Raw genomic sequence first — 47553 nt, 5'->3', positions numbered from 1 at the left:
CCATCCGTGCAGGCTCTGACCGGGCTGACCGTCACCGGTTCTTCGATTGCGCAGCAGTTGGAGGCGGCCGTCCGCCCGTTCCTGGGCCAAACCCCCGACGCCACCCGTCTCCAGCAACTGGCGCGCGCGCTCGACGCCGCCTATGCACGCAGCGATGTAGCAATCTATATGATTGATATTCAGGAGATCGATCGGCAGGGACGGTTGCAGGTGAAGGCGCGTGAAGGGCAGGTGCAGCGCCTGCGTTTTACAGGGCTTGAGGATGGTATCGGACGCCGCGTGCGCATGATCGCTGCCCCGCTTGGCCAAGGGGATGGCGCGCTCAGCCGCCGGCAACTCGATCGGGTGTTGCGGCTCGTCCAGGCGATTCCGGGGGCACGGGTCGAGGCGACCATGGTTGCAGGCACGGTGCCAGGCGGCGTGGAAATCCATTTTCATGTGGAGGGCGACCTGCGCCGTTTCGGGTTGCTGCTGCATAATGACGGTCAGGCACTGACGGGCCGCGCGCAGGCGCAGGCCACCGCGCAGGGCAACAGCGTCCTGCGGCGCGGCGACCAGATGATGGTGCAGGGCATGCGCGGACTTAATGGCCGGGTCTGGACCACGGCGGCCGCTTACACCCTGCCGCTGGGGAGGCAGGGCGCTGCCGTCGACATGTCCGCCGCTGCATCGGGCAGCGAACTTGCCGCCTATCGCCTGGGCAGTGACGCCTATGGCTTGGGGGCTGGCCTCACCTATCCCCTGCTGGTGGACAAAGAAGATTGGATCACGGCGGCGTTCAGCGTCAGCCGGCAGAGCAGCGGTTCGCATTTTGCAGGCTATCGGCTCTATCGGGAAACCACCACCAGCCTCAGCGCGGCGCTGCGCTGGCAGCATGACACTCCCCGCGCCGTCAGCAGCATTCAAGTCAAAGCCACCCGCTCGGCCCCCTTCGCCGCGGTTCGGATCAGTGCGCAGATGGCCGCTCGCCATTTCACCAAGCTGGAGGCGCAGGTCAGCCATGACCGGATGATTGGCCGTTCGGCTGCGCTACGGCTGCGCGCGCACGGCCAATATTCCCCCGACCCGTTAACCCAGGCTGACGGCATGGCGTTGGGCGGCCCGAGCTTTGGCCGCGCCTACGATCCCGCGACTCTGGTGGGCGACAGCGCGCTGGCAGGATCGGCGGAACTGCTGTGGAGCGCGGCGTCGGGCAAGGGCCGCGACATCCAGCTTTATGGCGCGCTCGACGCCGCTCGCGCTTACTATAAAGAACGCCCCATCTATCGCAGCGGCCGTTTCGACCTGGCCTCGGCGGGCGCGGGCGTGCGAGTGCAGCAGGGGCGGGTCAATCTTGACCTGTCCGCTCATCGCGCGCTGCTCGCCCCATATCCCGGATATGAAGACCGATGGCGCGTACGCATCAATGTCGGCCTGGCCTTGCCTTGATTATCCGGGTCGTAAAAATCTCACTCATAAAGTCACTCGTCCCGCCAGACCGGCTCCGGCAATTCATGCGTGAGCCGGCAGGATCCGGATGTAATGGATTCGATGGATGCCCCTGAACGATACGAGTTTAATCAAATGATTTTCTTGTGAGAATGGATGCTATCAGAGGAGCATGTACGCTAGTCTTTCAAACCATACATCCGCCACTTTTTAATTGGATTTTTGTTCTTGCCGTGGAGGGTCTTCCTTGCCACGCGGCTTTCGCATTTGTTTTCGAGCCGTAGACTTTCTATGCCAAAGCCCGTCGATGGTCCCTTAGACTATTTCGGGTATGGAATAGTACTCAAAGAGGGCATGAATGGGCGCTGGGTTTGAAGCCGGCAGCTGGAAGGATTAAGCAGAGCCATGGTGACCACTATTTCCAACATTGACGGGCGATCCATCACTCCGGTCATATTGGCGGGAGGATCAGGTACGCGGCTATGGCCCATGTCGCGCAAGTCCTACCCCAAGCAGTTCGTACCCTTGCTGGGCGAAAGAACGTTATTCCAGGACGCGGCGCAGCGCATGTCCGGGTCAAGCGCGACCGTGCGGTTCGCCAAGCCCATGGTGCTCACCAATTCGCTGTTCCGCTTCATCATCACCGAGCAGCTGGCGCAGGAAGGAATCGATCCCGAAGCCATATTGATCGAACCGGAAGGGCGCAACACGGCGCCCGCGATCCTGGCGGCGGCGGTCCATCTGGCGAAGACGCAGCCCGATGCCGTCATGCTGGTGGCGCCGTCCGACCATGTCATCACTGATCGGGAAGCCTTTCACGAGGCAGTCGCGAAGGGACTGACAGCCACGGCGAAGGGCGATCTGGTGACATTCGGCATCCAGCCGACCCGTGCTGAGACGGGCTATGGCTATCTGGAGATCGGCGAGCGGCCGGACGGATCGGGGATGCCGATCGCGCTCCGCAGCTTCGTCGAAAAGCCCGACGCGGTTCGCGCCGAGGAGATGCTGGCGACGGGCAACTATCTGTGGAACGCAGGCATCTTCCTCTTCGCGGTGAAGGACATCCTTGCCGCATTCGAACGGCACACGCCGGAGTTGTTCGAGGCGGTGAACCAGGCTGTCGAGCAGGCGGAAGGTGATCTTGGCTTCCTGCGCCTTGCGGCCGAGCCGTGGGCCCGGGCGGACAATGTTGCCATCGACTATGCCATCATGGAGCGGGCGGACAATCTGTCTGTCGTGCCCTATGATGCGGGCTGGTCCGACCTGGGAGACTGGGATTCGGTGTGGGGCCATATGGGCCCCGATGAGCAGGGCGTGAGCCTGGCCGGCGCGGCGACGGCGATCGACTGCCGAAATTCGCTGCTGCGATCGGAGACGGAGGGCCTGGAGATCGTCGGCCTCGGGCTCGACAATATCGTGGCCGTGGCGATGAACGACGCGGTGCTCATTGCCGACAAATCGCGCACCCAGGATGTGAAGAAGGTGGTCGAGGCACTGCAGCGCAAAGGCGCGGCGCAGGCGGAGACCTTTCCGAAGGATCATCGGCCATGGGGATGGTATGAGAGCCTGCTGATCGGCGGCCGGTTCCAGGTGAAGCGGATTACCGTGCTGCCGGGCGCGTCACTCAGCCTGCAGAGCCATTTCCATCGCTCGGAACATTGGATCGTCGTCGAAGGCACCGCCAAGGTGACATTGGATGACGATGTAACGCTGCTGACGGAAAATCAGTCAGTCTACATCCCGGTCGGCGCGCGCCACAGGATTGAAAATCCCGGGCGCATCCCGATGGTGTTTATCGAGGTGCAAACCGGACCCTATGTCGGCGAGGACGACATCGTGCGCTACGAGGACCGATACGCGCGCGGTTGATGGGGCGACGCATCTTCGGATGGCCCGGTCGGGAGCCAGAAGGACAGTGATGAGGCAGACAGTTTCCATTGCCGACTTGATGACGCAATCCGGCGTCGCGTTCGGCACCAGCGGCGCGCGCGGTCTGGTCAGCGCGATGACGGACCGGGTGTGCTTTGCCTATAGCTGCGCTTTCCTGCAGCATCTGGCCGCCATCGGCCAGTTCGCGCCAGGCAAAGCCGTCGCCATCGCAGGCGATCTGCGGCCGTCCAGCCCGCGCATCATGGCGGCCTGCGCGGCGGCAATCGAACATATGGCCGGCGAGGTGCATCATTGCGGGTTCGTGCCGTCTCCCGCTGTTGCGGCCTATGGTTTCGCTCGGGGCATTCCATCGCTGATGGTGACGGGCAGCCATATTCCGGACGACCGCAACGGCATCAAGTTCAACCGCACCGACGGCGAGGTGCTGAAAGCCGACGAGCAGGGCATCCGTGCACAGAGCGTGACGCTGCCCGATCTGTTCGACGAAGACGGCATGCTGAAGAAAGTCGAAGCGCTGCCGCCGCTGGTGGATGTCGCGGCGCCCTATGTCGCGCGCTATGTCGATGCGTTCGGAAGCCACGCGCTGTCCGGCATGAAGCTCGGCGTTTACGAGCATTCTGCCGTGGGCCGCGACATCCTCGTCACGCTGGTCGATGCGCTGGGCGGGGAGGCTGTGTCGCTGGGCCGATCGGACAGGTTCATTCCCGTCGATACCGAAGCGGTCCGCGCGGAAGACCAGAGGCTCGCGCGCGAATGGGCGGCCGAGTTGGGACTGGACGCGATCCTTTCCACTGACGGCGATTCCGATCGTCCGCTGCTGGCCGACGAAAGCGGCGCATGGATGCGTGGTGACGTGCTCGGCATCCTATGTGCACGATCGCTGGGCATCCGCGCGGTGGCGACCCCGGTCAGTTGCAACAGCGCGGTGGAACTTTCCGGCCTGTTCGACGCAGTGCGCCGGACGCGAATCGGATCGCCTTTCGTGATCGAGGCGATGAACGCGCTGATCGCGGAAGGACATTCCAGAGTCTGCGGCTATGAAGCCAATGGCGGTTTCCTGCTGGCGACGCAGGTGGCCGTTGAAGGGCGCGACCTCCATGCGCTGCCGACGCGGGATGCGGTGCTACCGATCCTTGCGACGCTGGTGGATGCGCGACGGCTGGGCGTGACGCTCTCCGCGCTGATGGCGCAACTGCCGGAACGCTATACGTTCAGTGAGCGGCTGCAAAATTATCCGACGGCGCAGAGCCAGGCGCTGATCGCGCATCTGGAGGAAGGCAGCGATGCCGACATCCTGACGCGGTTGACGGCGATGTTCGGCGGCATCGCGGGCCAGGCGGAGGGCATCGACCGCACGGACGGGCTGCGCATCCATTTCGCAGCCGGCGACATCATTCACCTGCGCCCCAGCGGCAATGCGCCGGAGCTTCGGTGCTACACCGAAAGTGACAGCAGCGAGCGGGCGGCTCGGCTGAACGAAGAGGCGCTGCAGAGAGTGCTGGATTACAGGACGTTGTGATTCCGATTTATGGCGCCGAGCGCCGCCCTGTGCCCAGTGGCGGAAGTTTCGCCTGTACGAGTGCCTTGTCCAGATAGCGCAGGAAAGCTGCGTTTCGCCCGGCGTCTCGGGCGCGCAGCCAGGCGAGGGCCACCACCGGCCGCCACTCGTCAAGTTCGCGCGGTGTGACGGGAGAGGAGGCGAGATAGGCCCTGCCCAACCGGGCCGCCGCCCAGTCGCGCCACAGATTCGTCACCCAGTCCGCCGGCCCGACGCCGAAGCGCATCAGCATTTCGGACCGCACCGCGTCGGCGGCGGGGTGGCCGACCGCAGCCTTGGACCAGTCTATCACCGCCATGCCCTTGGGCGTCATCATGACATTGCCAAGATGAAAGTCGCCATGCGTCAGCGCGGCTCCCTGCGGCAACGCGTGAAGATAGGCGGTCGCGGCCTGCTGCACTGCCGCGGGTGCCGGGCCATAAGCGATATCGGTCGCGAGCACATCCTTGAGCGTGCGCAGCGCGCCACCTTCTTTTGCGTGCATGGCGACATGAACAGCGGCCATGCCGTCAAGCGCCCGTCCCGCCTTCATCGGGTTTCGCCGGATCCAGTCCATCAGCGTGCCGCCGTCCAGTCGGGGATAGAGGATGCCGCGCCGGCCGGCGCGGTCGTCGCGGCCGATGGCCGCCGCGGTTGGCACACCGCAATTGCCGGCATGAACGGACGCGGCGATTTCGCGCGCGATCATGTCATCGGACACCGTGTCGCGAAACAGTTTGAGCACATGGCCATCGCCAAGATCGAACAATTCTGCGCTCGCGCCCCGCGCCATGGCGCGGGACGGCAGAAGCAGGGAGGAATTGGCGGCGTCCATGCGCCTTCCTTGCCGGGGAAGCAGGCCGCTTTCAATTCGGGATTGTCGTGCCGCCAGGCAACCTGGAAGCAGACATGTGGCGCGTCTCGCAAAAACAGGCTAGGAAGCGACCGCAGATGATCACATCCCGCTTCGGCACCGTTCGCGGCCTTGTCAGGCTCGCGCTTTCCTATCCGCAGATGATGTTCGGCCTGTCAGGGCAGCGTCCGCCCGATCCGGCGCGGGTGCGCCGGCTGGTGTTCGTGTGCCAGGGCAATATCTGTCGCAGCGCCTTCGCCGATGTGGTGGCGCGGCGCGCGGGAATGAACAGCGCATCCTTCGGCCTGTCGACCAGCAGCGGACGCGCCGCGCACGATCCGGCCATCGCCGCGGCGCAGGCGTTGGGCCATGACCTGTCGGCGCATCGGGCGCTGGACCTTCAGGACTATGTTCCGCTGGAGGGCGACCTGCTGCTGGCGATGGAAGTGCGGCAGCTGCACAGATTGGCGGCAGACCCGCGCCTTGCCGGGCTGCCCCGGATGTTGCTGGGCCGCTGGACCAGGCCCGTGATGCCGCATTTGCATGATCCCTATAGCCTGGACGATCGCTATATGGCGCGCTGCCTCGGCCGGATCGAAGCAGCGGTGGGACGGCTCGTCAGCGCCTTTCCAGGCGCAAGGCTTTCCTGAGCATGTGCCACAAGTCGCGCAGGAAGGGCCGTGGATCGGAGCGGCTGAACACATAATAGCGGCCGCGCGGATCGAAAAAGCCGAGGATATAGGCCATGAGGTCGGCCATAGGGCGGGGATGGAAGAAGGGGTCGCCGATCCGGTCTGGCCCCAGGAGCAGCCGCGCGAGACGCTTTGTTTCCGGCACCATATAGCGGGCGCGCAAACCATCGCGCGGTCGTGGCGCAGCGTCTGTCTGCCCCAGCACGGCGCGGCGATAGGCTTCCCATGCGAAATGCGCGTGGCAATGGCGCGCAAGCGGCAGGCTGCCCCAGAAGCGCCCGTTGACCTCCATCAGCCAGTAGCGCCCGGCTTCCGGCTCGTAGCGATATTCCACCATCGCCTGTCCTTCCCAGTCCAGCGCCCGCAGCAGCTTTTCCGACAGGGCCATCTGCGCGGCATGCGCGTCCGCCGGTTCCGCGCGGCACAGGGTCGACACGCCACCTTCGGGCGGCCATTCATGCAGGCGGCGATGCTGGAAGCGCAACGTCGCCTGTCCATCCGCCATGTAGAGCATCTGACCAAGGCCGACGCCCCCGCAATATTGCTGGATCAGCGGCCAGCGACCGATCGACGCATAGCGATCGAGCAGAGCCGTCAACTCGCGCGGCGTATGGACATAGGCCGTCTTGAACCATTCGAGGCCGGCCCGGTCGAGCGCGGCCATCACTTCGGGCGGGTTGGCCCATTTGGCGACCAGCGGATAATGCATGGTGGCGGCGCGGCCGGCAAAATCCTCGCCCTCGACCGGCTGCCAGGTGTGCGGCACGAGCAGCCCGGCGGCCGCCGCAATCTCCAGCGTACGCCGTTTGTCGAGGACGCGGGCCAGGGGTTGCGGACGGGGGACGAGAATGTGGCAGTCGCCGATGACAGGGGGAAGCTGCGACAGGGCGATGAGATCGGTTTCGGATATCGCGAGCACCGCCTTCGCGCCGGTGCGCGATATGAGTTCAGGCAGCCAATCCGCAGGATCGCCCGAAGGCCGCAGCGACCAGTCGCGGCAATGGCGCGAGGCCGCGCCGATCGCCATGGGGTCCCGCGCCACGCCATGGACGGGGACGCCATGTTCGCCCAGTTCGCGCACGACCGTAAGGCCGATGGCGTTTTCCAGACCGATGACGATCGCAACCGGATGAAGGGTCACGCGGGGACCAGCCGATGTTCGTAGCGCCACGTCGCCCAGGCCTGCTGCGCCTGTCGCAGGCCGGTGCGCAGCCGGCTGGGCGCGGCGCGCGTGAAAGCCCGGCCGGGCGCGTCCGCCAGCGCGGGCGGCAGGTCGGCAAAGCCGGCGGGGCGCAGCGCCGGCAGGCGGGCCGCTTCCCGGCAAAGCCGTTCGAAGCGGGCAATGACGGCGCGGTTCGGCCGGCGACGATCGCGCGAGAGCATTTCGAAACTGTGAGTGACTATGACAAAGGCGTCCTGCGCTTCCTTTACGGCATGGCGGATGCCCGCGCGCATTTCCGCTGTCGACATCGCGCAAATCTGGGCGGGTCGGAAGCCGCCCGGCCGGTCGGCTATGCCGGAGACTGGCAGTTCCGCCATACCGAACCGGCGGGCGGGCGCGATCTGGTCGGCTGCCATGCCGATGGCGCATTCCCGGCCCAGATAGGCGGGATTGACGCTGCTGTCCCACAGGATGCCGATCGTCGCGAGCGCACGCAGCGTATCGTCATTGGCACCGAAATTGCCGGCGCGGAAAGCGAGAATCGGCGGTGCGCCGGCCTCCTCCAGCAGCGTCCTGGCGAGACGCAGCAGCGTGATCTGGTCGTCGAGCGCAAAGTCGCTAATGTTGCGGCCGCGCCGGCCGCCGACAGGCGAATTGTCGACCCATTCGAGCCATTCGGTGTGGATGTGCAGCTGCACCTCATGCCCGCGCGACACGATGGCCCCGACGATGGCGCCGAGGAAGTCCCGCCCGTGGATCAGCGCGGGCATGGGATCGAGAAAGAACACGCCCTTGAGGCCATGCCGGTCCAGCAGGTCCATCTGCCAGCCGATGCCGAACGCTCCGTCCGGGGTTTCGGCCCAGATGGACCGTGCGACATTGTCCTGCACACTCGCGCCGCCGCGGTGCAGGGAGGATGACAGCTCCGTATCCACGGTGATGAGCAGGGAGGTCATGAGCGATCCGGAGCAGGGGCGACGAGACTGGCTTAAAGGAAAGACCTTAACGAGCTATAATATGTCTCATCCATGTCCGATCCGTCACCGGATGAAAAGATGGTCGGTGGATCGGGTGACCGCCTCCGTCAGTCCAGCAGGGCAAACTCCCCATATCGCCCCTGGAAGAAGAGCAGCGGCCGGTCGGCCCGCTCCACCTCAAGCGCCGCCACCCGCCCGATCGCGATATGATGGTCGCCTGCGTCATGCACCGCGTCCAGCGTGCAGTCGATCCACGCAACGACATCGTCCAGGATCGGCGACCCGTTGGCCGAAACCCGGTGGGCGATGTCCCGAAACTTGTCCGGGCCGGGCGCAGCGATCTGGCGACAGAGCGGCAGCTGGTCGCTCGCCAATATATTGACGCAGAATTTGCCCAGGCGCTCGATCCGGGGCCAGCTGCTGGAGGATTTTGCCGGGAAGAAGGCCACAAGCGGCGGATCGAGCGACACCGAGGTGAAGGACCCTACGACCATGCCGATAGGCGCGCCATCAGGCTCTACCGCCGTCACGGCGCATACGCCGGTCGGATAGTGGCCCAGCACGCGCCGGAAGGTCGCACTGTCGAAACTGGTCGCGCTCATTCCTCTGCTCCGAAACTATTGCCGCCTTCCCCTGCCCCGGCGTTCATGCGGCTGGCAAGCGAAAAGCCCTGATGGACAGGCGAGAATGTTTCATCGAAGCAATCAGAGCGCGACCCCGCCGGCGGCCAGCACCGCCAGGGTCAGCAGCTCCGACGCATTGTGCGACATGGTGGCGATCTGCACCGATTTGTCCATGCCGACCAGCAACGGCCCGATCATCGACGTGCCGCCAAATTCGCGCAGCAGCTTGGCCGAGATGTTGGCCGACTGCAGTCCCGGCATCACCAGCACATTGGCGGGACCCGACAGGCGGCTGAACGGATAGCTCTTCATGACCGCAGGGTTGAGCGCCGCGTCCGGCGTCATCTCGCCTTCATATTCGAAATCCACCTCGCGCGCGTCGAGCAGCTTGATGGCATCGCGGACATTGTCGAGATAGCTGCCGGGCGGATTGCCGAAATTGGAGTAGGAGAGGAAAGCGACCCGCGGATCATGGCCCATCCGCCGGGCGACCGCCACCGTGCCTTCCGCAATGTCGGCAAGTTCCGCCGCCGACGGCCGCTCGTTGACGGTGGTATCGGCCAGGAACACGGTCTTGTCCTTCGCGACCATGACATGGATGCCAAAGGGCGTCCGACCCGCCTTCGGGTCCATGACGCGCTTCACCTCCCGCAGGGTCTGATGATAGGGGCGGGTTGTGCCGGTCAGCATCGCGTCGGCCACACCCATCTTGACCAGCAGCGTGCCGAAGATGTTGCGGTCGCGGTTGACCATCCGCTCGCAGTCGCGGCGCAGATAGCCGCGCCGCTGGAGCCGGGCATAGAGAATTTCGACCATGTCGGGCACCAACGGCGAATTGACGCTGTTGTGCAGTTCGAAGCCACCCGGGTCGCTGACCCCCAGCGCCTTCAGCTTGTCGATCACATCGTCGCGTCCGACCAGCACGGGCACGCCATAGCCAAGGTCGCGAAACTGGATCGCCGCGCGCAGCACGACTTCCTCTTCCGCTTCGGCGAAGACGACCCGCTTGGGATCGGCCTTCGCCACTTCATAGGCGGTCGTGAGCACCGAAGTGGTCGGATTGAGCCGTCCCTTGAGCGACTGGCGATAGGCCGCCATGTCGGCGATAGGCCTTTGCGCAACACCGGTTTCCATCGCCGCCTGGGCGACGGCCGCCGGCACCACCTCCATCAGGCGCGGATCGAAGGGCGCGGGAATGATATAGTCGGGACCGAAGCTGTGCGAACGGCCATAGGCCTTCGCCACTTCCTCCGGCACCTGTTCGCGCGCCAGTTCGGCAATCGCCTTGGCAGCGGCGAGCTTCATCGCTTCATTGATGCCAGTGGCGCGCACGTCGAGCGCGCCGCGGAAAATGAAGGGGAAGCCAAGGACATTATTGACCTGGTTGGGAAAATCCGACCGGCCGGTGGCGACGATCGCATCGGGACGGGCAGCCTTCGCTTCGGGAGGCAGGATTTCGGGATCGGGATTGGCCATGGCGAAGATGATCGGCTTGTCCGCCATCGACGTCACCATCTCCGCCGTCATCGCACCCGCGACCGAGAGGCCGAGGAACACGTCCGCGCCCCGAACCGCGTCGGCGAGCGTGCGAGCGTCGGTATCAACGGCGTGGGCGGACTTCCACTGGTTGAGGCCCTCGGTCCGGCCCCGGTAAATGACGCCCTTGCTGTCGCACATGATGACATTGTCATGCGGGACGCCCAGCGCCTTGATAAGTTCAGTGCAGGAAATGGAGGCGGCGCCCGCGCCGTTCACCACCACCTTCATGTCCTTCATGTCGCGCCCGGTGAGCAGCGCCGCGTTGAGGACACCCGCCGCCGCGATGATCGCCGTGCCATGCTGGTCATCATGAAAGACCGGAATGTTCATCCGTTCCTTCAGCGTCTGTTCGATGATGAAGCATTCGGGCGCCTTGATATCCTCAAGGTTGATGCCGCCAAAGCTCGGCTCCATAAGTTCGACGGCATCGATGAAGCGGTCGACATCTTCGGTATTGAGTTCGATGTCGATGGAATCGACGTCAGCGAAGCGCTTGAACAGCACCGCCTTTCCTTCCATCACCGGCTTCGACGCCAGCGCGCCCAGATTGCCGAGGCCAAGGATGGCGGTGCCGTTCGAGATGACGGCGACCAGATTGCCCTTCGCCGTATAGTCATAAGCAGTGGAAGGATCCCGGGCGATGGCGCGAACCGGCACAGCGACGCCGGGCGAATAGGCGAGGCTGAGGTCGCGCTGCGTCGCCATCGGTTTGGATGCGACGATCTCGATCTTCCCCGGCCGTCCGGTCGAATGGAAGAACAGCGCTTCACGCTCGGAAAATTCCACATGCGATCGGTCGGACATCGGACTCTCTCATTTTAGGGCAGCGAGGCCGGCCCTAGCGGTAAGATTATCTTGGGGGCAAGTGCGAGAAGCGCAATTTTCCTGCTCCATTTCGAAGCTCTGGTCTCCCGCCCGGCTTCCCGCTATCGGCTGACATGATGGCGATCTCCACTGACAGCACCGCTCCCACCCCGATGATGGCGCAATATCTGTCATTGAAGGCCGAAGCGCGCGATTGCCTGCTTTTCTATCGCATGGGCGACTTTTTCGAGCTGTTTTTCGACGATGCCAAGCTCGCCGCGGCAACGCTGGACATCGCACTCACAAGTCGGGGCGAACATGGCGGCGCGCCGATCCCCATGTGCGGGGTTCCGGTGCACAGCGCGGAAGGCTATCTCGCCCGGCTCATCAAGGCGGGGCACCGGGTCGCCATCGCGGAACAGACGGAAACGCCAGCCCAGGCAAAGGCGCGGGGCGGCAAGGCGCTCGTGGCGCGCGCCATCGTCCGCTATGTGACGGCAGGTACGCTGACGGAAGAAACGCTGCTCGACAGCCGCCGCGACAACATGCTCGTCGCTCTGGCCCAGGTCGGCGGCGAGACGTCCGGCGAGATCGGCATCGCCGCCGCCGACATTTCCACCGGCCGGTTCGAGACGATGACCTGCACGGCCGCCGATCTGCCGGCCGAGCTGGCGCGGTTGCGGCCAAGCGAGACAGTCGTGGCGGACGGATCCACCATCGACGTGGCGAACGGCCATCCGTTCGACCGCGCGGCCTTTTCCAGCGCACGAGCCGAAGAGGCGCTGAAACGGCTGTTCGGCGTAGCGACGCTCGACGGTTTCGGTCAGTTCGGGCGGGCGGAGCTGGCAGCGATGGGCGGTCTGATCGCCTATCTCGATCATGCCGGCAAGGGCAGTCTGCCCTTTCTCGCCCCGCCCTTGCGCAAGGCGGCGGGCGGCCATGTGGCGATCGACGCGGCGACCCGCGAGAGCCTGGAGATCGTGGCGACCACCGCCGGGACGCGCGCGGGCAGCCTGCTCCACGCGATCGACCGGACGGTCACGGGCGCGGGCGCGCGTCTGCTGGCGCAGGATTTGTCCGCGCCGCTGATGGACCCAAGCGCCATCGAGGCGCGGCTGGGCCTTGTGCAACTGTTCCACGACGATGCCGGGCTGCGCGATCAGCTGCGTGGCGCGTTGCGCGCCCTGCCCGACATCGGCCGGGCATTGGGGCGTGTTGCGGTGGGGCGGGGCAGCCCGCGCGACCTCGGCCAATTACGCGATGGCCTGGGCGACGCGAGACTGCTGCGCGAGCGGCTGGGGCGATTGGCCGACATGCCGCCACTGCTGGCACAATTGCTGCCCGCTCTGGACGGCCATGGCGCGTTGGTCGACGCCCTGTCGCGCGCGCTGGTGCCGTCTCCACCGACCGAGACAGCCAATGGCGGCTACATCGCGGACGGCTATGATCCGGCGCTGGACGAATTGCGGCGCATGGCAGGCGACGGCCGGCGCGCGATCGCTGCACTGGAGGCGAAATATCGCGAGCAGACGGGCATTTCGACGCTCAAAATTCGTCACAATGGCGTCCTGGGCTATCATGTCGAAGTGCCCGCCCGATCAGCCGATGCACTGATGGCGCCTGACAGCGGCTTCACCCATCGCCAGACGCTGGCCGGCGTGGTTCGGTTCAATTCGATCGACCTGCATGAAGAAGCCGGGCGCGTGGCGCAGGCGGGCGCGCATGCGCTGGTGGCGGAAGCCGCGCATCTGGAGGGCTTGATCGAGGCGGTGCTGGATCGCAAGGCGGACATCGCGCGCGCGGCCGACGCGCTGGCCCGGCTGGACGTGGCGGCGGCGCTGGCCGAACGCGCGGCGGAGGGCGGCTGGCAACGGCCGCATTTCGTGCCGGTAGACGGGGCTGGCCAATGCCTCGACATCGTGGGCGGGCGGCATCCCGTGGTGGAGGATGCGCTGCGCCGCGAAGGACAGCCCTTCGTCGCCAACGACTGCCGTCTGTCGCATGGCGACCGGCTGTGGCTCGTCACCGGCCCCAATATGGGCGGCAAGTCGACCTTCCTGCGGCAGAACGCCCTCATCGTCATCCTGGCGCAGGCGGGCGGCTATGTTCCGGCGCAGTCGGCCACGCTGACCCTGGTCGACCGGCTGTTCAGCCGGGTGGGCGCGTCGGACAATCTGGCCAAGGGACGGTCGACCTTCATGGTCGAGATGGTGGAGACGGCCGCGATCCTGGCCCAGGCGACGGAGCGCAGCTTCGTCATCCTGGATGAGGTCGGGCGCGGAACGTCCACCTATGACGGCCTGGCGCTCGCCTGGGCGGTGGTGGAGGCGGTGCACGAGGTCAATCGCTGCCGCTGCCTGTTCGCCACCCATTACCACGAGCTGACCCGCCTCGCCGAGACACTGCCGTCCTTGTCCCTCCACCATGTCCGGGCGCGCGAGTGGAAGGGTGATCTTATCCTGCTGCATGAACTGGCCGAGGGGCCGGCCGATCGCAGCTATGGCCTGGCGGTCGCGCGGCTCGCCGGAGTGCCCCCGGCGGTGCTCAAGCGTGCCAAGGACGTGCTGTCGCGGCTCGAGGCGGGCAAGGCGAAGACGGGGGGGATCGCGGCGGGCCTTGACGACCTGCCCCTTTTCGCCGCCACCGCCGCGCAGGAGGAGGCCGCGCCAGACCCGCTGCGCGCGGCGATCGAAGCGATCGACGCCGATGCCCTGTCCCCGAGGGAAGCGCTTGATCACATATATCGGCTGAAACAACTGGCCGCCGACGCCCGTCATGACTAGATGACGGGGATGGTCATACAGTCCCCCGCGCTGGGATCGCGCCGTGCGATCATCGACCGGCGCGTCATATCCGACACGATCGACGCCCTTGCCCGGGAGCATGAGGGTGACAGCGTGCGGCTGCGCGGGCTGATCGTGCGGGAATTGAAGGCAGCGCTGGACCATGGCCGGGCCGAGGTGGCACGGCGGCTGGACGCCCGCCCGACGCGCGGCCGGGAGTCTGTCACGGCCTTCGCCTTCCTGATCGACCAGATATTGCGCCTGCTCTACGACGCCACGACCCATCATCTCTATCCCGCCGGCAACCGCAGCACCGGCGAGCGGATCGTGCTGATCGCGGTGGGCGGCTATGGCCGGGGCGAAATGGCACCGCACAGCGATGTCGACATTGGGTTCATCACCCCATGGAAGCCCACCGGCTGGACCGAGCAGGTGATTGAATCCATGCTCTATTCGCTGTGGGACCTGGGGCTGAAGGTCGGGCACTCCAGCCGATCGGTCGACGAGACCATGCGCATGGCGAAGAGCGACCTTACCGTGCGTACGGCGCTGCTGGAGGCCCGCTACATCTGGGGCGACCGCGCGCTCTATGAGGAAACGTCGGCGCGTTTCGACGCGGAAGTCATGCAGGGCAACGCCCGCGCCTTTGTGACCGAGAAGCTGGAAGAGCGGGATGAGCGGCACAAGCGGATGGGCGACAGCCGCTATGTCGTCGAACCCAATGTGAAGGAAGGCAAGGGGGGCCTGCGCGACCTCCACACGCTGTTCTGGATCGGCAAATACGTCAATCGGGTGCGATCCGTCGCCGAACTGGTGGATGTGGGCCTGCTGACCCAGAGCGAGCTGCGCCAGTTCCAGAAGGCGGAAGATTTTCTGTGGGCGGTGCGATGCCACCTCCACACCATCACTGGCCGGGCCGAGGACCGGCTCACCTTCGACCTGCAGCTGGAGACGGCGACGCGGATGCATTTCACCGCCCGCGCCGGCCGTTCCGGGGTCGAACGCTTCATGCGTTATTATTTCCTCAACGCAAAGACCGTGGGCGACCTGACCGCCGTGTTCCTGGCGCATCTGGACGACCAGATGGGCCCCAAGGGACGGCGCTACATTCCCGCCATCTTCCGCCGGCCCAAAAAACTGGACGGCTTCGTTCTGGAGCGGGGTCGGCTCGCGCTTCCAAGCGAGGATTTCTTCCAGGCCGATCCGGTCCGGTTGCTGGAGATCTTCGCCGTGGCCGACCGGCACGGGCTGCAAATCCATCCAAGCGCGATGCGCGCCGCCAGTCGGGATGCGGGCTTCATCACGGCAAAGGTACGGAAGGACCCAAGGGCGAACGCCGCCTTCATGGAGGTGCTGACCAGCCGGCGCGATCCCGAGACGGTGCTACGCTGGATGAACGAATCGACGGTGTTCGGCCGCTTCATTCCCGATTTCCGCCGCGTCGTCGCGCAGATGCAGTTCGACATGTACCACCATTATACGGTGGATGAGCACACCATCCGGGCGGTCGGGCTGCTGGCGCGGATCGAGAAGGGGGAGCTGGGCACCGACCATCCGCTCGCGACCGACCTGATGGGCAAGATCCTGTCGCGCCGGGTGCTGTATGTCGCGGTGCTGTTGCACGACATCGCCAAGGGACGCGGCGGCGACCACAGCATATTGGGCGCGGACGTGGCGGAACATCTCTGTCCGCGGCTGGGCCTTAGCGCCGCCGAGACCGAAACGGTCGCCTGGCTGGTGCGCTATCACCTGCTGATGTCGGCCACGGCCTTCAAGCGCGATCTCGCCGATTACAAGACCATCCTCGATTTCGTGGATGTGGTGCAAAGCCCGGAGCGGCTGCGGCTGCTGCTGTGCCTGACGGTCGTGGATATCCGCGCGGTGGGGCCGGGGGTGTGGAACAGCTGGAAGCGGCAGTTGCTGGGCGATCTCTACGAATCGGCCGAAGAGGTGCTGCGCCTCGGCCACAAGCAGAAGGGCCGGGGCGAGCGCGTGCTCGCCAAGCAGGAAGCGCTACGGCAGGCGCTGGGCATGGACGAGGCGGCGTTCGACGCGTTCAGCCGGCGGATGCCGGAATCCTACTGGATCGCCGAACCGGAAGACATATTGGTCCACAATGCCCAGCATATAGTGGCGGCGGGCGATGCGGCGCTGTCGATCGCGGCGCATTATTATCCGCAGCGCGGTGCGACCCTGGTCACCGTCTATGCCGCCGACCATCCCGGCCTGTTCTATCGCATCGCCGGGGCCATCCATCTGGCCGGCGGCAATATCATCGACGCGCGCATTCACACCACGCGCGATGGCGTGGCGATCGACAATTTCCTGGTGCAGGACCCGTTCGGTGGCGCGTTCCACAGTCCCGAGCAGCTGGATCGCATCCGCAACGCGATCGAGGATTCGCTGTCCAATCGCCACCGGCTCATCACCAAATTGTCGGCGCGCCCCCTGCCCCGGACCCGCGCCGAAGCGTTCCGGATCGAACCCAATGTGCTGATCGACAACAAGGCGTCGAACCGCTTCACCGTGATCGAAGTGAATGCGCGCGACCGGCCCGCCCTGCTGTTCAGCCTGGCCAACGCCTTGTTTCAGTCCAAGGTTACCGTGCATAGCGCCCATGTCGCCACCTATGGCGAGCGGGCGGTCGATACTTTCTACGTCACCGACCTTCTGGGCGGGAAGATCGAGAGCAAGGGGCGCCTCCAGACGCTGGAACGGCGTTTGCTGGAGGCTGCGGGCGGCGAAGTGGGCGAAGCGCTGGAGATGGCCTGAGAGGTCCAGCGCCTTCAGGGCATGATTTCCATCGCGTCGCCCGGCACGAGCAGCGGCAGGAGGCGCAGCATGTCGCTCCGCTCGACCGCGACGCAGCCGGCGGTGGGACGGCCTTCGGACAGGTGGAAGAAGATCGCGCTGCCCTTCCCCGGCACCGGCGGCGCGTCATTGTGGGCAAGGATGATGATCACGTCATAAGCATCATCGTCGCGGATCAGGCTTTCGGCGGAAGAGGGTCGCGGCAGGCGCACTGGCCGGTTGTAGGCCGGGTCGGCCGGATCGTCCGACCATCCATCGCCTGCCCTGATCCAGCGCCAGGGCAGCGATATGCCCGCAGCGGAAACCTTGCCGGGGCGAAGAAGCACCGCGCGGAGGGGCCATGTGCCAAGCGGCGTGCAGCCATCCCCTTCCCGCTTGTCCTCTGCGGCGCACGATCCGCCCCGTCCGATGGCGCAGGTCATGCCGATATCGCCAAAGGCGAGGCGGCCCGCGCCGCTTTCCACCCGGATCAGGTTCACAGCTGGTGGCCGGTGCGGTCTCGCTTGGTGGCGAGATAGCGTTCGTTATGCGGATTGGCCGGAAGGATGATCGGCAGCCGTTCGACCACCCTGATGCCCGCCGATTCCAGACCCGCCACCTTGTCAGGATTGTTGGTAAGCAGCCGCACGTCTTTTACGCCCAGCAGGTCGAGCATCCGCGCCGCGACGGAAAAATCGCGCGCATCGATGGCAAAGCCCAGGCGGACGTTGGCGTCGACCGTGTCGAAACCCTGATCCTGCAAGGCATAGGCGCGCAGCTTGTTGACGAGGCCGATGCCGCGTCCTTCCTGCCGCAGGTAAAGAAGGATGCCCCAGTGCGCATCCGCGATCTGGTGCAGCGCCTCATGAAGTTGCGGTCCGCAGTCGCATTTGAGCGAGCCGAGAACATCGCCGGTCAGGCATTCGCTATGAATACGGATGACGGGCGCCGACGCGTCGCGCCGGCCCATGACCAGCGCCACATGCTCGCGCGGTTCGTCAGCGCTGCGGAAAGCGACGATTTCCGCATTTTCGCCGGCTGCGACGGGCAGGCGCGCGCGGGTGGCGATAGCCAGATGGACCGCATCGTCATAGGCCGCGACGGCGTCCGCATTCACCTCCACCTCCACCGGGCCATCGCTTTCCATCAGGAAAAAGGCGGGGAGGATGCCCGCAAGACGGGCAAGCCGCAGCGCCGCCCTGGCGGCATGAGGCGCGGCGAGCGGAAGCGCGCGGAACGGCCCCTTGAGCGGGGAGGCCAGGTCCAGCACCGGGTCGGAGATGGCGGTGGCGACGTCGGCGTCGATCCATGGCGCGCGTTCGACCAGCACCGGCCAGCCGGGATCGGCTGCCGCGAGCTGATTGGCAAGCTTCAACGTTTCGGCGCGGGCGGCGGAAATCAGGATGTCCGCCCGCCCGGCGGGATCGAAGCCGGCGAGTGTCACGGCGTCGGCCCCTTCCACCGCCATCAGTCGGACGGCGCCATCCGCCGCGCGCAGCCGGATCGCCCAGCCACGGCGCAGCGCGTCTATCGCGCGGGCGGTATCACGGCCATTGCCGGCGGCGCCCATCAGAATGCGAACTCAGTGATGATGGGGATGTGGTCCGACGGCTTGACCCAGCTGCGCGCGGGTTCGACCACGCGATGCGCCACCGCCTTGTCCGCTACGTCGCGGGTCATCCACATATGGTCGAGCCGGCGTCCCCGGTCCGATTCCGCCCAGTCCTTCGCGCGATAGCTCCACCAGGTGTAGAGACGGGCCGGCGCGGGGTGGAAGTGGCGGCCGATGTCCACCCAGTCGTTGGACGCCTGCAACCGGCCGAGTATCTCGCACTCGACGGGCGTGTGGCTGACGACGTTCAGGAGCTGCTTGTGGCTCCACACGTCGCATTCGAGGGGAGCGATGTTGAAGTCGCCGGTCAGGATCGTCGGCTTGTCGTCGAGCGCGGACGACCATTGGATCATGCGCTCCAGGAAATCGAGCTTCTGGCCAAATTTGGGATTGAGATCGCGGTCCGGAATGTCGCCGCCGGCCGGCACATATACATTCTCGATACGAACGCCATTGTCGAGCCGGACGCCGACATGGCGCGCCTCGCCATTGGCCTGCCAGTCGAACCGGTCGTCCTCATGGATCGGCACCTTGCTCATGATCGCGACGCCATGATGCATGCGCTGGCCGTTCAGCACCTGATGCACATAGCCCATGCGCCTGAACATCTCGCGCGGGAAGATGTCGTTCACCACCTTCGTTTCCTGAAGGCAGAGGATGTCGGGGGCTTCCTCGCGCAGCAACTGTTCGACGATGTCGATGCGCGCGCGGACGCTGTTGATGTTCCAGGAACAGATGGAAAGCGTGTCGGCCATGCCAAGCCACCTAGGATGGCGCGCATTGTTGCGCAAGCGGCCGGGGACAAGAGGCGGAAGGCACAAAGTAAGACCCCCGCTCCGGGGGCATGGAACGGGGGTCTCGATCGCGCCCTTGAAGCGCTTCGCGGTGGAGGTGGGGACCGGGTAACAGGGGGGAAATCCCGGTAGTGCCATCCGCCGTGAAATCCTGATTAGCGCCGCGGATATGAGCCGCAGATGAACGACGCGGAAAGTTTATCTTTCCGCCGCACCACGCGCTCGGTTCATCCTCCCGAACGGCCGCGCGGACGCGGATCCGTCCAGCGGAACGCCGAGTCGGGCACCGGCACGCCATAGCGCTGGTTCGACAGTTTCACCGATGTCCGGTTGTTCTGCGAATCGAGCGCCACCCAGCCATAGAGCTGAAGCCCGGCAGGGCTGGCCCCATCCCGTTTGAAGATCATCGTGATGGTCCCGAATTCGGGCCGCTTAGGATCGCGCGCCTGGACGCTCAGGATCGACGGATCGTCGGTCGGGACCACCTTGCCGAATTTCGACAGGTCTTTCGACGGGTCCAGCAGGGCGCCCAGCGGCGAATTGCCGATCGGCCAGCGTTGCACCTGCCGCACCTCATAATCGATGACGGTCAGCGCCTTGCCATCACCGACGATCAGCAGGGGGACGCCCCTCTGATACTGGAACCGTATCTTGCCGGGTTGTTTCAGCGTCAGCTGGCCGGTCAGGGTCTGGCCGTTGCGGTCGGTCTGGGCGAAGTCGGCGGTCATGGTGGTGACGGCGCGAAGATAGGCGTTGACCTGCGCAAGGCCGGAGGGGGCCTGCTGCGCAGCGAGGGGAGCAAGCGGCAGCGCGACCGGCGCGGCGGCAAGGACGAGGATCAGGGGCGCGACCAGGCGCTTCATGGGTTCAACTCCATCTTGGTCTATGGGCCATGACTTAGGCGTGGAGGGTTGAACCCGCTGTGAACCCGGTCGTTCCGATATTGCAAGGATTGGGACGGCATTCATCTACGCGGAACAAAAAAGGGCCGATCTATACGACCGGCCCGGAAAGTTTTTAGGAGAGGATGCCTGAAAGGCCCTTTCCATATGCCGTCCAGCCGCCTTCGCTGCAAATGCGAACGGAGCGACGATGATTGCGCGAAATGCAATCGCGGCGTCAGAGAGGATTGCCGTTCTCATCCCGGAGCACTTCGCGCCGGCCAACATGGTTGGGGGGACCGACCAGACCCTCCTCTTCCATCCGCTCGATCAGGCGCGCGGCGCTGTTGTAGCCGACGCGCAATTGCCGCTGAAGCCAACTGGTCGAGGCTTTCTGGTTTTCGAACACCAGCTGGCAGGCCTTGCGGAAGAGCTGCGCGTCGGGACTGTCGTCGCCAAGATCGACGCCGTCGAGCGCGAAGCTGCCTTCCTCCGGCTCTTCCGTGACGGCGGAGATGTAGTCGGGCTGGCCCTGCGCGCGCCAATGGTCGGCGACGACGCGGACCTCGTCATCGGACACGAACGGACCGTGGACACGCGTCAGGCCCTTGCCGCCATGCATGTAGAGCATGTCGCCCTTGCCCAGCAGCTGCTCCGCGCCTTGTTCGCCCAGGATGGTGCGGCTGTCGATCTTGCTGGTGACGAAGAAGCTGATGCGGGTCGGCAGGTTTGCCTTGATGACGCCGGTGATGACGTCCACCGAAGGGCGCTGCGTCGCGAGGATCAGGTGGATGCCGGCTGCGCGCGCCTTCTGCGCGAGGCGCTGGATCAGGAATTCGACTTCCTTGCCCGCCGTCATCATGAGGTCGGCAAGCTCGTCCACCACCACCACGATCTGCGGCAGCGGCTGGAAATCCAGCTGCTCCTCCTCGTAGATCGGCTTGCCGGTTTCCGGGTCGTAGCCGGTCTGGACGCGGCGGCCGAGCGGCTTGCCCTTGGCCTTCGCGGCGCGAACCTTTTCATTATAGTTGGCGAGGTTGCGGACGGAGATCGACGCCATCATCCGATAGCGGTCCTCCATCTGCTCGACCGCCCATTTGAGCGCGCGGATCGCCTTGGCGGGTTCGGTGACGACGGGCGAGAGGAGATGCGGAATATCGTCATAGGTCGACAGTTCCAGCATCTTGGGATCGATCATGATGAGGCGCAGCTGATCCGGCGTCATGCGATAGAGCAGCGACAGGATCATGGCGTTGAGACCCACCGACTTGCCCGACCCGGTGGTGCCGGCGATCAGCAGGTGCGGCATGGGGGCAAGGTCCGCAATGATCGGTTCACCCGAAATATTCTTGCCAAGGATGATTGGCAGTGTCGCTTCCTGCCCGAACTGTTCCGAAGTGATGAGTTCGCGGAAGGATACGCCCTCACGATGGGCGTTGGGCAATTCGATGCCAATGACGGTGCGACCGGGAATGGTCGCGACGCGCGCGGACAGCGCTGACATGTTGCGGGCGATGTCGTCGGCCAGCGCGATGACGCGGCTCGCCTTGATGCCGGGCGCGGGCTCCAGCTCGTACATGGTGACGACCGGGCCCGGACGGACTTCGGTGATGTTGCCCTTCACATGGAAGTCGTCGAGCACGGATTCGAGCAAGCGCGCATTGCGCTCCAGCGCCGCCTTGTCGATCTTGCCGCCCTGGCTGGCGGGGATGGGATTGAGCAGATCGGGCGAGGGCAGCGAGGAGTTGCCGAACAGGTCGTCCTGGCTGACCGGCGCCATGGCGCGCTGCGCCGGGGCGGGCTTGGGCGACTGGATGGTGATGGGCGGCTTGGGCTCGTTGGACACCTGGCGGCGCGGGGCGATGACCCGCTCGGCCGGTTCGTCATCATCGTCGAAAACGTCCGTGTCGGCTGTTGCGCCGCCCGCAAAGCCAAGAGCGGGGCGCGGCAGGCTGAGCCGCGGGAAGCTGGGGCGGCGCATCGCGATCAAGGGCTTTTCCAGCGCTAGGCTGCGGTAGCAGGCGAACAGGCCGGCGATCAGCGCGACCACGACCAGCAGCCCCCGGATCCACGGCGCAGCGGCGGGGACTTGCGCGGTCAGGCTGGCGATGCCCTTCGCTGTGACAAGGCCGATGACCCCGCCCCAACCCGCGGGCAAGCCGACCAGCGGCTCCGTCTGAAACAGGGCGAGCGCAATGCCGACCAGGGCGATGCCCAGCAGACATTTGCCGAACTGCGCCTTCCATCCCGCCATGTCCTGATCGCCCCACAGGCGGCGGGCGGTAACCGCCATCAGCGGCAGGATGAGCGCGACCGGCACGCCCAGCAGCCAGAGCAGGAAATCTGCGGTCCACGCACCTGGCGAAGCCATGATGTTGGCGACATGATCGCCCGCCACCGTGTTCATCGACGGATCGCTGGGCGCGTAGCTGAGCAAGGCCAGTGCGAGGAACAGGGTCGCCGCGATCAGCGCCAGCGCACCAATCAACGCGCCACTGCGGATCAGGCTGCGCTTCAGCATTTCCCGCCATTCCGGCGATCGTTTGACGGTGCGGCCGACGGCCATAACTATCCCATGTCCCCCAAATGTTCCGTTCCGGCACAATGCGCCGAGGGGGGAGTCGGCGTCAAGCCTGCCGGCCGACGGCTCGTCGCGCGCGTATCCGTAACAATCCCTATTACGGCGGGAGGTCGCCGCGACCTACCATCTCCGGCAAAGGAGACCGTCCGATGATCGCCACCTTCTATCCCGTCCTTGTCGTCGCTGCCCTGGGATTCTTCGCCGTGACGCTGATCGCCGTCAGCGTCGAGGACTGGCGGCGGAACTGAGCGCCACCAGCGCATCGCCCTCGACCCGCTGCACCGTCCATTCATCCATCGGCTTGGCGCCCAGCGAGCGGTAGAAGGCGATCGACGGCTCGTTCCAGTCGAGTACGGACCATTCGAGGCGGGCACAGTCGCGCTCGATCGCCAGCTGCGCGAGATGCGCGAGCAGCGCCTTGCCAGCGCCAAGGCCGCGCGCTTGCGGCAGGACGAACAGATCCTCGAGATAGACGCCCGGCCGCCCTTCGAAGGTCGAGAAATTGTGGAAGAAGAGCGCGAAGCCGACTGCGACTTCCCCCTGCTCGGCAATCAGCACTTCAGCCATCGGGCGGTCGCCAAACAGGTAGCGGCCAAGCGTCGCGCGGTCGGCCTTCACTTCATGGGCGAGCCGCTCATAGTCAGCGAGCGCGAGGATGAAGGCGTGGATGCTGTCCAGATCGTCGGCGCATGCCGGGCGGATGATGATGTCGCTCATGCTGTCCCCGCTTCCACATGGGCCATGTCCGGCCGTTTCGAGCGGGCGGCGATAAGGCAGCCCGCGACGATCAGCAAGGCGCCCGCGACAGTGGCCGGGGTCACCCTTTCGCCGAACGCCAGCCAGCCGACGATCGCCGCCCACAGGAAGGCGCTATATTCGACCGGGATGAGTCGCTGCGCCTCACTGCGCGCATAGGCCCAGGCAAGCGCCGACAGGGAGGTGAAGGCCAGCAAGGCGGCAAGCAGCACCAGCGGCGCTGCCTCGACAGGGGGAATCGTCAGCCAGACGGGGGCACCCAGCACGAAGACGCCGAGCATCACAAGATGCTGGAAGAAGGCGACCTCGATCGGCGTGGCCAGTTGCGCCTGTTGCCGCTGGATCACGAGATTCCAGGCGAAGAGCACGGCCGACGCCAGCACCGCCAGCGCGCCGAGAAGGGCGTCCGGCGCATAATGGCCCTGCAGCCGGCCCGACAGGATCACGCCCACGCCGACCAGCCCCAAAAGCGATGCGCCGATCGCCTGGCGCCCGACCTTCTCCTTGAGCAGCAGCGCAGCGAGATACAGCGCGATCAGCGGGGCGATGAAGGAGAGCGCAATCGCTTCGGCCAGCGGCAGGCGCATGATCGCCCAGAAGAAGAGCGCCGCCATAGCAGCGACCACGCTTCCCCGCAGCAGGTGGATGCGCAGCACCGCCGCCGTGGGCCAGCGCTGGCGGGTGAGCAGCATCAGAGCAAAGCCAAGGAGGGTGCCGGCCACGGCGCGCCAGAACAGGGCGTTGTAGAGGCCGATGGACAGGCTGAGCCCCTTCATCGCTGCATCCATGACGGAAAAGAGCGCGACGCCAAGGCAGCAGACGGCGAAGGGAATCGCGAAACCGCGAGCAGGCTTTTCCATCCTCAGCCGGCTATTCCGCCGCTTCCGCCTTGCCCGCGTCGGTGGTTTCCGCTTCCAGCTTTGCCGCCTCTATTTCCGCCGCCTTGGCCTCAACCAGGGCAACGATATGGTCGATCATGCCTTCGTCCTGGACCGTATGGTCAGTAAGGCCGGAGAGATAGACCATATGCTTGCCCGCGCCGCCGCCAGTGAGGCCGATGTCGGTTTCGCGCGCCTCGCCGGGGCCGTTGACCACGCATCCCAGCACCGAAAGCGAGAGGGGGGTGTGGATATGCTGGAGCCGTTCCTCCAACGCCTGAACGGTGCGGATGACGTCGAAACCCTGCCGCGCGCAGGAGGGGCAGGAAATAACCTTGACCCCGCGCGTGCGGATGCCGAGCGATTTAAGTATTTCGTACCCGACGCGCACTTCCTCTTCCGGTTCGGCGGAAAGGGAGACACGGATCGTGTCGCCGATCCCGGCCCAGAGAAGATTGCCGATGCCGATCGCGCTTTTAACCGTGCCCCCGATCAAGCCGCCCGCTTCAGTGATGCCAAGGTGCAGCGGGCAATCGACCGCGTCGGCAAGCTGCATATAGGCGGCTACGGCCAGGAATACGTCGCTCGCCTTCACCGCGACCTTATAGTCGTGGAAATCCTGGTCCTGCAGCAGCTTGATATGGTCGAGCGCGCTCTCGACCAGCGCTTCGGGGCAGGGTTCGCCATATTTTTCCAGCAGGTCCTTTTCCAGGCTGCCGGCGTTGACGCCGATGCGGATCGAACAGCCGTTCGCCTTGGCAGCGTCCACCACTTCCTTGACCCGCGCCTCGCTGCCGATGTTGCCGGGGTTGATCCGCAAACAGGCCGCGCCCGCGTCGGCAGCTTCCAGCGCGCGCTTATAGTGAAAATGAATGTCGGCGACGATCGGCACGCGCGCGGCGCGGACGATCTGCTTGAGGGCTGCGGTCGAATCCTCGTCGGGGCAGGACACACGGATGATATCGACGCCCACGTCCTCGCAGCGGCGGATCTGGTCCACCGTCGCCCGCACGTCATGGGTGGGCGTGTTGGTCATCGTCTGCACCGACACCGGCGCGTCGCCGCCCACGGGCACGTTGCCGACCATGATCTGGCGGCTCTGGCGACGCGCGATGTCGCGCCAGGGGCGAAGGCCGGGATTGGACAAAGACATGAAAAGGGGCTCCGCAGGTTACGGAGCCCCTATAGTCATTCGCGCTCGATATTAGAAGCGGAGCGTCACCGAAGCCGCGACCTGATCCGCATTGCCGCTCGTCTGCGCCAGGGTGGTGGCGGTGACGGTCGCCGGAGCGGGGAAATAGCTGTCCGGGCGGATGATGTTCGCCTTTTCGACGAAGGTATGGGCATAGCTGAGGTTCAGCGCCGCCGCCGGCGAGATGTTGAAGGTCGCGCCCCCGGTCAGCCATACGCGATCGCCATCGGGCACGCGGGTCGTCAGATGCTGCGGATTGGTAGGCGTGCGGTCGAACATGGTGCCCGCGCGCAGCGTCAGCGCCGGGCTGACGTCATATTCGCCGCCCGCGCTGAACGAATAGCTGTCGCGATAGTCCAGTTCCTTGTTGGTCGTGCCGGTTGCCGAGGTGACGGCGATGCCCTTGAACTTCGACCAATTATACCATTTGCCGGTCAGCATCGCGCGCAGCCTGGGAGTCAGCTTGTGCATCATCGACACGGTGACAATGTCGGGCAGGTCGAGCGGCGCGGTCGCGGCGAAATCGCCGTTGCCCGCGGCGATCGGGCCGATCAGGCCCGATACGGACTGGGTGCCCGCCAGCCGATGGTTGATGCCAGAGCGATAATGGATTCCGAAATTGGTGTCGCCCGTGGTGTAGAAGAGACCGGCGTTCCAGCCTACGGACCAGTCGTTGCCCTTGAGCCGGGCGAAGCCGTCCGACGGCGCGAGCGGGGACAGTTGCGGCAGCGCGTTGGTGAGTTCCGCCTTCACATATTGCACGTCGACGCCACCGCCGATGGAGAGATTGTCGGTCAGCTTATAGGCGGCAGAGGGCTGGATATTATAGGTTTTGAGATCGGTGTAGAGCGAGTCGTAGCGGCCGAAGAAGCCATCGTCATAGCCAAGCTTCAGACCGAAGGGCGCGTTGACGCCCAGGCCCAGCCAAAGGCGGTCGGTCACCTGCGCGCTGGCGTAGAAGCTGGGCACGGGAATGACGCTGTCGAAGGGATTGCCACCGTCATTGCCCTGCACCGGGACGCGCAAGGCCGAGCCGGGCACGGAGCGGTAAGTGCCACGGTTGGTCTGGTGGGCGGAAGCGAGAAGCGCGGAGGCGCCGCCAGAGAGCTGGATGCCCTCAAGCTGCGTCATGGCCGCTGGATTGAAATAGATGGTGGACGGATCGTCGCCGGCTGCAGCGCCACCCGACAGGGCGCGGCCGATTTCGACGGGCGATTGTTCCTGAAGATAGAAACCCCCGGCCCAAGCGGAACCCGGCGCGGCAAGCGCGGCCGTGGCGAACAGCCATTGTGCCAGATGGGGGGTAAAACGGCGGCGAACGGGCATGGCAGATCCTCTGCTATTTTGCGACTTGTCTTGTGCCGTTCAGCGACGCTGCCAACGCGCCAGACCGGCAGGGGAGCCATGCGCTTAGCGCAGATTGCGTTAATTTCCAGTGTTGCTGTTGTGTCGCGTCCGCGCCTTTGACGGCCGGTGGGTCCACGACGCTACGGCGACGCGACGACAGCGGCCGGAAAAATGCACAAAAAAAAGCCGCCAACGAGGGCGGCTTGAAAGTTTTAGGAGAGGATGCCTGAAAGGCCCGTTCTTTGTGCGTCGCGGCGCTTCATATCGCAAATGCGAAAGACGTGGCTCTGATTGCGTTTGATGCAATCGTCACCGTCACCGCTTGTTTCCGTAACGTCAATTATCGATGAAAAATCCTACTGTGCGGTGCTTGGCAGTCGAAACATGCGCCCGAATCACCCGATTCGACGCACGTCCGATTCGGCAAGCTGCGAATCGACCTGATCCAGCAACCTGGCGAGCGCCGCTTCGTCCACCGCTTCTGCACGCGCGACGAGTGCTGCCTGGGTGTTGGACGCGCGAAGCAGCCACCAGCCATCCGGCGTGCATACGCGGACGCCGTCGATCAGCGTGACCGCCGCATCCATCGCCAGCAACCGCGCCGTCACTTCCTCCACCACGGCGAACTTGCGTTCCTCCGTCACCGGGAAGCGAAGCTCGGGCGTGATGACGCTGCTGGGCAGTTCGTCCGCCAGCGCAGCGAGGGTTTGACCACCCCGTCGCAAGAGGCGGATCAGCCGGACGGCGGTATATAGGCCATCATCATAACCTGGATAATCGTCGGCGAAGAAGAAGTGGCCGGTGGTTTCGCCGCCCAGAAGCGCGCCAGTCTGCTTCATTCTGGACTTGATATGGCTGTGACCGGCCTTCCACATGTCGCCGCGGCCACCGAGCGCGGCGATGCGGTCGAACACGCGCTGGCTGGTCTTCACATCGGCAATGATGCGCGCGCCGGGCCGGTTTTCGAGGATATCGGCGGCGAAGAGCGCAAGTAGCCGATCGCTCGCGATGGTACGGCCCTGCCCGTCAATCACGCCGATCCGGTCGCCGTCGCCATCAAAAGCCACTCCGAAATCGAGCCGCTTGGCAAGGACGAGCGCGCGCAGATCGTCCAGATTCGCCTCCACGGAAGGATCGGGATGATGGTTGGGGAAATGACCGTCCACATCGGTGAAGAGCAGATGATGCTCACCAGCGAGGCGCTGCGTCAGCTTCTCGACCACTTTGCCGGCCGCCCCGTTGCCGGCATCCCAGCCGATGCGAAAGGACGCGCCGTCGAAAGACTGCAGGAGGCGGTCGACATAGGCATCCATCAGGCCGATTGTTTCGACCTTGCCCGCGCCGGTTGTCCAATCGCCCGCCGCCGCCATGTCGCCCAGCCGCTGGATGTCCGCGCCGAAGAAAGGGGCGTGGCCATGCACCAGTTTGAAGCCATTGTCGTCGGCGGGATTATGGCTGCCGGTTATCTGGATGCCGCCATCGACATCGCCAGTCGCTTCGGCATGATATAGCATGGGCGTCGGACCAAGGCCGATGCGGAGCACGTCGATGCCGGTCGCGACAAGACCGTCGACCAGCGCGGCTTCCAGCATCTGCGAACTCAACCGCCCGTCATAGCCGACGGCTATCCGACGGCCCCCTGTCCGGGCAATGACGGTGCCGAAACAACGGCCCACCGCCCATGCGTCGGCCCGGTGCAGCGTCTTCCCCACGGTGCCGCGCAGATCATAGTCGCGCAGCAGCGTGGGGTGGAAGATATGGCTCATCCCTCCTGCCGCTGGCCAAGCAGCAGGTCGCGGGCGGCGTTGATCTGGGCCGCGAGCGCTTCGGTGCCACCTTTATCGGGATGGACAGAAGCGATGAGGCGGCGGTGGGCCGCCCGGATGGCGGCGGGATCAGCGTCCGGTGATACGCCGAGCAGGGCGCGCGCCTTCGCCACATCATCGGCGCGCGGTGGCGCAGGAACGGCCCGCTTACGGGTGGCAGCGCGCCTGTTGCCCTGTCTGGCGAAAAAGAGCGCCGCGCCGATCAGCAGCGGCGCGCCAATCACCGGCTTGCCCTTGGCCGCCAGCACCGCGCCCACCAGCGCCGCGCCCAGGGCCATGCCATCCTTCGCCGTCATGCGTTGCAGCCTTCCCGTCCAGATCAGCCAGACCGCAAGGCCGGCCAGCAGCAGCGCCAGCAGGCCCATCAGGCAGCGCCGAGCATATCCATCGGCACGGCACCATCGCGGGTGGGAAGGGCGAGGCCCGACACCATTTCGCGCAGTTCCTGCCGCGCGGCGATATGGCTGACGCCCAGATCGCCCAGATGCCCCTTGTCGAGCAGCGTGAGGCCCGAGGGGAAGAGTTCGCGGAAGATCACGCGTTCCGACAAGCCGGGAATGACGCGGAAGCCAACGCGGCGGGACAGTTCCATGAGCGCGTCGCCCACCCGCTTCTTGTTGCGGGCGTCATGATGCTGGACACGGTTGCGCAGCACCACCCAGTCGATCGACACGCCGTCCGCCTTCGCGCGGGTCTTGCGCGCTTCGAAGATCAGTTCGGAATAAAAGGACAGGCGGCGCACCTTGAAGGTTTCGGCGTCCACCTGACCGATCAGGTCGAAATCGACGAAACTGTCGTTCATCGGCGTCACCAGCGTGTTGGCGCGCGCCGCCATGTGCCGGGCGAAGGCATCGTCGCGGCCGGGCGTGTCGACGATCAGGAAATCCTTCCCCTCCGACACCGCGGCCGATTCCGCCTCCAGCGCGTCGATGCTGTCACCCTTCAACACCGCGAAATCCGGCGCGGGAAGATCTATGCTGCGGCGGCGCGCGGTTTCGGCGCGGTTTTCCATGTAGCGAGTGACGGTGCGCTGGCGCGGATCGAGATCGATCATGCCGACCCTGTGGCCCAGCGTCGTCAAGGCGATGGCGGTATGGACCGCCGTGGTCGACTTGCCGGTGCCGCCCTTTTCATTGGCGAAGACGATGAGGTGCGGCTGCGGAGTGGCCATTGGTCCGGTGATAACCCTTGTTGTCGCAATCTATGTTGACGGTCCCGCCGGCCCGTGCCTAGCAGGTGATCCCTGTTTCAAACGCCCTTATCGGAGCCCAACCTTCCGTGCAAACGCTGCGTGACCTGCCCGCCCTGCGCGCCGCCGTGGCCGCGCTGAAACGCGACGGAAAGCCGCTAGTGCTGGTGCCCACCATGGGCGCGCTGCATGACGGGCATATGGCATTGGTGGAGGAAGCACAGCGGCACGGGCGGCATGTGGCCGTGTCGATCTTCGTCAATCCCAAACAATTCGGGCCGAACGAGGATCTGGACGCCTACCCAAGGCGGGAGGCCAAGGATGCGCAGATGCTGGCCGCGGCGGGCGTGGACATGCTCTGGGCGCCTACGGTCGAGGTCATGTATCCGGCAGGTTTCGCCACCAATATCAGCGTGTCGGGCGTCAGCGAAGGGCTGGACGGCGCGGCGCGGCCGGGTCATTTCGACGGCGTCGCGACCGTCGTCGCCAAGCTGTTCAATCAGGTGCAACCCGACGTCGCGATCTTTGGCGAGAAGGATTATCAGCAGCTTGCCGTCATCCGGCGCATGGTCGCGGACCTGAACCTTCCCATCGAGATTGTCGGGCTGCCGACGCAGCGCGCGGAGGACGGGCTCGCCCTCTCCTCGCGCAACGCCTATCTGAGCGATGCGGAGCGCAAGGCGGCGCTGGCGCTGCCCCGCGCGCTGGGCGAGGCGAAACGGCAGATCGAGAAGGGCGAGGCTGTGGAGGGGGCGCTGGCGAAGGCGATCGCGACGCTCGGCCAGCACGGCTTCGATCCTATCGATTATGTGACGCTGTGCGACGCGGTCACCCTTGAACCCATGACGGTGCTGGATCGCCCCGCGCGGCTGCTGGGTGCGGCACGGTTGGGACGGACGCGCCTTATCGACAATATTGCGGTCGATCCGGCTTAACTTCGCATATTTCCCGCAAAAATTGACATAAAGTTGCGCGGGACTGGTCCTATCGAAAAGCGGCAGCATCCTTGTAACATGATGCGCCGCCTTTAGGACATGAGCATCAGAAGGGCTTGACGATCACTGCGACGACGATGATCGCGGCGGCGATACCGGGTATCTCGTTCATCATGCGCAACTGCCTGTCGGACAGGGGACGCTGCCCCTTGTCCAGCTTTTTGGCATAGCCGGCGATCCAGCCATGATAGGCCGAGAGGCCAAGTACGAAGAGCAGCTTCAGGTGGAACCAGCCGAAGTTCCAGGCGCCGATCTCCACCATCAGCATCAAGCCAAAGATCCAGACCAGCGTCAGCGATGGGTTGAGGATAATCTTGAGCAGGCGTGTTTCGCGCTCCACCCATTTGCGATCCTCCGGCGATCCCGGCGCGGTTTCCTGATGATAGACGAAGAAGCGCGGCATCATGAACAGCCCCGCCATCAGGAAGATGACGAAGATGACATGGGCGGCCTTCACCCAGAGATAGGCAGCGCCGAGATAGGGCATCAGTCAGGTTCCCTTGCTTGCCGCACATGGCCAATGAGTGCTTCGACATGCGCGATGGGCGTGTCGGGCAATATGCCATGGCCGAGGTTGAAGATATGGGGGCGGCCAAAAAAGGCTGTGCGAATGGTGTCGACCGCCTCCTCCACCGCGCGGCCGCCGGCGACCAGAGCCAGCGGATCGAGATTGCCTTGCACCGGCATGCCGGCGGGCAGCGCTTCATTGGCCCAGTGCGGATCGATCGTTTCATCGACACCCACGGCATCGACGCCGGTCAGACGGGCATAGTCGGCGAGCTTCGCGCCCGCACCCTTGGGAAAGCCGATCACGGGGACATCCGGATGGATGGCCTTCAGCCGTTCCACGATGCGGCGGTTGGGTTCTATCACCCAGCGTTCGAATTGCGTGGGCGCAAGGCTGCCGGCCCAGCTGTCGAACAGCTGCACCGCTTCCACCCCGGCCGCGATCTGGCCGGACAGATAAGTGACGGTCGCGTCGACGATCGCATCGATGAGGGCGGCGAAACGGTCCGCTTGGCTGTAGGCCATGCGCCGCGCGGCCGCATGATCCTTGCTGCCCTGTCCCGCGACCATATAGGTGGCGACGGTCCAGGGGCTGCCGGCAAAGCCAAGGAAGGTAACGGCAGGATCGAGCGCCGCCTTCACCAGCCTGACCGTTTCATAGACGGCGTCGAAGCGGGAAAAGTCGGGCGTCAGCGCCGACAGGTCGGTGTCGCCAAGGATCGGCGCGAGGCGTGGGCCCTCGCCGGCTTCGAACCACAGATCCTGCCCCATGGCGTAGGGGACGATCAATATGTCGGAAAAGAGGATTGCGCCGTCGAAACCGAAGCGTCGGAGCGGCTGGAGGGTTACTTCGGCCGCGGCCTCGCTGTCATAGACCAGTTCGAGAAAGCCGCCCTTCTGCGCCCGCAGCGCACGATATTCGGGCAAGTAGCGGCCCGCCTGGCGCATCAGCCACATTGGTGGCACGGCAGGCACCTCGCCGTGGAGGACGGCCATCAGTGGCTTGGGTTGCAAAGCCGTTCGGGCGGGGTCCACCCGGTTTTCCTGGCGCATCAGACTCTCTCTTTAATATTAGATTCAAAGGTTGATGGAGATAGATGCTCCGTTGGCAGCGGGATTTATGCGCTGTGCCCGGTTTTGCCAACAGCTTGACTCCCCGGGCCCACGCTTTGCCGTCCGAGTCAGTATGTTCATCCCCGTTATCCACAGCATGTGGATGAAAATGGGGGCTTGTTGGGCCCTTGTGGATAAGAGTCGGGACTGCGGGGACGGGATGCGGGTGGCATTTCATCCCCGATTTCATCCCTTGCTTTATCCACAAGCTGCCCACAGAGATGCCCTATGGCGCGCATCCACCTGCACCTGCTGTCCGACTCCACCGGCGAGACGCTGGAGAATATCGCCAAGGCGTCGATCGGCCTGTTCGAGAATGTCGAGGCGATCCGCCACTTCTGGCCCATGGTGCGCTCCGATGTCCATCTCGACCGGATCATGGAGGAAATCGCCGCGAACCCCGGCCTCGTGCTCTTCACCCTTACCAACCATCCCCTGCGCAAACGGCTCGAAACACGGTGCCGGGCGCTAGGCCTGCCCCATGTCGCCGCGCTCGACAGCGTGGCGGACGCGCTGTCCAACATATTGGGGCAGGAGACGCGGACGCGGCCGGGCCGCAAGCATATCCTGGACGAAGCCTATTTCGCGCGGATCGAGGCCATCCAGTTCACCATCGCCCATGACGATGGCGTGGGCCATGAAAATTGGGAGGAAGCCGACATCGTCCTGGCGGGCGTGTCGCGTGCGTCCAAGACGCCCACATCCATCTACCTTGCCAACCGGGGATATAAGACCGCGAACATCCCGCTGGTGCCGGAATCGCCGCCGCCGCGCAGCCTGTTTTCGCTGAAGCATCCCATGGTCGTGGGCCTGACCGTCAGTCCGGAACGATTGATCCAGATACGGCGCAACCGGCTGCTGTCGCTCAACCAGGCGCCCGAGACCGCCTATGTCGACAATGACAAGGTGCAGGCTGAGCTGGCCTTCGCCCGGCGCATGTTCGCCGACAATGGCTGGCCTGTGATCGACATGACTCGCCGTTCGATCGAGGAGGCGGCCGCCGCGATCATCAACCTGTTCAACGACCGTGAACTCGCCGAAGGCGCCGACGGTCTGGCGGGGGCGGGCGCATGATCGTGCTGGCGTCGCAAAGCGCGAGCCGGCGGGCGATGCTGGAGGCGGCGCAGGTTCCGTTCGAGGCGTTGTCGCCGCAGGTGGACGAGGAGGCGGCAAAGGAGGCGCTGCGCGCGGACGGACTCGACGCGCGCGCCCTGGCAGACGCGCTGGCGGAGCTGAAGGCGCTGCGCGTGTCGCGGCGGGCGCCCGGCGCGCTGGTGCTGGGATGCGACCAGACGCTGTCGATCGGCGAAAGCGAGGCGCGCGGCGAGATGATCGACAAGGCCGTTGATCGGGAGGATGCGCGGCGCATCCTGCGCCTCCTGTCCGGGCGGGTGCATCATCTCCACAGCGCTGCGGTGATCGCATTGAATGGCGGGCCGATCTGGCGGCACGTCGAGCGGGTGCGGATGACGGTGCGGCCGTTGTCCGACAGTTTCATCGATGCCTATCTGGAGGCGGACTGGGAACAACTGCGCTGGTGCGTGGGATGTTACCGGATCGAGGGGCCGGGCGCGCAACTGTTCAGCCGGGTTGAAGGCAGCCAGTTCGCGATTCAGGGTTTGCCGCTGCTCCCCCTCCTTGACTTTCTGCGCGTGCGCGGCGTTCTGGCGGCATGACAGACACGCTTCCCTATGCCGAGGTGATCGGCGACCCGATCGCGCACAGCAAATCGCCGCTGATCCATAATTTCTGGCTGAATGCGCTCGATATAGAGGCGGAATATCGCAAGACGCATGTGACGGCGGAGGGCCTGTCCGCCTATTTCCTGATGCGGCGGGCCGATCCGGACTGGTTGGGGTGCAATGTCACCATCCCCCACAAGATCGCGGTGATGGACTATGTCGACGATCCGGGCGGGGTGCAGGAGCGGATCGGCGCGATCAACACCATCGCCAGCGAAACCGGCGGACCGCTGATCGGTACCAACACCGATGCGGGCGGCTTCCTCCAGCCGCTGCTGCGCGACAAGTGGAAGGGCAAGAGCGCGCTCATCATCGGCGCGGGCGGAGCGGCGCGCGCGATCCTGTTCGCGCTCACGACGCTGGGCGTGCAGGAGATCGTCATCATGGCGCGCGACGCGGCCAAGGGGCAGGCACTGCTCGACCGGGCCGGGGTGAAGGGCCGTGTCATGGCGCTTACCGATCGCCTGCCGGCCGTCGATCTGCTGGTCAACTCCACCTCGCTCGGCATGGTCGGACAGCCCGTTCTGGAGCTGGACCTCTCTCCCCTGCCCGACAGCGCGACCGTCTATGACATCGTCTATGCGCCGCTCGAAACCGGATTGCTGAAGGCGGCGCGGGCGCGGGGCCTCAAGACGCTCGACGGCCTCGAAATGCTGATCGGGCAGGCCGCGCTGGCATTCGACATCTTCTTCGATGCGGTCGCGCCCCGCGAGCTGGATGCGGAGTTGCGAGCGCTGCTGACAGCGACGCCCTAGATGAAGATTTACGGCCTGACCGGATCGATCGGCATGGGCAAGTCGGCGGTGGCGGCGATGTTCCGACGCGAAGGCGTGCCGCTGTTCGACGCCGATGCCGAGGTGCATCGCTTGCAAGGGCCTGGCGGTGCGCTGCTACCCGCGATCGAGGCGCGTTTCCCCGGCACGACCGGCCCGGCGGGGGTCGATCGCGCGAAACTGGGCGCGGCGGTGTTCGGCCATCCGCACGAGCGCCGCGCCCTTGAAGCGATCGTCCATCCGGCGGTACAGGCCAGCCGGCGCGCCTTCCTGCGCCGCCATGGCAGCCGCAAGTTCGTGATTCTCGACATCCCCCTGCTGTTCGAGACCCATGGGCACAAGAAGCTGAGCGGGGTGATCGTCGTCACCGCGCCCGCGTGGAAACAGCGTAAGCGGGTGCTGGCGCGGCCGGGAATGACGCCGGCCAAATTCCGGCAGATCGTGCGGCTGCAGACCCCGGACGCAGAGAAGCGACGGCGGGCGGACCATATCATCCGAACCGGCACCACATTCACCGATACGCAAGCGCAGGTACGGCGACTGGTCGCTTGCCTTGGGGCGAAGACAGGCCGATAAGGTCAAGTCACAGAGTCGATGCGAAGAGGGCGATGCGCGAGGTCATTTTCGATACCGAAACGACGGGATTCGATCCCGCATCGGGCGACCGGCTGGTAGAGATCGGGTGCATCGAGCTGATCAACCGGGTGCCGACGGGTCGGACCTTCCACGCTTATTATCATCCCGAGCGCGACATGCCCGCCGCCGCCTTCGCCGTGCATGGCCTGTCGGCGGATTTCCTGTCCAAGCATCCGGTGTTCGCACGCGGCGCGCTGGAGCTGATGGAATTTCTGGAGGACAGCCCGCTGGTCGCGCATAATGCGCGCTTCGACTTCGGCTTCCTCAACCATGAATTGAAGCTGTGCGGTCATCCCGAAGTATCGATGGACAGGATGATCGACACTGTCGCGATCGCGCGACAATTGCATCCCGGTGCGAAACACAGCCTGGACGCGCTCTGCACCCGTTACGGCATCGACCGCAGCCATCGCGTCAAGCATGGCGCGCTGCTGGACGCGGAACTGCTGGCGCAGCTTTACATCGAATTGACCGGCGGCCGGCAGATCGGCCTGGGTCTGGCACAGGAAGAGGTAAAAGAGACTGTGCGGGTGGAACTGACGGCTGGCGCCACGGTTCGCCCTGTACGTCCTGCGCGGGTCTTTGCGGCCGGCGCGGAGGAGCTGGAGCGGCATGCAGCGTTCGTCGCGACGCTGAAGGAGCCGCTCTGGTTGCAGGAGGCATAGACCCTTACCCAATGGCCTATGCCTCCCGAATGAACCGCGCCGTCTTCCCGGCGGCGCGGCAAGAACAAGGAGAAGGCATATGGATATTCGTGTTTCCGGACATCAGGTCGAAACGGGCGACGCGCTCAAGAGTCACGTCACCGACCGTTTGCAGGCGATGGCCGAGAAATATTTCTCCCGCGCGCTTTCCGCCCAGGTGACATTCCGAACCGCGCCCCACGGCGCTTTCCACTGCGACATCGTTTGCCATGTGATGACCGGCCTGATCCTCAAGGGCGCGGGCGAAGCGCAGGAGGCACACCCGTCCTTCGACCAGGCGGCCGACCGGATCGAAAAGCAGCTGCGCCGCTACATGCGCCGGCTGAAGGACCGCAGCGCGCAGGCGGCAGCGGCCGAGGCGCAGCGCAGCAATGGCTATGCCCTGGATGAGATCGACGGAGCGGGATACACCATCTTTGCCGGCGGCAGCGACGAGGAGGAAGCGGTCGATGCGCCGCTGATTGTCGCGGAGACGCGCGTCGACATCCCCGAAGCCAGCGTGTCCGACGCGGTCATGATGCTGGACTTGCGCAACACAAACGCGCTGCTTTTCCTGAATGCGGGCACATCCGCCTACAACATGGTCTATCGCCGCCATGACGGCACGATAGGGTGGGTAGAACCCCGTGGCTGAAGCCACGGGTGGCGGCTGGGTAAAACCCCGTGGCTGAAGTCATCGGCTGCGGTGGGACAGAATCCCGCAAATGACAGACGATGGGGGCGGGCGTCGAAAAGCGCCCGCCCCCTGCTCCCCACGCCCTGCCCGCCTGTTGACCTCTTTCGACAGGGGGCTTATGGGGCCGGGCTTTGATAGTCCGAGGAGCGCGCGGAAATTTGAGGCGCGGCTCGGCCGGTTCGGATTGACCATGGTTCATTTCAACGACATCGTTTCGCCCGAAGCGTTGGCTACGGGCCTAGCCGCCAATGGCAAGAAAGCCCTGTTCCAAAAGATCGCCTTGCTCGCAAAGCGCGCCTATGACCTGGATGCGGACGAAGTGGGCGACGCCCTGTTCGAGCGCGAGCGGCTGGGTTCGACCGGCTTTGGCGGCGGGGTCGCGATTCCCCATGCCAAGATACCGGGGCTGGAGCGGATGTGCGGCGTGGTCGTTCTGCTGGACCCTGCGGTGCCTTTCGACGCGGTGGACGATGCGCCGGTGGATGTCGTGTTCGCCCTTTTGTCGCCGCAGGACAGCGGCGCCGAGCATCTGAAGACGCTGGCGCGCGTGTCCCGCTATCTGCGCGACGAGACCGTCGTGGCGCGGTTGCGCGGGGCCAAGTCGACCGGGGCGCTCCACGCGCTGTTGTCCGGCGCGGGCGCGCGTGACGCTGCCTGACGGGCCGAGCGGTGAGGCGGCGCACTTCCGCGCCCTCGAATCGCTTTATCGGTCCGCGCCGATCAACCGGCTGTTCCGATCCGAACTCGCAATTCCCGAAGCCGGCCGCTCCATCATCGATTTCGACGTCGACGAGACCCAGTTCCACGCCGCCGGGGCGGTGCATGGGACCGTCTATTTCAAGATGCTCGACGATGCGGCCTTTTATGCGGCCAACAGCCTGGTCAGCGACCGTTTCCTGCTGACGACCGCATTCAACCTGCTCTTCACCCGCCCGATCGGGCCGGGGCGAATCCGCGCCGAAGGGCGGTGGATCAGCGGCCGGCGGCGCGTGTATGTCGCCGAGGCGAGCCTGATCGATTCGGACGGCGAGGAAGTGGGACGCGGCACCGGCACTTTCATGCGATCGCAATTCCCCCTCTCCTCACTGCCCGGCTATGTCGGCTGATCCGCGGCTCACCAGCGAGATGCTGGTGGGGGCGCTCCGCCGCCGGGTGAACGACAGCGGCGGCTTTGCAACGGTGCTGGCGAAAGGAGACCCGATCAGTGGCGTGATCCTGGTGCAGGCCCTTGAAAAAGGGGTGTATCAGGGGCTTTTTGAGCGCGTTTCGAACCTTCTTGGCAGTGGCGCGTTGATGCGCTGTGGCCCCTCGGTCGACGAAGGGCCGGAGGCGCTGGATCAATATCTGGCGCGTCGGCGCAGGTCGGACCCCGACCTGTGGATAATAGAACTCGACATCCCGGATGCGGAACGGTTCGCCGCTGAAACGATCTGCTGATCGTTGACTCATCGTCATGGTCCGTGCACAGGGCCGCCCACGCCAACGCGCAGGTTGCCGCATTCGTCCATGAGGGGCGGGCGCGGTAAACACGCAGACGGGGGGCGGCCGGTCGTCGAGAGAAGATTTGGGTTAAAAACGACGCCCAGGCCAAGAACCGCCTTATTTTGAGCCACGATGAGTTTCCGCCTGAAAGCTGCGATCGCCGCAGCCTTTGCCTTGTCCGTATCCGCAGCGGTCATGGCGTCCGACATGTCGATCGCGAGCGAGACGCTGGCATCGGCCACTACGCTTCCCATTGAAGCGACGACAGGGCAGAAGCCCGTCATTTTCGCCGCGCCGCGCGAAGTCGCGCAGCCGCTGGCCGCCGCCCCCAAGGGCGATTCCGACTTTTCTTCCGACTCCAATGTCCCGGCACGCAGCCTCGCTGCTCTGGTCGACGCCCAAGGCGCGCCCGAGGAGCTTGATGGCGACATGAAGTGCCTGGCGGGAGCGGTCTATTTCGAAGCGAAGGGCGAGAGCCTGGAGGGCCAACTGGCTGTCGCGCGGGTGATCATCAACCGGGCCAAGTCCGGCCGCTTCGCCAGCAGCCTGTGCGGCGTTGTCTATCAGCCGAGCCAGTTCAGCTTCGTGCGCGGCGGCGGTATGCCGCCGATCCGCACCGAAAGCCGCAGCTGGCGCGAAGCCGTTGCGATCGCGCAGATCGCCTCGCAGGACGAGTGGGACAGCCTGGCCGAAGGCGCGCTGTATTTTCACGCCCGCCGCGTGTCGCCGGCCTGGGGCAAGACGAAGCTGGCCTCGATCGACAACCATATCTTCTATCGCTGAACCTGCCTGTCTGTCAGCAAGGATGAAAAGGCTGTTTTGGGATGCCGAAACGGCCTTTTCATTTGTTCCCTGATTGTTCTATGATCGGGGAATGGACGCCGCCACGACCGATAGCTGTTCGCCTCTGACCGACGGCACCGCGCTGGCGGTAGCGCGGGGCACGTTGCGCCTGTTTTTCCGCCACGACATGAGCGGCATATTGGAAGTGCCGCTGCCCAATGGCAGGCGCGCGGACATCATGGCCATCGATGCCGCCGGCCGGCTGACGATCGTGGAGATCAAGTGCAGCCGGGCAGACCTTGTCGGTGACATGAAGTGGCCGGATTATTTCGACTATTGTGACCGTTTCTTCTGGGCCGTCCCCGCAGGGTTCGACCTGACGCCGTTCGAGAGCGAGGCGCTATGGCCGACGCGCACCGGCCTGATCGTCGCGGACCAATATGATGCGGAGCTGGTGCGCCCTGCCCCGGTCGAGCCGTTGGCGGCGGCGCGGCGCAAGGCGGAGACGCTGCGCTTCGCGCGCCGGGCGGCGCGGCGGCTGACGGCGCTGGCCGACCCCGATCACGCCGCCGAACTGGGCTGGTAGAGAGCCGTCAGGCCACCGTCAGAAGACCGGGCCTTGTACCGGGCCGGCAGGCTTGCTGCCGGTCTTTGCGGCATCCAGCGCTTCGGCAAGGCCCGGGGTGCGGTTGTCGCGCTTGGCATAGTCCCGAGCGGACATGCCGGCGATGGTGTCGCGACGATCGGGATTGGCACCCTGCGCCACCAGCAGCCGGACAAGACCGACATCACGAAGCTGTACCGCGCGGATGAGCGGGGTTTCGCCGCTGTCGTTGACCTTGTCGACCTGGGCGCGGTTGGCGAGCAGAGTGCGGACGCCTTCTTCGAACCGGCCCTGCACCGCGTCCATCAAAGGCGTGTTGCCGTCATTGTCCGTAAGGTTGGGATTGGCACCCTTCGCCAGCAGGAAGCCGAGCCAGGTCGCGTCGCGGCGGGCGACGACGATATGGAGGGCGTTTTCCCCGCTGGTCACGTCCCGGCTGTTGATGACCGTCGAGCCGGGCTTCTGGATGAGGTCGGTGACTTTCTGCCCGTCCCGGTCCTTCACCGCCTTCAGGAAATTATAATTGTCGGAAAATTGCGCGCGCGCTGGCGTGGCGGCGGCCATTGCCAGCGCCGCCAAACCGATAAAGGCCGAAATCGTCTTCGTCGTCATCATGCGCCCCGTTGCGTTTGCAAATCGATCCCTAGCAGGGCATGGCTGGCCGTGCCATGAACAAAGACGCCAAGGCTTCCGCCCTATCCCTGCTCATCCTGCCGATGCTGGCCCTGCTGGCCGCATGCAATATGGGCGCGGGCGGCGACGCATCAAGCGACGGCGCGCAGGGCGAACTGGCCGGCGCGCGGATCGGCGCCCCCTTCACCCTGACCAATCAGGACGGCAAGCCCACGCGCTGGGAGGATTTCAGGGGCCAGTACCGGATCGTTTATTTCGGCTATACCTATTGCCCGGACGTGTGCCCGGTGGACCTGCAGCGCATCATGCAGGGTTTCGCCCGGTTCGAGAAGGAGAAGCCGGCGCTCGCGGCCAAGGTGCAGCCGATGCTGATCAGCGTCGATCCGAAGCGTGACACGCCAGCCGTGCTGAAAACCTATGTCGCCGCCTTCCATCCGCGCCTCATCGGCCTCACTGGCACGGAGGCGCAGATCGCAAAGGTCGCCAAGGACTTCGTCGTCATCTATAATCCCGAAAAGGCGGAGGGCGCGAGCGACTATCTGGTGAGTCACAGTCGCACGCCCTATCTGTTCGATCGAGACGGCAAGCCGGTGGCATTGGTGCCCGTGGACGATCCGTCGACCCCGAACATGGACGAAGGCGCGCCGGACAAGGTGCAGGCATTCCTGGACAAATGGATCAAGTGACGCCTTTCTGGGAAAAACCCCTGGATCAGCTGGACCGCGCGGAATGGGAAGCCCTGTGCGACGGGTGCGGCAAATGCTGCCTCCACAAGGCCGAGGATGAGGATAGCGGCCGCATCTATCCGACCAACGTCGCCTGCCGGCTACTCGACCGGCAAAGCGGCCAGTGCAGCAACTACAAGAATCGCCGAAGCTTCGTGCCCGATTGCGTCCGCCTGACACCGACCAAGGTGAGGCAGATCGGCTGGCTGCCCCGCACCTGCGCCTATCGATTGCGGGGCGAGGGCCTGCCGCTGCCGCCGTGGCATTATCTGATCAGCGGCGACCGGGAATCGGTGCATCGCGCGGGCGAGTCCGTGCGCGGCTGGACGGTGGCGGAAGCCGACGCCGGCGACTGGGAGAATCATCTTGTCGACCGCGAGCTTTGACGCCGGGGCGACCATCCTGATCGACGGCGTGGCAATGCCGGTGCGCGTGCGTCGATCCGCGCGCGCCCGTGCCTTTCGGTTGACACTGGACGGGGCGCGGGGCGAATTGCGCCTGTCGCTGCCGGCGCGCGCAAGCCTGAAAAAAGCATTGGGATGGGCGCAGGATCACGAAGGCTGGGTGCGGACTCAGATGGCGAAACAGCCGGCCGCGACCCGGTTGACAGACGGCGCGCTATTCCCCCTCGAGGGGCGCGAGGTGCGCATCTGCTGGACGGAGGGGGCGACGCGCACGATCCGGCTGGACGGCGACCGGCTGATCCTTGGCGGCGCGGCCGAGTCGGTGGGCGGACGGGTGATGCGCTGGTTGCGCAGCCGGGCGAAGGCGGTGCTGGAAGCCGAAAGCCGTGAACTGGCGCGGGAGCACGGTCTGAACATCCTGTCCGTGGGCGTGGGCGATCCGCGCAGCCGCTGGGGCAGTTGCACATCGACGGGCGCGATCCGCTACAGCTGGCGGCTGATCCTGGCACCGCCGGACGTGCGGCGCGCGACTGTCGCGCATGAACTGGCGCATCTGCTGCATATGGATCACAGCCCGGCCTTCCATGCCGCCCATGCGCGTATTCTGGGCACAGACCCCCGCCCTGCCCGCGCCTGGCTGCGCACGCATGGCGGCGGACTGCATCGCTATAGCGAGTGAGCAGGTGGCGCGGCGCAAGCGTTACCTGACCGCAACCATGCCCGATGGTTATGTGAAGCGGATCGGGCCGACAGCGGACCCGCTGACCCACTATTGGCGCATCGTTGCTGTTCTGGAAAACGGGAAGAGTGAAGTCTTCTGGGGCCATACGCGTTCGCTGGCCGAAGCGCGGAAGCTGCGGGGGGCGGCGGCGGACGGCGCGCGGATGCGTGGCTGGAAAAGCTATGCCTTCGAGATTGCCGAACTGGTCGAGAGCGACGATTAGGCCCGGTGGGGCCAGGCGCCGTCACCCGGACAGTCATGCGCGGCGTCGCGGGGATGCGGCAGGCCGCAGGCGCGGCAGGTGACATGGTCACCGGGCGCAAGGCCATGCCCCACTGTCACCCGTTCGTCGAAGACATAGCATTGGCCCTGCCAGCGGCTTTCCGCTTCGGGTACTTCCTCAAGATAGCGCAGGATGCCGCCTTTCAGATGATAGACATCGTCGAAGCCCCGCGCCTTGACCAGGGCGGTCGATTTTTCGCAGCGTATGCCGCCGGTACAGAACATGGCGATTTTCGGCGTTCGTCCTTCGTCACGCAATCGCGCTGCGAAGGCATCGAACCAGGCGGGGAAATCGCGAAAGGACCGTGTTTCCGGGTCGATCGCGCCATCGAATGTACCGCAGGCGACCTCATAGGCGTTGCGCGTGTCGATGACGACCGTGTCAGGATCGGCGAGGAGGGTGTTCCAGTGCCGAGGATCGAGATGGATGCCGGCCCGCGTCGCGGGATCGAGCTCGCCAGCGCCCAGCGTCACGATCTCCGCCTTCACCTTCACCTTCATCCGGGCGAAGGGCGCATCTTCGCAGAAGCTGTATTTGACGTCGAGGTCGGCGCACCCCGGCAGCGCGCGGATATGACCGATCAGCGCCGCGATTACCTGGGCGCTGCCCGCGACGGTGCCGTTGATCCCCTCGCCCGCCAGGATCAGCGTGCCGCAAGTTTCGAGATCGGCGCACAGCGCGCGCAGGTCGGCGGCGATCGCCTGCGGATCGGGAAAGCGGGCGAACTGATAGAGGGCGGCGATTGTGAAGGCGGACATGGCGACGCCTATAGGCGGTCGCGCGCCCTCTTGAAAGGCGCGGCGGAGAAGCGCATAGGCGGGGCATGGTTCCCCTTTCGTTCGCTGGCCAGGAATTTCTCGCGCTGCCCGAAGCGGCGCTCTACTGGCCGGCGCAGCAGGCTTTGCTGGTCGCTGACCTGCATTTCGAAAAGGCAAGCTGGTATGCGCGCTTCGGCCAGTTCCTGCCCCCGCATGACAGCGCAGCCACGCTGGACCTTATCGAGGCGCTGGTGGCGCGGACCGGAGCGACGCGGCTCTGGTCGCTGGGGGACAGCTTCCATGATGCGGAGGGTGCGGCGCGGCTCGACGCAAGCGCGCGCGCGCGGCTGGCGGCGCTGACAGGCCGGCTGGATTGGATCTGGATCACCGGCAATCACGATGCGGGCGTCGCGGCTATGCCGGGCGGCAGGCGCGTCGCGGAGGCGGAGGTGGCGGGCATCTGGCTGCGTCACGAAGCCGAAGCTCGGGATAGCCGACCCGAAATTTCCGGCCATTTCCATCCCAAGCTGCGCCTGTCGCTGCGCGGGCGACATGTGTCGCGCCGTTGTTTCGTCGGGTCGCCGACGAAGCTTATCCTGCCGGCGCTGGGCGCGCTTACCGGAGGGCTGGATGCGGGCCATGGGGAGATCCGCCGCGCGGTGGGGCCGGGTGCGGCTGCGCTGGTACCCGTCGCTGACCGGCTGCTCCGCTTTCCCTTATCGTAAACTTCCCTTACGTAAACGGGAGGAGAGCTGTTGCAAAGATACAACGGTGTCTTGGCATTATACACAGTCCATGCGGAAAAAGCCCGGAAATGCGCCGGTCTCTTGCGCTTCGCCTGTTGTATCAGCATAATCCGTCACGCCCCGACGTGGCAGAAAGTCGCGCGGGCCAGGAGAGGACATGAGATGATGACCGACAAGAGTCTGTGGTTGACGACGGTAGCGGCCGTTGCCCTGAGCGCCAGCGCACCCGCGATGGCTCAGGAGAGCGGCTCTTCCCAAAGCGCACCGCAGGAGGCCGCCGCCGACCAGGACGAAGCGCAGATCATCGTCACTGCCACTCGCCGCGCCAGCCCCCTTTCGGATGTCCCCATCGCCGTGTCGGCGGTGTCGAGCCAGGCGATGCAGAATAGCGGCGCGAGCGATATCCGCACGCTGAACCAGCTCGCGCCTTCGCTGTTGGTGTCTTCCACCGGATCGGAAGCCAATGCGTCCGCCCGTATCCGTGGCATCGGGACGGTGGGCGACAATCCGGGCCTGGAAAGCTCGGTGGCGGTGTTCATCGACGGCGTCTATCGCTCCCGCACCGGCGCGGGCCTCAACGAGCTGGGCGAGATCGAGCGGGTCGAGGTGCTGCGTGGTCCCCAAGGCACGTTGTTCGGCCGCAATGCGTCCGCCGGCCTTATCAACATCATCAGCAAGGCGCCGGAAAAGACCTTCAGCGCGAAGGGCGAGGTCACATATGGCAATTATGATTATTGGCGGCTGTCGGGCCGCGTCACGGGGCCGATCAGCGACAGTATCGCGCTGGCGCTGGACGGCGTGTGGAGCAAGCGCGACGGCTTTTACAAGCTGGTCGACAATGCCGGCAACAAGATAGGCGACACCAACGACCGTGACCGCTATTTCCTGCGCGGGCAGGCGCTGATCGAACCCAATGACGCGCTCTCCATCCGCCTGATCGGCGACTATACCAACCGCGACGAAAGCTGCTGCGGCGCGGCCTATGTCGAGGCGCGCGAGCGGACGCCGGCAACGGGCGGCGGCTATAATACGGCCCCGTTCAACCGGATCGCCGCGATCCTTGCAGGTCAGGGCAGCGTCATCGCGGCCGACCCCTATGATCGCGCACTTACCATCACGCCGGGTCGCGACTATGTGAGCAAGCTCAAGGACTGGGGCGTGTCGGGCGAGGTCAATTATGATTTTGGCGGCGCGAAACTGACCAGCATCACGGCCTATCGCGACTATCGTTCGCGCGACTATGGCGATTATGACTATAACCGCGCCGACCTGCTCTACCGCGATCCGAACACGCAGCGGCAGTTCAAGACCTTCACGCAGGAATTGCGGCTGCAGGGCAGCGCGTTCGGCGATGCGCTCGACTGGCTGGTGGGCGGCTATTATGCCGACGAGAAACTGACGCTGCAGGACAATATCCGCTTTGGCACGGATTATGGCCGGTTCGCGGCCTGCCGTCTGATGGCGGGGGCTGGCGCGACCAGCAATTTCAACGCGCAGCAATTGGCGGCGTGCGGTAGCGGCGTCGCGACCCAGGCGCTGATCACCGGCACGCAGGCGAACCTCAATGCGGGGCTTGCGCCGGCGATCCGTGCCAGCCTGATCGCACAGGGTGTTCCAGCACCTCAGGCGACGGCGATCGCCAACGGGCAGGCAGCGGCCATTTCGACAGGCCTTGGCAACGGGCTGCGCGCGCTGGCGGCGATTCCCGCCGGCACTGGCGACACCGGCTCGCTTTATTATCAGCGCAGCAAGAATTGGGCGCTCTTCACCCACAATATCATTCACATCACGCGGCAGCTCGATCTGACTCTGGGACTGCGTTACACGCGGGAACGCAAGCGGTTCTCCGCCGATCTCAACAACAACAATGCCACCTGCGCGGCGCTCCAGCCCGCGCTTGCGCCTATCGCCACCAATGCGGCGCTGGGAAGCGCGGCGGCGCTGGCCGGCGGCATCCTGACGCTGGGGTGCCTGGGCAATGCGTCGACCAGCCTGAACGCGCTCGACCTCAATGACCGGATCAGCGACGGGGAATTCAGCGGCACGGCGGTGCTGTCGTGGAAGCCGGTGGACGAACTGCTGCTCTATGGCAGCTATTCCAAGGGCTATAAGGCCGGCGGCTATAATCTCGACCGGTTCCAGCTGGGATCGACGGGCCTCAACGCTGTGCCTGCCGTGTTTGCGCCGCGCACCAATGCCGATGCAGCCAGTCTTCGCTTCGCCGCGGAAAAGGTCGATGCCTTCGAAGTCGGTCTGAAATACAGCCAGCCCAAATGGAGCGCGAACATCGCGGCGTTCCGGCAGGAATTCAAGAATTTCCAGCTGAACACCTTCAACGGCACCAGCTTCGTCGTCCAGAATATCAACGGGTGCGATGGCGCCCTGTCGGCAGCCCGGACCTGCGCGGACGGCGATGTCGCGCCGGGCCTGATCAGCCAGGGTGTCGAGCTGGAGCTGACGGCAAGTCCCGCGCGCAATTTCAGGGTGTCGGGCGGTATGACCTACGCTCGGGCCAAGTTCGCCGACGGCCGCGTGCCGCTCGACCCGGCCCTGTTCCTGCTGCCGGGATCGATCAACTCCAACGCCCCCCAAGTCGTGACGACGGCCAGCGCCGCCTGGACGCCGGAGCTGGGATCGAACGGGTTGTCGGCGCTCTTCTACGTCGATGGCCGCCTGACCAGCGACTTCAACACGGGGTCAGACCTGTTCCCCGAAAAACGGCAGGACGGCTTTGCGGTGGTGAATGCCCGCATCGGCATTCGCGGGCCGAACCAGCGCTGGGCTGTGGAATTTTGGGGCCAGAATATCTTCAACCAGGATTATACGCAGGTCGCCTTCTCCAGCCCGCTCCAGTCGAGCAGCCCGGCAACGTCGACCACCGGCCAGTTCGCGCTGGGCGCGCCGATGGCCAACCAGCTGATCTCCGCCTATCTGGCGGAACCCCGGACCTATGGCATCACGTTGAGGGGCAGTTTCTAGAGCATGATCCGTTCATACTGAATCGCATCACGCTCCAGTTATCTTTTGTTTTCCGCATTTTCCCAGGCAGCGGACGACGCCGTCCGCTTCGAAAATGCTCTAGGCGCGCGAGTTTCGAATCATGCCGCGCCCGCTGCCCGGGATCGGGCGGGCGC

At 65.2% G+C, this 47553-nt stretch carries 45 protein-coding genes; 24 read left to right on the top strand and 21 right to left on the bottom strand.

Annotated features, from left to right (window positions below; all coding sequences use genetic code 11):
• The 3 genes from AX724_RS23955 to AX724_RS07025 all read left to right on the top strand — a co-directional run.
• A partial coding sequence (locus tag AX724_RS23955) for a ShlB/FhaC/HecB family hemolysin secretion/activation protein (RefSeq protein ID WP_197421502.1) occupies nucleotides 1-1428 on the top strand: 1428 nt, incomplete at its 5' end.
• 405 nt (nucleotides 1429-1833) lie between these two features.
• Complete coding sequence (locus AX724_RS07030) at nucleotides 1834-3297, top strand: mannose-1-phosphate guanylyltransferase/mannose-6-phosphate isomerase (RefSeq protein ID WP_197421501.1); 1464 nt, start codon at nucleotides 1834-1836, stop codon at nucleotides 3295-3297.
• 49 nt (nucleotides 3298-3346) lie between these two features.
• A complete protein-coding gene (locus tag AX724_RS07025; RefSeq protein WP_066764791.1) occupies nucleotides 3347-4837 on the top strand; it encodes a phosphomannomutase in 1491 nt (496 codons plus the stop codon).
• Between the two features lie 7 nt (nucleotides 4838-4844).
• Here AX724_RS07025 and AX724_RS07020 read toward each other — a convergent pair whose 3' ends face one another.
• Nucleotides 4845-5690 carry a phosphotransferase family protein gene (locus tag AX724_RS07020; protein WP_066764788.1) on the bottom strand — a complete coding sequence of 282 codons (846 nt, stop codon included), beginning with the start codon at nucleotides 5688-5690 and terminating at the stop codon, nucleotides 4845-4847.
• 116 nt (nucleotides 5691-5806) lie between these two features.
• Here AX724_RS07020 and AX724_RS07015 point away from each other — a divergent pair, with 116 nt between their 5' ends.
• Nucleotides 5807-6358, top strand: coding sequence for an arsenate reductase/protein-tyrosine-phosphatase family protein (locus AX724_RS07015; protein ID WP_066764786.1), 552 nt, complete (start codon nucleotides 5807-5809; stop codon nucleotides 6356-6358).
• On the opposite strand, the gene AX724_RS07010 is transcribed toward AX724_RS07015, so the two are convergent.
• The 4 genes from AX724_RS07010 to AX724_RS06995 form a co-directional block, all read right to left on the bottom strand.
• Complete coding sequence (locus AX724_RS07010) at nucleotides 6327-7541, bottom strand: carboxylate--amine ligase (protein WP_066764782.1); 1215 nt, start codon at nucleotides 7539-7541, stop codon at nucleotides 6327-6329. The genes AX724_RS07015 and AX724_RS07010 overlap by 32 nt on opposite strands.
• On the bottom strand, nucleotides 7538-8518 hold the full coding sequence (locus tag AX724_RS07005; protein WP_066764778.1) for a polysaccharide deacetylase family protein: 981 nt from the start codon (nucleotides 8516-8518) through the stop codon (nucleotides 7538-7540). The genes AX724_RS07010 and AX724_RS07005 overlap by 4 nt, the downstream gene beginning before the upstream one ends.
• Before the next feature lie 128 nt (nucleotides 8519-8646).
• Complete coding sequence (locus AX724_RS07000) at nucleotides 8647-9141, bottom strand: flavin reductase family protein (protein WP_066764775.1); 495 nt, start codon at nucleotides 9139-9141, stop codon at nucleotides 8647-8649.
• A 102-nt stretch (nucleotides 9142-9243) separates the two neighbouring features.
• Complete coding sequence (locus AX724_RS06995) at nucleotides 9244-11505, bottom strand: NADP-dependent malic enzyme (RefSeq protein ID WP_066764772.1); 2262 nt, start codon at nucleotides 11503-11505, stop codon at nucleotides 9244-9246.
• Between the two features lie 137 nt (nucleotides 11506-11642).
• On the opposite strand from AX724_RS06995, the gene mutS reads away from it, so the two are divergent.
• Both mutS and AX724_RS06985 read left to right on the top strand, forming a co-directional pair.
• Nucleotides 11643-14288: a DNA mismatch repair protein MutS gene (mutS, locus tag AX724_RS06990; RefSeq protein ID WP_066764770.1), complete on the top strand. Its 2646-nt coding sequence runs from the start codon at nucleotides 11643-11645 to the stop codon at nucleotides 14286-14288.
• Between the two features lie 9 nt (nucleotides 14289-14297).
• A complete protein-coding gene (locus tag AX724_RS06985; protein ID WP_066764800.1) occupies nucleotides 14298-17060 on the top strand; it encodes a [protein-PII] uridylyltransferase in 2763 nt (920 codons plus the stop codon).
• 14 nt (nucleotides 17061-17074) lie between these two features.
• Here AX724_RS06985 and AX724_RS06980 read toward each other — a convergent pair whose 3' ends face one another.
• The 12 genes from AX724_RS06980 to AX724_RS06925 form a co-directional block, all read right to left on the bottom strand.
• Complete coding sequence (locus AX724_RS06980; RefSeq protein ID WP_066764768.1) at nucleotides 17075-17578, bottom strand: L,D-transpeptidase family protein; 504 nt, start codon at nucleotides 17576-17578, stop codon at nucleotides 17075-17077.
• Nucleotides 17575-18648 carry a GTP cyclohydrolase II gene (ribA, locus tag AX724_RS06975; RefSeq protein ID WP_066764765.1) on the bottom strand — a complete coding sequence of 358 codons (1074 nt, stop codon included), beginning with the start codon at nucleotides 18646-18648 and terminating at the stop codon, nucleotides 17575-17577. The genes AX724_RS06980 and ribA overlap by 4 nt, the downstream gene beginning before the upstream one ends.
• Nucleotides 18648-19445: an exodeoxyribonuclease III gene (gene xth / locus AX724_RS06970; protein WP_066764762.1), complete on the bottom strand. Its 798-nt coding sequence runs from the start codon at nucleotides 19443-19445 to the stop codon at nucleotides 18648-18650. Before xth ends, ribA begins: the two co-directional genes overlap by 1 nt.
• A 266-nt stretch (nucleotides 19446-19711) precedes the next feature.
• Nucleotides 19712-20347 carry a LolA family protein gene (locus AX724_RS06965; RefSeq protein ID WP_066764760.1) on the bottom strand — a complete coding sequence of 212 codons (636 nt, stop codon included), beginning with the start codon at nucleotides 20345-20347 and terminating at the stop codon, nucleotides 19712-19714.
• Between the two features lie 256 nt (nucleotides 20348-20603).
• Nucleotides 20604-22931: an FtsK/SpoIIIE family DNA translocase gene (locus AX724_RS06960; protein WP_066764757.1), complete on the bottom strand. Its 2328-nt coding sequence runs from the start codon at nucleotides 22929-22931 to the stop codon at nucleotides 20604-20606.
• Between the two features lie 234 nt (nucleotides 22932-23165).
• A complete protein-coding gene (locus AX724_RS06955) occupies nucleotides 23166-23663 on the bottom strand; it encodes a GNAT family N-acetyltransferase (RefSeq protein WP_066764755.1) in 498 nt (165 codons plus the stop codon).
• A complete protein-coding gene (locus tag AX724_RS06950; RefSeq protein WP_066764754.1) occupies nucleotides 23660-24562 on the bottom strand; it encodes a DMT family transporter in 903 nt (300 codons plus the stop codon). Before AX724_RS06950 ends, AX724_RS06955 begins: the two co-directional genes overlap by 4 nt.
• A 10-nt stretch (nucleotides 24563-24572) precedes the next feature.
• Nucleotides 24573-25733, bottom strand: coding sequence for a flavodoxin-dependent (E)-4-hydroxy-3-methylbut-2-enyl-diphosphate synthase (gene ispG, locus AX724_RS06945; RefSeq protein ID WP_066764752.1), 1161 nt, complete (start codon nucleotides 25731-25733; stop codon nucleotides 24573-24575).
• Between the two features lie 51 nt (nucleotides 25734-25784).
• On the bottom strand, nucleotides 25785-27098 hold the full coding sequence (locus tag AX724_RS06940; RefSeq protein ID WP_066764750.1) for an OmpP1/FadL family transporter: 1314 nt from the start codon (nucleotides 27096-27098) through the stop codon (nucleotides 25785-25787).
• A 416-nt stretch (nucleotides 27099-27514) separates the two neighbouring features.
• Nucleotides 27515-28885 (bottom strand): phosphoglucomutase/phosphomannomutase PgmG, encoded by a 1371-nt coding sequence (gene pgmG, locus AX724_RS06935; protein ID WP_066764748.1) that lies wholly within the window; start codon nucleotides 28883-28885, stop codon nucleotides 27515-27517.
• Nucleotides 28882-29310 (bottom strand): DnaJ domain-containing protein, encoded by a 429-nt coding sequence (locus AX724_RS06930; RefSeq protein ID WP_066764745.1) that lies wholly within the window; start codon nucleotides 29308-29310, stop codon nucleotides 28882-28884. The genes pgmG and AX724_RS06930 overlap by 4 nt, the downstream gene beginning before the upstream one ends.
• Nucleotides 29310-30116: a division plane positioning ATPase MipZ gene (locus AX724_RS06925; RefSeq protein ID WP_066764743.1), complete on the bottom strand. Its 807-nt coding sequence runs from the start codon at nucleotides 30114-30116 to the stop codon at nucleotides 29310-29312. Before AX724_RS06925 ends, AX724_RS06930 begins: the two co-directional genes overlap by 1 nt.
• A 107-nt stretch (nucleotides 30117-30223) precedes the next feature.
• On the opposite strand from AX724_RS06925, the gene panC reads away from it, so the two are divergent.
• The gene (gene panC, locus AX724_RS06920) at nucleotides 30224-31069 is read left to right on the top strand and encodes a pantoate--beta-alanine ligase (RefSeq protein WP_066764741.1); all 846 of its coding nucleotides are present in this window, start codon (nucleotides 30224-30226) and stop codon (nucleotides 31067-31069) included.
• 106 nt (nucleotides 31070-31175) lie between these two features.
• Here the strand turns inward: panC and AX724_RS06915 are convergent, their stop codons facing one another.
• Together AX724_RS06915 and hemE are read right to left on the bottom strand one after the other, a co-directional pair.
• Nucleotides 31176-31616 carry a CopD family protein gene (locus AX724_RS06915; RefSeq protein WP_066764738.1) on the bottom strand — a complete coding sequence of 147 codons (441 nt, stop codon included), beginning with the start codon at nucleotides 31614-31616 and terminating at the stop codon, nucleotides 31176-31178.
• Nucleotides 31616-32689 (bottom strand): uroporphyrinogen decarboxylase, encoded by a 1074-nt coding sequence (hemE, locus tag AX724_RS06910; protein ID WP_066764736.1) that lies wholly within the window; start codon nucleotides 32687-32689, stop codon nucleotides 31616-31618. Before hemE ends, AX724_RS06915 begins: the two co-directional genes overlap by 1 nt.
• Nucleotides 32690-32977: 288 nt before the next feature.
• Here hemE and AX724_RS06905 point away from each other — a divergent pair, with 288 nt between their 5' ends.
• The 11 genes from AX724_RS06905 (at nucleotide 32978) to AX724_RS06855 (ending at nucleotide 40131) form a co-directional block, all read left to right on the top strand.
• On the top strand, nucleotides 32978-33823 hold the full coding sequence (locus AX724_RS06905; protein ID WP_066764733.1) for a pyruvate, water dikinase regulatory protein: 846 nt from the start codon (nucleotides 32978-32980) through the stop codon (nucleotides 33821-33823).
• Nucleotides 33820-34425: a Maf family protein gene (locus tag AX724_RS06900; protein ID WP_066764730.1), complete on the top strand. Its 606-nt coding sequence runs from the start codon at nucleotides 33820-33822 to the stop codon at nucleotides 34423-34425. The genes AX724_RS06905 and AX724_RS06900 overlap by 4 nt, the downstream gene beginning before the upstream one ends.
• Nucleotides 34422-35246, top strand: a complete 825-nt coding sequence (gene aroE / locus AX724_RS06895) for a shikimate dehydrogenase (RefSeq protein ID WP_066764727.1) — start codon at nucleotides 34422-34424, stop codon at nucleotides 35244-35246. The genes AX724_RS06900 and aroE overlap by 4 nt, the downstream gene beginning before the upstream one ends.
• Nucleotides 35247-35840: a dephospho-CoA kinase gene (gene coaE / locus AX724_RS06890; protein ID WP_066764725.1), complete on the top strand. Its 594-nt coding sequence runs from the start codon at nucleotides 35247-35249 to the stop codon at nucleotides 35838-35840.
• Nucleotides 35841-35872: 32 nt separating this feature from the next.
• Nucleotides 35873-36565, top strand: a complete 693-nt coding sequence (gene dnaQ, locus AX724_RS06885) for a DNA polymerase III subunit epsilon (protein WP_066764723.1) — start codon at nucleotides 35873-35875, stop codon at nucleotides 36563-36565.
• A gap of 79 nt (nucleotides 36566-36644) precedes the next feature.
• Nucleotides 36645-37238 (top strand): ribosome hibernation-promoting factor, HPF/YfiA family, encoded by a 594-nt coding sequence (hpf, locus tag AX724_RS06880; RefSeq protein WP_066764721.1) that lies wholly within the window; start codon nucleotides 36645-36647, stop codon nucleotides 37236-37238.
• 232 nt (nucleotides 37239-37470) lie between these two features.
• Nucleotides 37471-37938: a PTS sugar transporter subunit IIA gene (locus AX724_RS06875; RefSeq protein WP_066764798.1), complete on the top strand. Its 468-nt coding sequence runs from the start codon at nucleotides 37471-37473 to the stop codon at nucleotides 37936-37938.
• The gene (locus AX724_RS06870) at nucleotides 37925-38386 is read left to right on the top strand and encodes a PaaI family thioesterase (RefSeq protein ID WP_066764718.1); all 462 of its coding nucleotides are present in this window, start codon (nucleotides 37925-37927) and stop codon (nucleotides 38384-38386) included. Before AX724_RS06875 ends, AX724_RS06870 begins: the two co-directional genes overlap by 14 nt.
• Nucleotides 38376-38717, top strand: coding sequence for a DUF1491 family protein (locus tag AX724_RS06865; RefSeq protein ID WP_066764714.1), 342 nt, complete (start codon nucleotides 38376-38378; stop codon nucleotides 38715-38717). The genes AX724_RS06870 and AX724_RS06865 overlap by 11 nt, the downstream gene beginning before the upstream one ends.
• A 177-nt stretch (nucleotides 38718-38894) precedes the next feature.
• Nucleotides 38895-39545, top strand: a complete 651-nt coding sequence (locus tag AX724_RS06860) for a cell wall hydrolase (protein ID WP_066764710.1) — start codon at nucleotides 38895-38897, stop codon at nucleotides 39543-39545.
• Nucleotides 39546-39636: 91 nt separating this feature from the next.
• Nucleotides 39637-40131, top strand: coding sequence for an MmcB family DNA repair protein (locus tag AX724_RS06855; RefSeq protein ID WP_066764708.1), 495 nt, complete (start codon nucleotides 39637-39639; stop codon nucleotides 40129-40131).
• An 18-nt stretch (nucleotides 40132-40149) separates the two neighbouring features.
• Here AX724_RS06855 and AX724_RS06850 read toward each other — a convergent pair whose 3' ends face one another.
• Nucleotides 40150-40761, bottom strand: a complete 612-nt coding sequence (locus tag AX724_RS06850) for an ankyrin repeat domain-containing protein (protein WP_082733425.1) — start codon at nucleotides 40759-40761, stop codon at nucleotides 40150-40152.
• A 41-nt stretch (nucleotides 40762-40802) separates the two neighbouring features.
• Here AX724_RS06850 and AX724_RS06845 point away from each other — a divergent pair, with 41 nt between their 5' ends.
• From AX724_RS06845 to AX724_RS06830, 4 genes are read left to right on the top strand one after another with little or no spacing between them, the layout of a single operon-like run.
• Complete coding sequence (locus AX724_RS06845; protein WP_197421500.1) at nucleotides 40803-41468, top strand: SCO family protein; 666 nt, start codon at nucleotides 40803-40805, stop codon at nucleotides 41466-41468.
• Nucleotides 41456-41893 (top strand): YcgN family cysteine cluster protein, encoded by a 438-nt coding sequence (locus AX724_RS06840; RefSeq protein ID WP_066764700.1) that lies wholly within the window; start codon nucleotides 41456-41458, stop codon nucleotides 41891-41893. The genes AX724_RS06845 and AX724_RS06840 overlap by 13 nt, the downstream gene beginning before the upstream one ends.
• A 34-nt stretch (nucleotides 41894-41927) precedes the next feature.
• Nucleotides 41928-42590, top strand: coding sequence for a YgjP family zinc-dependent metalloprotease (locus AX724_RS06835; protein ID WP_156448014.1), 663 nt, complete (start codon nucleotides 41928-41930; stop codon nucleotides 42588-42590).
• 4 nt (nucleotides 42591-42594) lie between these two features.
• Nucleotides 42595-42855, top strand: coding sequence for a hypothetical protein (locus AX724_RS06830; protein WP_066764690.1), 261 nt, complete (start codon nucleotides 42595-42597; stop codon nucleotides 42853-42855).
• Here the strand turns inward: AX724_RS06830 and trhO are convergent.
• Nucleotides 42852-43673 (bottom strand): oxygen-dependent tRNA uridine(34) hydroxylase TrhO, encoded by an 822-nt coding sequence (gene trhO, locus AX724_RS06825; RefSeq protein ID WP_066764689.1) that lies wholly within the window; start codon nucleotides 43671-43673, stop codon nucleotides 42852-42854. The genes AX724_RS06830 and trhO overlap by 4 nt on opposite strands.
• A 65-nt stretch (nucleotides 43674-43738) precedes the next feature.
• Between trhO and pdeM the strand changes: the two genes are divergently transcribed.
• Both pdeM and AX724_RS06815 read left to right on the top strand, forming a co-directional pair.
• Nucleotides 43739-44398 (top strand): ligase-associated DNA damage response endonuclease PdeM, encoded by a 660-nt coding sequence (gene pdeM / locus AX724_RS06820; protein WP_066764687.1) that lies wholly within the window; start codon nucleotides 43739-43741, stop codon nucleotides 44396-44398.
• A 186-nt stretch (nucleotides 44399-44584) separates the two neighbouring features.
• On the top strand, nucleotides 44585-47398 hold the full coding sequence (locus tag AX724_RS06815) for a TonB-dependent receptor (protein ID WP_066764794.1): 2814 nt from the start codon (nucleotides 44585-44587) through the stop codon (nucleotides 47396-47398).
• Nucleotides 47399-47553 lie beyond the last annotated feature (155 nt).

The sequence above is a fragment of the Sphingobium sp. CCH11-B1 genome, assembly GCF_001556865.1.
Taxonomy (GTDB): Bacteria; Pseudomonadota; Alphaproteobacteria; order Sphingomonadales; family Sphingomonadaceae; genus Sphingobium.
The sequence above is the reverse complement of the archived record's forward strand: the minus strand, read 5'-3'. Positions and strand labels throughout refer to the sequence as shown.

What these genes read in the sequence shown, in the direction of transcription:
- coaE (WP_066764725.1), top strand. Translation starts at nt 35,247, where the DNA reads ATGAAGATTTACGGCCTGACCGGATCGATCGGCATGGGCAAGTCGGCG.
- AX724_RS06915 (WP_066764738.1), bottom strand. Translation starts at nt 31,616, where the DNA reads ATGCCCTATCTCGGCGCTGCCTATCTCTGGGTGAAGGCCGCCCATGTC.
- AX724_RS06900 (WP_066764730.1), top strand. Translation starts at nt 33,820, where the DNA reads ATGATCGTGCTGGCGTCGCAAAGCGCGAGCCGGCGGGCGATGCTGGAG.
- AX724_RS06930 (WP_066764745.1), bottom strand. Translation starts at nt 29,310, where the DNA reads ATGGGCCTGCTGGCGCTGCTGCTGGCCGGCCTTGCGGTCTGGCTGATC.
- ribA (WP_066764765.1), bottom strand. Translation starts at nt 18,648, where the DNA reads ATGGGCGCCGCCGGCAATGGCCGTGATACCGCCCGCGCGATAGACGCG.
- AX724_RS06850 (WP_082733425.1), bottom strand. Translation starts at nt 40,761, where the DNA reads ATGACGACGAAGACGATTTCGGCCTTTATCGGTTTGGCGGCGCTGGCA.
- AX724_RS06960 (WP_066764757.1), bottom strand. Translation starts at nt 22,931, where the DNA reads ATGGCCGTCGGCCGCACCGTCAAACGATCGCCGGAATGGCGGGAAATG.
- AX724_RS06965 (WP_066764760.1), bottom strand. Translation starts at nt 20,347, where the DNA reads ATGAAGCGCCTGGTCGCGCCCCTGATCCTCGTCCTTGCCGCCGCGCCG.
- hpf (WP_066764721.1), top strand. Translation starts at nt 36,645, where the DNA reads ATGGATATTCGTGTTTCCGGACATCAGGTCGAAACGGGCGACGCGCTC.
- hemE (WP_066764736.1), bottom strand. Translation starts at nt 32,689, where the DNA reads ATGCGCCAGGAAAACCGGGTGGACCCCGCCCGAACGGCTTTGCAACCC.
- AX724_RS06835 (WP_156448014.1), top strand. Translation starts at nt 41,928, where the DNA reads ATGCCGGTGCGCGTGCGTCGATCCGCGCGCGCCCGTGCCTTTCGGTTG.
- AX724_RS06815 (WP_066764794.1), top strand. Translation starts at nt 44,585, where the DNA reads ATGACCGACAAGAGTCTGTGGTTGACGACGGTAGCGGCCGTTGCCCTG.
- AX724_RS06855 (WP_066764708.1), top strand. Translation starts at nt 39,637, where the DNA reads ATGGACGCCGCCACGACCGATAGCTGTTCGCCTCTGACCGACGGCACC.
- mutS (WP_066764770.1), top strand. Translation starts at nt 11,643, where the DNA reads ATGGCGATCTCCACTGACAGCACCGCTCCCACCCCGATGATGGCGCAA.
- AX724_RS06995 (WP_066764772.1), bottom strand. Translation starts at nt 11,505, where the DNA reads ATGTCCGACCGATCGCATGTGGAATTTTCCGAGCGTGAAGCGCTGTTC.
- AX724_RS06860 (WP_066764710.1), top strand. Translation starts at nt 38,895, where the DNA reads ATGAGTTTCCGCCTGAAAGCTGCGATCGCCGCAGCCTTTGCCTTGTCC.
- AX724_RS07000 (WP_066764775.1), bottom strand. Translation starts at nt 9,141, where the DNA reads ATGAGCGCGACCAGTTTCGACAGTGCGACCTTCCGGCGCGTGCTGGGC.
- AX724_RS07015 (WP_066764786.1), top strand. Translation starts at nt 5,807, where the DNA reads ATGATCACATCCCGCTTCGGCACCGTTCGCGGCCTTGTCAGGCTCGCG.
- trhO (WP_066764689.1), bottom strand. Translation starts at nt 43,673, where the DNA reads ATGTCCGCCTTCACAATCGCCGCCCTCTATCAGTTCGCCCGCTTTCCC.
- AX724_RS06955 (WP_066764755.1), bottom strand. Translation starts at nt 23,663, where the DNA reads ATGAGCGACATCATCATCCGCCCGGCATGCGCCGACGATCTGGACAGC.
- AX724_RS06985 (WP_066764800.1), top strand. Translation starts at nt 14,298, where the DNA reads ATGGTCATACAGTCCCCCGCGCTGGGATCGCGCCGTGCGATCATCGAC.
- ispG (WP_066764752.1), bottom strand. Translation starts at nt 25,733, where the DNA reads ATGTCTTTGTCCAATCCCGGCCTTCGCCCCTGGCGCGACATCGCGCGT.
- AX724_RS06925 (WP_066764743.1), bottom strand. Translation starts at nt 30,116, where the DNA reads ATGGCCACTCCGCAGCCGCACCTCATCGTCTTCGCCAATGAAAAGGGC.
- AX724_RS07005 (WP_066764778.1), bottom strand. Translation starts at nt 8,518, where the DNA reads ATGACCTCCCTGCTCATCACCGTGGATACGGAGCTGTCATCCTCCCTG.
- AX724_RS06840 (WP_066764700.1), top strand. Translation starts at nt 41,456, where the DNA reads ATGGATCAAGTGACGCCTTTCTGGGAAAAACCCCTGGATCAGCTGGAC.
- AX724_RS07020 (WP_066764788.1), bottom strand. Translation starts at nt 5,690, where the DNA reads ATGGACGCCGCCAATTCCTCCCTGCTTCTGCCGTCCCGCGCCATGGCG.
- dnaQ (WP_066764723.1), top strand. Translation starts at nt 35,873, where the DNA reads ATGCGCGAGGTCATTTTCGATACCGAAACGACGGGATTCGATCCCGCA.
- xth (WP_066764762.1), bottom strand. Translation starts at nt 19,445, where the DNA reads ATGGCCGACACGCTTTCCATCTGTTCCTGGAACATCAACAGCGTCCGC.
- AX724_RS07025 (WP_066764791.1), top strand. Translation starts at nt 3,347, where the DNA reads ATGAGGCAGACAGTTTCCATTGCCGACTTGATGACGCAATCCGGCGTC.
- pgmG (WP_066764748.1), bottom strand. Translation starts at nt 28,885, where the DNA reads ATGAGCCATATCTTCCACCCCACGCTGCTGCGCGACTATGATCTGCGC.
- aroE (WP_066764727.1), top strand. Translation starts at nt 34,422, where the DNA reads ATGACAGACACGCTTCCCTATGCCGAGGTGATCGGCGACCCGATCGCG.
- pdeM (WP_066764687.1), top strand. Translation starts at nt 43,739, where the DNA reads ATGGTTCCCCTTTCGTTCGCTGGCCAGGAATTTCTCGCGCTGCCCGAA.
- AX724_RS06950 (WP_066764754.1), bottom strand. Translation starts at nt 24,562, where the DNA reads ATGGAAAAGCCTGCTCGCGGTTTCGCGATTCCCTTCGCCGTCTGCTGC.
- AX724_RS07030 (WP_197421501.1), top strand. Translation starts at nt 1,834, where the DNA reads ATGGTGACCACTATTTCCAACATTGACGGGCGATCCATCACTCCGGTC.
- AX724_RS06845 (WP_197421500.1), top strand. Translation starts at nt 40,803, where the DNA reads ATGGCTGGCCGTGCCATGAACAAAGACGCCAAGGCTTCCGCCCTATCC.
- AX724_RS06940 (WP_066764750.1), bottom strand. Translation starts at nt 27,098, where the DNA reads ATGCCCGTTCGCCGCCGTTTTACCCCCCATCTGGCACAATGGCTGTTC.
- AX724_RS06865 (WP_066764714.1), top strand. Translation starts at nt 38,376, where the DNA reads ATGTCGGCTGATCCGCGGCTCACCAGCGAGATGCTGGTGGGGGCGCTC.
- AX724_RS06875 (WP_066764798.1), top strand. Translation starts at nt 37,471, where the DNA reads ATGGTTCATTTCAACGACATCGTTTCGCCCGAAGCGTTGGCTACGGGC.
- AX724_RS06905 (WP_066764733.1), top strand. Translation starts at nt 32,978, where the DNA reads ATGGCGCGCATCCACCTGCACCTGCTGTCCGACTCCACCGGCGAGACG.